The 57,671-nt window shown below is 63.1% G+C and carries 43 protein-coding genes, 1 tRNA gene and 2 pseudogenes (1 of these 46 running past the window's edge); 26 read left to right on the forward strand and 20 right to left on the reverse strand.

What is annotated here, in order from left to right; all coding sequences use genetic code 11:
- Positions 1-289 precede the first annotated feature (289 nt).
- Entirely contained in the window at positions 290-1,237 is a 948-nt protein-coding gene (locus CN933_RS15195) for a LysR family transcriptional regulator (protein WP_018099720.1), read from the reverse strand.
- Positions 1,238-1,488: 251 nt separating this feature from the next.
- Between CN933_RS15195 and CN933_RS15200 the strand changes: the two genes are divergently transcribed.
- The 6 genes from CN933_RS15200 to CN933_RS15225 are packed head-to-tail and all read left to right on the forward strand — an operon-like array spanning position 1,489 to position 7,720.
- Positions 1,489-2,694, forward strand: a complete 1,206-nt coding sequence (locus CN933_RS15200) for a beta-hydroxybutyrate-binding protein (protein ID WP_102761814.1) — start codon at positions 1,489-1,491, stop codon at positions 2,692-2,694.
- Between the two features lie 11 nt (positions 2,695-2,705).
- Positions 2,706-3,494: an ABC transporter ATP-binding protein gene (locus CN933_RS15205; RefSeq protein ID WP_018099719.1), complete on the forward strand. Its 789-nt coding sequence runs from the start codon at positions 2,706-2,708 to the stop codon at positions 3,492-3,494.
- Complete coding sequence (locus tag CN933_RS15210) at positions 3,491-4,192, forward strand: ABC transporter ATP-binding protein (RefSeq protein ID WP_018099718.1); 702 nt, start codon at positions 3,491-3,493, stop codon at positions 4,190-4,192. Before CN933_RS15205 ends, CN933_RS15210 begins: the two co-directional genes overlap by 4 nt.
- A gap of 3 nt (positions 4,193-4,195) precedes the next feature.
- Positions 4,196-5,083 (forward strand): branched-chain amino acid ABC transporter permease, encoded by an 888-nt coding sequence (locus CN933_RS15215; RefSeq protein WP_018099717.1) that lies wholly within the window; start codon positions 4,196-4,198, stop codon positions 5,081-5,083.
- A 1-nt stretch (position 5,084) separates the two neighbouring features.
- Positions 5,085-6,077 carry a branched-chain amino acid ABC transporter permease gene (locus CN933_RS15220; protein ID WP_086017539.1) on the forward strand — a complete coding sequence of 331 codons (993 nt, stop codon included), beginning with the start codon at positions 5,085-5,087 and terminating at the stop codon, positions 6,075-6,077.
- Positions 6,078-6,124: 47 nt separating this feature from the next.
- Positions 6,125-7,720 carry a GMC family oxidoreductase gene (locus CN933_RS15225; protein ID WP_018099715.1) on the forward strand — a complete coding sequence of 532 codons (1,596 nt, stop codon included), beginning with the start codon at positions 6,125-6,127 and terminating at the stop codon, positions 7,718-7,720.
- A gap of 146 nt (positions 7,721-7,866) precedes the next feature.
- Here CN933_RS15225 and metH read toward each other — a convergent pair whose 3' ends face one another.
- From metH to CN933_RS15245, 4 genes are all read right to left on the reverse strand, one after another.
- Complete coding sequence (metH, locus tag CN933_RS15230) at positions 7,867-11,640, reverse strand: methionine synthase (RefSeq protein ID WP_018099714.1); 3,774 nt, start codon at positions 11,638-11,640, stop codon at positions 7,867-7,869.
- Between the two features lie 178 nt (positions 11,641-11,818).
- Positions 11,819-12,982 (reverse strand): mannose-6-phosphate isomerase Pmi, encoded by a 1,164-nt coding sequence (gene pmi / locus CN933_RS15235; protein ID WP_018099713.1) that lies wholly within the window; start codon positions 12,980-12,982, stop codon positions 11,819-11,821.
- 10 nt (positions 12,983-12,992) lie between these two features.
- On the reverse strand, positions 12,993-13,487 hold the full coding sequence (locus CN933_RS15240) for a heme-degrading domain-containing protein (protein ID WP_018099712.1): 495 nt from the start codon (positions 13,485-13,487) through the stop codon (positions 12,993-12,995).
- 74 nt (positions 13,488-13,561) lie between these two features.
- Positions 13,562-14,458, reverse strand: coding sequence for an ROK family protein (locus tag CN933_RS15245; RefSeq protein WP_026169173.1), 897 nt, complete (start codon positions 14,456-14,458; stop codon positions 13,562-13,564).
- A 300-nt stretch (positions 14,459-14,758) separates the two neighbouring features.
- On the opposite strand from CN933_RS15245, the gene CN933_RS15250 reads away from it, so the two are divergent.
- The 5 genes from CN933_RS15250 to CN933_RS15270 all read left to right on the forward strand — a co-directional run bounded on the left by CN933_RS15250 (position 14,759) and on the right by CN933_RS15270 (position 17,659).
- Positions 14,759-14,835 (forward strand) — tRNA-Arg (locus CN933_RS15250).
- Between the two features lie 313 nt (positions 14,836-15,148).
- Positions 15,149-15,394: a BrnT family toxin gene (locus tag CN933_RS15255; RefSeq protein ID WP_018099710.1), complete on the forward strand. Its 246-nt coding sequence runs from the start codon at positions 15,149-15,151 to the stop codon at positions 15,392-15,394.
- The gene (locus CN933_RS15260; RefSeq protein ID WP_018099709.1) at positions 15,391-15,714 is read left to right on the forward strand and encodes a BrnA antitoxin family protein; all 324 of its coding nucleotides are present in this window, start codon (positions 15,391-15,393) and stop codon (positions 15,712-15,714) included. Before CN933_RS15255 ends, CN933_RS15260 begins: the two co-directional genes overlap by 4 nt.
- A gap of 392 nt (positions 15,715-16,106) precedes the next feature.
- The gene (locus tag CN933_RS15265; RefSeq protein ID WP_102761815.1) at positions 16,107-17,297 is read left to right on the forward strand and encodes a calcium-binding protein; all 1,191 of its coding nucleotides are present in this window, start codon (positions 16,107-16,109) and stop codon (positions 17,295-17,297) included.
- 194 nt (positions 17,298-17,491) lie between these two features.
- Entirely contained in the window at positions 17,492-17,659 is a 168-nt protein-coding gene (locus CN933_RS15270; RefSeq protein WP_018097235.1) for a hypothetical protein, read from the forward strand.
- 412 nt (positions 17,660-18,071) lie between these two features.
- Here the strand turns inward: CN933_RS15270 and CN933_RS15280 are convergent, their stop codons facing one another.
- Positions 18,072-18,797 carry an META domain-containing protein gene (locus CN933_RS15280; RefSeq protein ID WP_018097236.1) on the reverse strand — a complete coding sequence of 242 codons (726 nt, stop codon included), beginning with the start codon at positions 18,795-18,797 and terminating at the stop codon, positions 18,072-18,074.
- 158 nt (positions 18,798-18,955) lie between these two features.
- Between CN933_RS15280 and dxr the strand changes: the two genes are divergently transcribed.
- Positions 18,956-20,131, forward strand: coding sequence for a 1-deoxy-D-xylulose-5-phosphate reductoisomerase (gene dxr / locus CN933_RS15285; RefSeq protein WP_018097237.1), 1,176 nt, complete (start codon positions 18,956-18,958; stop codon positions 20,129-20,131).
- 153 nt (positions 20,132-20,284) lie between these two features.
- Here the strand turns inward: dxr and hemA are convergent, their stop codons facing one another.
- The 4 genes from hemA to CN933_RS15305 all read right to left on the reverse strand — a co-directional run bounded on the left by hemA (position 20,285) and on the right by CN933_RS15305 (position 25,599).
- Positions 20,285-21,499: a 5-aminolevulinate synthase gene (gene hemA, locus CN933_RS15290; protein ID WP_026168834.1), complete on the reverse strand. Its 1,215-nt coding sequence runs from the start codon at positions 21,497-21,499 to the stop codon at positions 20,285-20,287.
- A gap of 351 nt (positions 21,500-21,850) precedes the next feature.
- On the reverse strand, positions 21,851-22,648 hold the full coding sequence (locus CN933_RS15295; protein WP_018097239.1) for an FAD binding domain-containing protein: 798 nt from the start codon (positions 22,646-22,648) through the stop codon (positions 21,851-21,853).
- Between the two features lie 15 nt (positions 22,649-22,663).
- Positions 22,664-25,009, reverse strand: a complete 2,346-nt coding sequence (locus CN933_RS15300; protein WP_018097240.1) for a xanthine dehydrogenase family protein molybdopterin-binding subunit — start codon at positions 25,007-25,009, stop codon at positions 22,664-22,666.
- Positions 25,010-25,110: 101 nt separating this feature from the next.
- Complete coding sequence (locus CN933_RS15305) at positions 25,111-25,599, reverse strand: (2Fe-2S)-binding protein (RefSeq protein ID WP_018097241.1); 489 nt, start codon at positions 25,597-25,599, stop codon at positions 25,111-25,113.
- A gap of 421 nt (positions 25,600-26,020) precedes the next feature.
- Between CN933_RS15305 and CN933_RS15310 the strand changes: the two genes are divergently transcribed.
- A complete protein-coding gene (locus CN933_RS15310) occupies positions 26,021-26,272 on the forward strand; it encodes a YMGG-like glycine zipper-containing protein (protein WP_003528572.1) in 252 nt (83 codons plus the stop codon).
- 77 nt (positions 26,273-26,349) lie between these two features.
- Here CN933_RS15310 and CN933_RS15315 read toward each other — a convergent pair whose 3' ends face one another.
- Entirely contained in the window at positions 26,350-28,122 is a 1,773-nt protein-coding gene (locus CN933_RS15315; protein ID WP_018097242.1) for an adenylate/guanylate cyclase domain-containing protein, read from the reverse strand.
- A gap of 207 nt (positions 28,123-28,329) precedes the next feature.
- Between CN933_RS15315 and CN933_RS15320 the strand changes: the two are divergent.
- The 4 genes and pseudogenes from CN933_RS15320 (at position 28,330) to CN933_RS15335 (ending at position 37,647) form a co-directional block, all read left to right on the forward strand.
- Positions 28,330-29,204: pseudogene (locus CN933_RS15320) on the forward strand (alpha/beta fold hydrolase).
- A 262-nt stretch (positions 29,205-29,466) separates the two neighbouring features.
- The gene (locus CN933_RS15325) at positions 29,467-31,380 is read left to right on the forward strand and encodes an autotransporter assembly complex protein TamA (RefSeq protein ID WP_018097243.1); all 1,914 of its coding nucleotides are present in this window, start codon (positions 29,467-29,469) and stop codon (positions 31,378-31,380) included.
- Positions 31,381-31,502: 122 nt separating this feature from the next.
- Positions 31,503-37,112 (forward strand): translocation/assembly module TamB domain-containing protein, encoded by a 5,610-nt coding sequence (locus tag CN933_RS15330; RefSeq protein WP_102761816.1) that lies wholly within the window; start codon positions 31,503-31,505, stop codon positions 37,110-37,112.
- 142 nt (positions 37,113-37,254) lie between these two features.
- Positions 37,255-37,647 carry a hypothetical protein gene (locus CN933_RS15335; protein ID WP_018097245.1) on the forward strand — a complete coding sequence of 131 codons (393 nt, stop codon included), beginning with the start codon at positions 37,255-37,257 and terminating at the stop codon, positions 37,645-37,647.
- A gap of 210 nt (positions 37,648-37,857) precedes the next feature.
- Here the strand turns inward: CN933_RS15335 and CN933_RS15340 are convergent, their stop codons facing one another.
- Entirely contained in the window at positions 37,858-38,337 is a 480-nt protein-coding gene (locus CN933_RS15340) for a VOC family protein (protein WP_018097246.1), read from the reverse strand.
- A 205-nt stretch (positions 38,338-38,542) separates the two neighbouring features.
- Entirely contained in the window at positions 38,543-38,977 is a 435-nt protein-coding gene (locus tag CN933_RS15345) for an Lrp/AsnC family transcriptional regulator (RefSeq protein WP_018097248.1), read from the reverse strand.
- A gap of 154 nt (positions 38,978-39,131) precedes the next feature.
- On the opposite strand from CN933_RS15345, the gene rocF reads away from it, so the two are divergent.
- The 3 genes and pseudogenes from rocF to CN933_RS15360 all read left to right on the forward strand — a co-directional run bounded on the left by rocF (position 39,132) and on the right by CN933_RS15360 (position 42,771).
- The gene (gene rocF / locus CN933_RS15350) at positions 39,132-40,055 is read left to right on the forward strand and encodes an arginase (RefSeq protein ID WP_018097249.1); all 924 of its coding nucleotides are present in this window, start codon (positions 39,132-39,134) and stop codon (positions 40,053-40,055) included.
- 174 nt (positions 40,056-40,229) lie between these two features.
- The gene (locus CN933_RS15355; protein ID WP_003528560.1) at positions 40,230-40,709 is read left to right on the forward strand and encodes a chemotaxis protein CheW; all 480 of its coding nucleotides are present in this window, start codon (positions 40,230-40,232) and stop codon (positions 40,707-40,709) included.
- Positions 40,710-40,988: 279 nt separating this feature from the next.
- Positions 40,989-42,771 (forward strand): annotated as a pseudogene (locus tag CN933_RS15360) (methyl-accepting chemotaxis protein).
- A 298-nt stretch (positions 42,772-43,069) separates the two neighbouring features.
- Here CN933_RS15360 and CN933_RS15370 read toward each other — a convergent pair.
- The 7 genes from CN933_RS15370 to CN933_RS15405 form a co-directional block, all read right to left on the reverse strand.
- Complete coding sequence (locus CN933_RS15370; RefSeq protein ID WP_018097250.1) at positions 43,070-43,303, reverse strand: formate dehydrogenase subunit delta; 234 nt, start codon at positions 43,301-43,303, stop codon at positions 43,070-43,072.
- Between the two features lie 17 nt (positions 43,304-43,320).
- Complete coding sequence (fdhD, locus tag CN933_RS15375; RefSeq protein ID WP_102761819.1) at positions 43,321-44,193, reverse strand: formate dehydrogenase accessory sulfurtransferase FdhD; 873 nt, start codon at positions 44,191-44,193, stop codon at positions 43,321-43,323.
- Between the two features lie 8 nt (positions 44,194-44,201).
- The gene (fdhF, locus tag CN933_RS15380) at positions 44,202-47,081 is read right to left on the reverse strand and encodes a formate dehydrogenase subunit alpha (RefSeq protein WP_018097252.1); all 2,880 of its coding nucleotides are present in this window, start codon (positions 47,079-47,081) and stop codon (positions 44,202-44,204) included.
- A gap of 373 nt (positions 47,082-47,454) precedes the next feature.
- Positions 47,455-49,011: a formate dehydrogenase beta subunit gene (locus CN933_RS15390; RefSeq protein WP_018097254.1), complete on the reverse strand. Its 1,557-nt coding sequence runs from the start codon at positions 49,009-49,011 to the stop codon at positions 47,455-47,457.
- Entirely contained in the window at positions 49,008-49,487 is a 480-nt protein-coding gene (locus tag CN933_RS15395) for a formate dehydrogenase subunit gamma (protein WP_018097255.1), read from the reverse strand. The genes CN933_RS15390 and CN933_RS15395 overlap by 4 nt, the downstream gene beginning before the upstream one ends.
- Positions 49,488-49,661: 174 nt before the next feature.
- Complete coding sequence (locus CN933_RS15400) at positions 49,662-50,558, reverse strand: LysR family transcriptional regulator (RefSeq protein ID WP_010970351.1); 897 nt, start codon at positions 50,556-50,558, stop codon at positions 49,662-49,664.
- A 119-nt stretch (positions 50,559-50,677) separates the two neighbouring features.
- Positions 50,678-51,448: an SDR family NAD(P)-dependent oxidoreductase gene (locus tag CN933_RS15405; RefSeq protein ID WP_018097256.1), complete on the reverse strand. Its 771-nt coding sequence runs from the start codon at positions 51,446-51,448 to the stop codon at positions 50,678-50,680.
- A gap of 165 nt (positions 51,449-51,613) precedes the next feature.
- Here CN933_RS15405 and CN933_RS15410 point away from each other — a divergent pair, with 165 nt between their 5' ends.
- The 6 genes from CN933_RS15410 to CN933_RS15435 form a co-directional block, all read left to right on the forward strand.
- Positions 51,614-52,378: a DeoR/GlpR family DNA-binding transcription regulator gene (locus CN933_RS15410; protein WP_018097257.1), complete on the forward strand. Its 765-nt coding sequence runs from the start codon at positions 51,614-51,616 to the stop codon at positions 52,376-52,378.
- A 128-nt stretch (positions 52,379-52,506) separates the two neighbouring features.
- Positions 52,507-54,018 carry a glycerol-3-phosphate dehydrogenase gene (glpD, locus tag CN933_RS15415; protein WP_018097258.1) on the forward strand — a complete coding sequence of 504 codons (1,512 nt, stop codon included), beginning with the start codon at positions 52,507-52,509 and terminating at the stop codon, positions 54,016-54,018.
- A 38-nt stretch (positions 54,019-54,056) separates the two neighbouring features.
- A complete protein-coding gene (locus CN933_RS15420) occupies positions 54,057-55,127 on the forward strand; it encodes an ABC transporter ATP-binding protein (protein WP_018097259.1) in 1,071 nt (356 codons plus the stop codon).
- Positions 55,128-55,151: 24 nt separating this feature from the next.
- Entirely contained in the window at positions 55,152-56,222 is a 1,071-nt protein-coding gene (locus tag CN933_RS15425; RefSeq protein ID WP_018097260.1) for an ABC transporter ATP-binding protein, read from the forward strand.
- Between the two features lies 1 nt (position 56,223).
- Positions 56,224-57,090: a carbohydrate ABC transporter permease gene (locus tag CN933_RS15430; RefSeq protein ID WP_003530331.1), complete on the forward strand. Its 867-nt coding sequence runs from the start codon at positions 56,224-56,226 to the stop codon at positions 57,088-57,090.
- Between the two features lie 19 nt (positions 57,091-57,109).
- On the forward strand, positions 57,110-57,671 hold the 5' portion of the coding sequence (locus CN933_RS15435; RefSeq protein ID WP_010970356.1) for a carbohydrate ABC transporter permease. 263 nt of this gene lie beyond the right edge of the window; 562 of the gene's 825 nt are visible here — the first part of the coding sequence; the start codon lies at positions 57,110-57,112; its stop codon lies beyond the right edge, outside the window.

Below are 57,671 nucleotides of genomic sequence, written 5' to 3' on the forward strand. Positions count from 1 at the left end.
GGCCCAGTCCCGACAATCAGCATCCGCCAATCTTGGAAACCCTAGAGCGAAGGACATCGTCGCCAGCAGCGCCGCCGCCCTCGTCAGTGATCGGGCTTATAGACCCCCACCCTCCGACACGTCAACAACGATTTTCAAAAAATCAGCAGAAAATCGTAAGTGACTGTTTTTAAAGGGTGTTTATTCCTGCGTCTGCGAACCGGGCCGGAAACCGGCAGGCGGGGCATCCATTTTGGGACCCTCGCGCCCGGAAAGGCCCTGCGTTTGCCTCCTCTATATGGTTAACGAGCTATTGACGTTCAAGAACCCGTCGCGGACCCGTCGATGCGAGCGGCGCCTCACGCAGGAAGCAGCCTCGGTTTTCGGTCGCGGCATCCACCAGGAAATCCCGTACGGCCCTCACCCGGGGTATCGCGATCAGATCGCGGTGGCAAATCAGCCAATAGGTCCGTTTCAGCTCGATTTCATCCGGCAACACAATCTCGAGGTTGGGTTCATCCTGCGCCATGAAGTGCGGGAGCACGCAAAGACCTAGTCCCTGGCGCACCGCCTTCAACTGGGTGAGGATGCTCGAGCTTTGAAAATGGGCGCGCAGCCCCGGCTGTATCTCGCCCAGATAATCGAGTCCCGGCGTGAAGATCATGTCGTCGATATAACCGACGAAGCGGTGGGAGCCGAGATCGCTGCGTGTGCGGATCGGCGGCTGCCCGGCGAGATAGCTGCGTGCCCCATAGACATGCAGCGTATAGGGCGTCAGCACTTCGGCATGGTAAGCTCCGGCTTTCGGTGCGGCAAGCGCCACCGCGATATCCGCCTCCTTGCGCGACAACGACATGATCTGTTGGATCGCCACGAGCTCGAGCGAGATGTTCGGATAGCGCTCGGCGAACTCCCCAAGCCGGTCCGCGAGGAAGAAGTTGCCGAAACCCTCGAGCGTACTCAGCCGTACGACACCGCGTTGCGCCGTCATGCCGTCGCTGATGTCGAGCTGCAGTTGCTCCGTCTCCCGCTCCATGCGCTCGGCCGTTTCGACGAAGCGTTGGCCCATGGTCGTCAGCACGTAGCCCCGGGGGTTGCGCTCGAAGAGCTTGACCTTGAGTGCGAATTCCAGCCGGTCGATGCGGCGCGAGACGGTCGCGTGGCTCGTCCGCAGGCGTCGCGCTGCCGTCGAGAGCTGGCCCGTTCGCGCGACCGCGAGGAAGAACTGCAGATCGTCCCAGGTAAAATTCGGATTCATGTCCCTCCCCTTCTGTTCAAAAATGAACAGATGCTGTTTGCAATTTACGGGTCGACCGACTTGCTTCCAAGCAGAATTTTCTGGATGGTAAACATCGCGGCCGACATTTGAGGAGCATGTCTGGTCAAATTTGAACAGAGCGATGTGGGGAGGCGGCCGAGGTCTCGAAAGGGCACGGCCGAGCCCTATGTGTATCCGCACGGCGGCTTCGCATCGCCCTTTAAAACATAGAACCTTTGGGAGGAGGACAAATGCACAAGAAACTGATCGCCACGCTCGCAATGGTGCTCGCCGGCAGCACCGCCGCCCTTGCCGGCGCATCCGACGGCAAGGTCAAGATCGGCATTCTCAACGATCAATCCGGTGTCTATGCCGATTTCGGCGGCAAATCCTCCTACGAGGCGGCGCTGATGGCCGTCGAAGACTTTGGCGGCAAAGTGCTCGGCGTCCCGGTCGAGGTGGTGACCGCCGACCATCAGAACAAGCCCGACATCGCCTCCAACATTGCGCGGCAATGGTACGACACCGAGCAGGTCGACAGCATCATGGAGCTGACCACCTCCTCCGTTGCGCTTGCCGTGCAGGCGATCTCGAAAGAAAAGAAGAAGATCGACATCGTCACCGGGGCCGCAACGACGGAGCTCACCGGCAAGCAGTGCAGCCCCTACGGCTTCCATTGGGCCTATGACACCCACTCGCTCGCGGTCGGCACCGGCGGCGCGCTGGTCAAGCAGGGCGGCGACAGCTGGTTCTTCCTGACCGCCGATTATGCCTTCGGCTATTCGCTGGAAGAAAACACCGGCAACTATGTCAAGGAGAACGGCGGCACCGTCGTCGGAGCCGTCCGCCATCCGCTTGCAACCACCGATTTTTCCTCCTTCCTGCTGCAGGCCCAGTCCTCGGGAGCCAAGGTGATCGGTCTTGCCAATGCCGGTCTCGACACCTCGAACGCCATCAAGCAGGCGGCCGAGTTCGGCATCGTCCAGGGCGGGCAACGCCTGGCGGCCCTGCTCTTCACGCTGGCCGAGGTCCACGGTCTCGGCCTCGATGCGGCGCAGGGGCTGACGCTCACCGAAGGCTTCTACTGGAACCGCGACGAGGAGAGCGCCAAGTTCGGCAAGCGCTTCATGGAGCGCACCGGCAAAATGCCTAATATGGTTCATGCCGGCACCTACTCGGCCGTACTGCAATATCTGAAAGCGATCGAGAAGGCCGGAACCGACGAGACGGAAGCTGTCGCCAAAGAGCTGCACGCGCTTCCGGTCGACGACGTCTTTGCGAAGAACGGGACGGTCGCGCCGAACGGGCGGATGATCCACGACATGTATCTTCTCGAGGTCAAGAAGCCGGACGAGAGCAAGGAGCCCTGGGACTACTTCAAGGTTCTCGCGACCATTCCCGGGAAGGAAGCCTTCATCGACCCGGCCCAGAGCGGCTGCGAGCTCGTGAAGTCCTGATCGGCAAGACGATGACCGTCGCCATGCCTTTGGAGAATGGAGCGCCGCGGGTGGTACTGTCCGCCCGCGGGCTCCGCCGCGACTTCGGCGGCTTCACCGCCGTCAAGGACGTCGACCTCGATATCCATCATGCCCGCGTGCATGCGCTGATCGGCCCGAACGGGGCCGGCAAGACCACCGTCTTCAATCTCCTGACGAAGTTCCTGCAGCCGACCCATGGCACGATCACCCTGCTCGGCGAGGACATCACCAGGACCGCGCCCGACAAGGTCGCCCGCATGGGTCTGGTACGCTCGTTTCAGATCTCGGCGGTGTTCCCACACCTGACCGTGCTCGACAATGTCCGCGTCGCGCTGCAACGGCCGAATCGCCTTGCGACGCAGTTCTGGAAATCCTTATCGTCGCTCGACACCCTCAACGGCAAGGCCGAGCAGCTGATCCGTTCCGTCGGTCTCGACAGGGAGGCGAACGCCCTCGCCGCGGACCTCTCCTACGGTCGCAAGCGCGTACTCGAAATCGCCACGACGCTGGCGCTCGAGCCGAAGGTGCTGCTCCTCGACGAGCCCATGGCCGGCATGGGGCACGAGGACGTCGGCATGGTCGCCGAGATCATCCGCGCAGTGGCGCGCGAGCGCGCAGTGCTGATGGTCGAGCACAACCTCTCGGTCGTCGCGACGCTCTGCCATCACGTCACCGTCCTGCAGCGCGGCGAGATCCTCGCGGAAGGCGACTATGCGACGGTCTCGGAGGATCCGCGCGTCCGCACAGCCTATATGGGCACGGAGGAGGCCTCCAGATGAAACCGCTTCTCAAGGTGGCCGACCTTAACGCGTGGTACGGCGAAAGCCACGTCCTGCATGGCGTCGACATGACCGTCGGCGAAGGCGAAATGGTCACGCTGCTCGGCCGCAACGGCGTCGGCAAGACGACGACCCTGCGCGCGATCATGGGGATCGTGCGCGAGCGCAGAGGTGAAATCAGCTTCGCCGGCGAGGACCTCATCCACGTGCCCCTCCACCGCGTCGCCCATCGCGGCCTGGGATTCGTCCCCGAGGAGCGCGGCATATTCTCCACGCTTACCGTCTACGAAAATCTCCTGCTGCCGCCGGCGGTCGCGAAGGGCGGCATGACGATCGACGAGATTTTCGAGCTTTTTCCCAATCTGCACGAGCGCCGCAACAGCGCCGGGACCAAGCTTTCCGGCGGCGAGCAGCAGATGCTGGCGATCGCCCGCATCCTGCGGACCGGAGTCCGGATGATGCTGCTCGACGAGCCGACCGAGGGGCTTGCCCCGGTGATCGTGCAGCGCATCGGCGAGGTCCTGAAGAAGCTGAAGGAACGCGGCATCACCGTTCTCCTGGTGGAACAGAACTTCCGTTTCGCGAGCAAGGTCGCGGACCGCTTCTACCTGATGGACCATGGGCGTGTGGCCGGCGAGTTTCCGGTTTCGGAGCTTTCCGCGCGCATGGACATGCTGCATGATGTGCTCGGGGTGTAGACCATGACGATGATTTTCGGAATTCCACTCCAGGCCTTCCTCGGGCAGCTGCTGATCGGGCTCATCAACGGCTCCTTCTATGCGCTCCTGAGCCTCGGCCTCGCCATCATCTTCGGGCTCCTGCGCGTCATCAACTTCGCCCACGGCGCGCAGTATATGCTCGGCGCCTTCATGGCCTGGCTGCTGCTATCCTATTTCGGCATCGGCTATTGGCCGGCGCTCATTCTCGCGCCCCTTCTCGTCGGCCTCATCGGCGCCGTTATCGAGCGCACGATGCTGAGACGGCTCTATACGCTCGATCCGCTCTACGGCCTCCTCTTCACCTTCGGCCTGGCGCTCACCATCGAAGGCACCTTCCGCTATCTCTACGGCGCGTCCGGCCAGCCCTATGCGACGCCGGCGCTGCTGACGGGCGGGGCCAATCTCGGCTTCATGTTCCTGCCTATCTATCGCGGCTGGGTCATCGTCTTTTCGCTGGTGATCTGCCTCGGCACCTGGCTCATGATCGAGAAGACCAAGCTCGGCTCCTATCTGCGCGCCGCTACGGAAAATCCGGTCCTGGTGCAATCCTTCGGCATCAACGTGCCCTTCCTGCTGACGCTGACCTACGGGCTCGGAGCGGCGCTCGCCGCAATTGCCGGAGTTCTCGCGGCGCCGATCTACCAGGTCTCGCCGCTGATGGGATCGAACATCATCATCGTCGTCTTCGCGGTGGTCGTCGTCGGCGGCATGGGCTCGATCATGGGCGCGATCGTCACCGGTTATCTGCTGGGTATCGCCGAAGGATTGACCAAGGTCTTCTATCCGGAGGCCTCCAACATCGTGATCTTCGTGATCATGGCCATCGTTCTCCTGCTGAGGCCCGCGGGTCTCTTCGGCCGGGATGCTTGATATGACGCTGACACTCGAACTCGCGAAGCAGAAGGAACGCTCGCCGGCCATCGTTCAGACGGTGTTTCTCGGCGTCGGCCTTGCCTGCCTGCTGCTTGCGCCCCTGTTCTTCTACCCCGTCTTCCTCATGAAGATTCTGTGCTTCGCGCTCTTTGCCTGCGCCTTCAATCTGCTGCTCGGCTATACCGGGCTGCTCTCCTTCGGCCATGCCGCCTTCTTCGGCGGCGCGGCCTATTTCACCGCGCATGCCGTCAAGGAATGGGGCGTGCCGCCCGAACTCGGCGTCCTCCTCGGCGTCGTCGGCGCTGCACTTCTCGGCGCGGTCGTCGGTTTCTTCGCGATCCGCCGGCAGGGCATCTACTTCGCCATGATCACGCTGGCGCTGGCCCAGATGTTCTACTTCTTCTGCCTCCAGGCCGGGTTCACCCGCGGCGAGGACGGCATCCAGTCGGTGCCCCGCGGCCATCTCCTCGGTTTCATCGATCTCTCGCAGCCGACGAACATGTATTATTTCGTGCTCGCCGTCTTCGTCATCGGCATCGCCATGATCTGGCGGATCATAAATTCGCCCTTCGGCATGATCCTGAAGTCGATCCGCGAGAACGAGACGCGCGCGATCTCGCTCGGCTACTCGGTCAGGAACTACAAACTCGCAGCCTTCGTGATGTCGGCGGCGCTTACCGGGCTTGCCGGCGGTCTGAAGGCACTCGTCTTCCAGTTCGCGACGCTGACCGACGTCAGCTGGCAGATGTCCGGTGAGGTCATCCTGATGACGCTTCTCGGCGGCATCGGAACGCTGATCGGGCCGCTCTTCGGCGCGGGTCTCGTCGTGACGCTGCAGAACTATCTGGCGACGTCGGAATTTCCGGTCACGATCATAACCGGCATCGTCTTCATGGTCTGCGTGCTTCTGTTCCGCCGCGGCATCGTCGGCGAGTTCTACAACTCCCGGCTCGGCCGCAGGCTCGGCTTCGAGCATAGACACAAGCATTGACCATGCATCGGTCCGAACCACGTCGGGCCTCGACATAGAGAAAACCAATGGACACGTTCGACTTCATCATCGTCGGAGCGGGCAGCGCCGGCTGCGTGCTCGCCAACCGCCTGTCGGAAAACCCGGACCACCGCGTGCTGTTGCTCGAGGCCGGCGGCAGCGACAATTATCACTGGATCCACATTCCGGTCGGCTATCTCTATTGCATCAACAATCCGCGCACCGACTGGTGCTTCACCACGGCGGCGGAGGAGGGTCTCAACGGCCGGTCTCTCGGTTACCCGCGCGGCAAGGTGCTCGGCGGCTGCTCCTCGATCAACGGCATGATCTACATGCGCGGGCAGGCGCGAGATTACGACCTCTGGCGCCAGCTCGGCTGCCCCGGCTGGAGTTGGAACGACGTGCTGCCGTTCTTCAGGAAATCCGAGGACCATTACCGCGGCGCCGACGACATGCACGGCGCAAGCGGCGAATGGCGGGTCGAGAAAGCGCGCGTCCGTTGGGCGGTGCTCGACGCCTTCCAGAAGGCTGCGACCGAAGCGGGCATTCCGGAGACCGACGACTTCAACCGCGGCAACAACGAGGGCTCCGGTTATTTCGACGTCAACCAGCGGTCCGGCATCCGCTGGAATACGGCCAAGGCCTTCCTGAAACCTGCCAGGAACCGGCGGAACCTTACGATCCTGACGAAAGCCCATGTCCGCCGGCTCATTCTCGAAGATGGCCGCATCGCCGGCGTCGAGTTCCAGCATGACGGAATCACGAAAGGCGCCCGGGCGCGCCGCGAAACCGTGCTCTCGGCCGGGGCGATCGGCTCGCCGCATATCCTCGAACTCTCCGGAATCGGCCGGCCTGACGTGCTGCGCGAAAACGGCATCGAGGTCCGCCACGAACTGCCCGGTGTCGGCGAAAACCTGCAGGACCATCTGCAATTGCGTCTCGCCTACAAGGTGACCGGCGTCCCGACGCTCAATGAAAAGGCGACTTCACTTTTCGGCAAGGCCGCGATCGGCCTCGAATACCTTGTCCGCCGCTCCGGCCCGATGGCCATGGCGCCGAGCCAGCTCGGTATCTTCACGCGATCGGGCCCGGAGAAGGAAACGCCGGACCTGCAGTATCACGTACAACCGGTGACGCTCGAAAAATTCGGCGAGCCGGTACACCCCTTTCCCGCCATCACCGCGAGCGTCTGCAATCTGCGGCCGGAAAGCCGCGGTTCCGTACATCTGAAAGGCCCGGATTTCGCCGCGGCGCCGGACATCCGCCCGCGCTACCTGACGGCCGAGGCCGACCGGGACGTGGCCGTGAAGTCGATCCGGCTCACCCGCCGCATCGTCGCGCAGCCCGCTTTCGCCCGCTACAATCCCGTCGAGTTCAAGCCCGGGTCGAACTGCGAGACGGACGAGGAGCTGAAACGCGCGGCAGGCGACATCGGCACGACGATCTTCCATCCCGTCGGTACCTGCCGCATGGGTGGCGACCCCGATAGCGTCGTGGATCCCGAGTTGCGGCTGCGCGGCATTGCCGGCCTGCGCATCGCCGATGCCTCGATCATGCCGACGATCACCTCCGGCAACACCAATTCTCCGACGATCATGATCGCCGAGAAGGCGGCTCAGATGATCCTGGCCGGGGGCCGCTAGAGCACTTCCAGGAAAAGTGTGTAACGGTTTTCCGTCCGAAGTGCGTTGGATTAAATGGTTGGGCATTTCAGCGTTTCCATGAAACCTTGAAATGCCCTAGCGGACACCTGAAAACGACGCACGTCCGGACGGATGAATTCCGCGGCCTACTCCGCCGCTTCCGTCTCCGGCATCGGCACGTAATTGAGGATCGGCGACAACCAGCGCTCGACATCGCGGACGCTCATGCGCTTGCGATCGGCATAGTCCTCCACCTGATCGCGCTCGATCTTTGCGACACCGAAGTAATAGGAATCGGGATGGCCGACATAGAGGCCCGATACCGAAGAACCCGGCCACATCGCAAAACTTTCGGTGAGCCTGACGCCGATAGCAGCTTCCGCATCCAGGAGCCGGAAAAGCGTCTCCTTCTCCGTGTGGTCGGGCTGCGCCGGGTAGCCGGGCGCAGGGCGGATGCCCGCATAGGGTTCGGCGATCAGTTCCTGCGGCGTGAAGGCTTCGTCCGGAGCATAGCCCCACAGCTCCTTGCGGACATATTCATGCATGCGCTCGGCAAAGGCCTCTGCGAAGCGGTCCGCAAGCGCCTTCACCATGATCGAGGAATAGTCGTCGTTCGCCCGCTCGAAGCGTTCGGCGATCGCCACCTCCTCGATGCCGGCCGTCACCACGAAACCGCCGACATAGTCCCGCTTGCCGCTCGCCGCCGGTGCGACGAAGTCGGCAAGGGCGACATTCGGCCGGCCGTCACGCTTCACCATTTGCTGACGCAGCGTGAAGAAGGTGGCAAGCTCGGCTTCGCGCACCTCGTCGGTAAAGAGGCGGACGTCGTCGCCCATGCCGGCGGCCGGCCAGAAGCCGATCACGGCCTTCGGGGCGAACCATGCCTCGGCCACGATCTTTTCGACCATCGCCTGCGCATCCTCGAAGAGCTGGCGAGCGGCAGCCCCCTGGCGTTCGTCATCGAGAATCTTCGGGAACACCCCCTTCAACTCCCAGGTCTGGAAGAACGGCGTCCAGTCGATATAGCGGGCCAGTTCGGCGAGGTCCCAGCCCTCGAAAATACGCGTGCCGAGGAAGGACGGCACCTTCGGCTGGTGAGCGTCCCAGTCGATCCGAAGGGCATTCGCCCGCGCTTGCGAAAGCGGCAGACGGCGCTTCTCGGCTTCGTTGCGGGCATGTGCGTCGGCAACCTTGAGATACTCCGCGCGGACCGTCTTCTTGTAGGAGTCGCGGACTTCCGGCGAAAGCAGGCTCGACACGACGCCGACCGCGCGGCTAGCGTCGGTGACATAGACCGTCTGGCCGAGGCTGTAACGCGGATTGATCTTCACCGCCGTGTGCACGCGGCTGGTCGTCGCCCCGCCGATCAGCAGCGGGACATCGAAGCCCTCCCGTTCGAGCTCGGAAGCGACATGTGCCATCTCGTCCAGCGACGGGGTGATGAGGCCGGAAAGGCCGACGATGTCGACCTTCTGCTCGCGCGCCACCTCGAGGATCTTAGCCGAGAGCACCATGACGCCGAGGTCGATAATCTCGTAATTGTTGCAGGCGAGCACGACGCCGACGATGTTCTTGCCAATGTCGTGCACGTCGCCCTTGACGGTCGCCATCAGGATCTTGCCGGCACTCTCGCGCGCTTCGCCGCCGCCATTGGCGCGCTTCTCTTCCTCCATATGGGGGAGCAGCACCGCAACGGCCTGCTTCATCACCCGGGCGGACTTGACCACCTGCGGCAGGAACATCTTGCCGGAGCCGAAGAGATCGCCCACGACGTTCATCCCGGCCATCAGCGGCCCCTCGATGACATGCAGCGGCCGCTCGGCGGCAAGCCTGGCTTCTTCCGTATCGGCTTCGATGAATTCGGTAATTCCGTTGACGAGCGCATGTTCGAGCCGCTTCTCCACCGGCCATTCGCGCCAGGAAAGGTCCTTCTCCCTGCCCTGGTTCCCGCCCTTCCCGCGATAGCGCTCGGCGATCTCCAGGAGGCGCTCGGTCGAATCGGCCCGGCGGTTGAGCACCACGTCCTCGCAGGCTTCGCGCAGCTCCGGGTCGATCGCGTCATAGACGGCAAGCTGTCCGGCATTGACGATGCCCATGTCCATGCCGGCCTGGATCGCGTGATAAAGGAAGATGGCGTGCATCGCCTCGCGCACCGGCTCGTTGCCGCGGAAGGAGAAGGAGAGGTTCGACACGCCGCCGGAGACGTGGACATGCGGCAGTGCCGCGATGATCTCTTGCGTCGCCTCGATGAAGTCGACGCCGTAATTGTTATGCTCCTCGATGCCGGTCGCGACCGCGAAGATATTCGGGTCGAAGATGATGTCCTCCGGGGGGAAGCCAACCTCTTGCGTCAGCAGGCGATAGGCCCGCCGGCAGATTTCCACCTTGCGGGTCTTCGTATCGGCCTGGCCTTTCTCGTCGAACGCCATCACCACCACAGCGGCGCCATAGGCGCGCACGAGGCGCGCATGGTGCAGGAAAGCCTCCTCGCCTTCCTTGAGCGAGATGGAATTCACCAGCGCCTTGCCCTGAACGCATTTGAGCCCGGCTTCGATCACCTCCCATTTGGACGAGTCGATCATTACCGGTACGCGGGCGATATCCGGCTCGGAGGCGACGAGGTTCAGGAACTCGACCATCGCGCGCTTCGAATCGATCAGGCCTTCGTCCATGTTGACGTCGATGATCTGGGCGCCGTTCGCAACCTGATCGCGCGCCACATCGAGTGCGGCGGCGTAGTCCCCGGCCGTGATCAGCTTGCGGAACTTCGCCGAGCCGGTGACGTTGGTGCGTTCTCCGACGTTGACGAAGGGGATCTCGTCGGTAAGCGTGAAGGGTTCGAGGCCGGAAAGCCGCATGCGGCGATCGATCTCGGGCACCCGGCGCGGTGGATATTTGGCGACCGCTTCGGCGATGGCGCGGATATGGGCCGGCGTGGAACCGCAGCAGCCGCCGACGATGTTGACGAGACCATCGCGGGCGAAGCCCTCGACCTGCGACGCCATCTGCTCGGGGCTTTCATCATAGCGGCCGAACTCGTTCGGCAGGCCGGCATTCGGATAGGCGCAGACGAGCGTGTCGGCAACCGCCGAGAGCTCGTCAATATGGGCGCGCATCGCATTGGCGCCGAGCGCGCAATTGAGCCCGATCGTAAACGGCTCCGCATGGCGCACCGAATACCAGAAGGCCGTGGGCGTCTGGCCCGAGAGGGTACGGCCGGAGAGATCGGTGATCGTTCCGGAGATCATCACCGGCAGGCGCCCCCCCTTTTCGGCAAAGACTTCCTGCGTGGCGAAGATCGCCGCCTTGGCATTCAGCGTATCGAAGATCGTCTCGATCAGGATGATGTCGGCACCGCCGTCGATGAGGCCCCGCACCTGCTCGGCATAGGCGAGCCTCAGATCGTCGAAGCTGACGGCCCGATAGCCGGGGTTGTTGACGTCCGGCGAGATAGACGCGGTGCGGTTGGTGGGGCCGAGCGCGCCTGCCACGAAGCGCCGCCGGCCATCCTCCGCCTCGGCCCGCTTCGCCGCCCGCCGCGCCAGCCGCGCGCCGTCGCGATTGAGATCGTAGACCATGTCCTCCATGCCGTAATCGGCCTGGGCGATCCGCGTCGAGGAGAAGGTGTTGGTTTCGAGGATATCGGCGCCGGCGATGGCGTAGTGGTAATGAATGTCCTCGATCGCCTTCGGCTGAGTGAGCGTCAGGAGGTCGTTGTTGCCCTGCTGATGGCAGGCGCACCCACCGAAGCGTTCGCCGCGGAAGTGATCCTCCACGAAACCGAGCTGCTGGATCTCCGTTCCCATGGCGCCATCCATGATGAGGATGCGTTCAGCCGCCGCCCGGGCGAGCTGCCGGAAAATTTCCGAACCATCCGGCTTGGGCGAGACGTTTCCAAAGAGGGCGTCGGCGGCGGACATGGGAGATCTCCCGTTCTGAAAACGACAAAGAATTATCGATTTACTCACATAAAGATATCTTTATGTCAACATACGTGATGGTCACAATTGCAGATGGGTGAATAAAAAGCGGCCCGCCGCGGGTGCGGGGGCCGATAAGAGAGCGGGATGAGGAGAAGTGTGTGCGGTCTTCCGCCGGTCACATCCGCTTGAGGCAATCTTCCACTTCATAGATCGCGCAAAGAATATGATAGAAGGTGCTTGCTGGCGCCGGTTCTTCGACAAAGGTGCCATCCGCCTTCTGCTTATCGCGCCAGAGGCCGCGGACAGGCACGTCCAGAAAGCGCTGCAGCGCCCCCATGGCGCGTCCAGCCGAAGCGAGATAGCGCTCTTTCTCCGCACCTTCGGTCAACGCCGCAAATCGGATCGCCGCCTTCAGCCACTCCGTCTGCGGCCAAAGCCGCGCTGTCGGATCGGCAACGGAGAAATCGTCGAGGAGCGTCATCACGATCACGTCCCGCTCGGGGCATGTTCCATATTTCTCGCCGATATCGAAAAGCCGCCGGGCCTCGACGATCGCCTGCGCATTGCCGCGCCGTTCCGCCCAGCGCAGGAGCAGCCATGCCCATTCGAAATGATGCCCCGGCTCGACGATACGGCCCTTTTCGCCGGGGAACGGCGCCCAGTCGTGGTCGAAGAACTCACGCAGCGCCCCGCTCTCGGCGTCGATGAACCGGTCCATGGCCAGCTGCGCAATCTCGTCGGCGAGATTGGCCCAGGCGACGCGGTCGAATCCCTCCGCCTCCTCGCTTGCGAGGCAGGCTTCGAAGAGATGCATGTGCGGATTGGAGCCGAGCGGCAGGCGCGGCGGTTCGTCCTCCTCGAAGCCGGCGAGCGGATGCTTGCAACGGGCTTCGAGCTGCCGCCTGAGTTTGTCGCTGCGCCCCACCATCTCGGCTCCGCGCTCCGGCAGGACTTCCGCCAGATGGGCGAAGGCAAGCAAGGCAAAAGCCTGGTTGTAGAGGTCGAAGGAAGCGTCGATGAGCTTGCCGTCGGCATTCGCCAGCGCCCCGTAAAAGCCGCCCGGCTGTCCGTAGACGCGGTCGAAATAAAGAAGGCCGCCTTCGGCGGCGGTGCGCCAGTCTCCATTCCAGCCACGCCGGCCGGCCGCGGCGAAGCAGTAGACCTGCCGGGGCTGCACGCGGGAGCGGCGGTCGGCCCGCGTCGGTTCGCCTTTCATGTCGATCGTCTCGACGAAGCCGCCACCCTCCCCCTCGAAGCCTTTCTGCCGCCAGAGCGGCAAGGCAGCATCGTTCAGCCAGCCCGCGAGTTCGCCTGCCTGGAGATGAATATCCATGCCCATCCGCTCTCCGTCAGCTTTCCAGCTTTAGCGCGTCGTGATCCGCGCCGAGAAGTTCTGCCAGCGCCTCGATCACGAGGTTATGGTCCTCCCGCTGCGGCAGGCCGGAAACGGTGACGGCGCCGATGCAGCCCGTTCCCTTGACGACGATCGGGAAGCTGCCGCCATGGGCGGCAAACTCGGCATCCGGCAGGCCGAGCTTCGCCTGCAAATTCGTTTGCTGCTTGAGGAGGCTGAGCCCGGTGGCGTAGCTGCTCTTGAACAGGCGGAACACCGTGTTGCGCTTGCGGCGCACCCAGTTCGGATTGTCCGGCGTCGCCCCGTCGAGGGCCGCATAGAAGACCTGCATGGAAAAGAGCGTGATGTCGATGACGCAGCCGAGCTTGCGTTCCGCGGCCATCCGGCGAAGCGTTGCGCCCAGCTTCCAGGCCGTCTCGAGATCGAAGCGGTCGAACTGCAATTGCTGCTCCTGCAGCGCAATCCGGCGCAGATCATTGTCTATGTTCATAATGCCTCCGCTTGGTCAGTGGTCGAACTGGACGAGTGCGATGCGCGATCCTGCAAAATTCCCCCGCCTGGCGATTAATCCTTCCAAAGCCATGCGGCGCCGCGCACGCCGGAACTGTCGCCGTGCACCGCCTTGCGGATCGGCGTCTCGAAACTGTCGCCGAAGAGATATCTGGTGATCGATGCCGGCAACTCGCCGTAAATCTCGTCGACATTGGACATGCCGCCGCCGAGCACGAAGACGTCGGGATCGACGATGTTGGTCAACAGCGCGAGGCTGCGGGCCAGCCGGTCGACGAAGCGCTCGTAGACACCGATTGCCACCGGATCGCCCGCGCGCTTCGCCTCGATGATGTCCCGCCCGCGCCGGTCCGTCCCGGTCGTCATGCGGTAGTCGAGTTCCAGACCGGTGCCGCAGGCATACATGTCGAGACAACCGAGCTTGCCGCACCAGCACCTGTGCCCCGGATATTCGTCCTTCGTCATCCAGGGCAGCGGATAATGGCCGATCTCGGCCGCGACGCCCTGGTAGCCGGCGTGAACCTTCTTGCCGATCGCCAGACCCCCGCCATGGCCCGTACCCACGATCACGCCGAAGACGACGCCCGCGTCCTTCCCCGCCCCGTCGACGGCTTCGGAGACCGCAAGGCAATTGGCGTCGTTGGCCAGGCGCACCTCACGTCCGAGCGCAGCCGCAAGATCCCGCCCGAGCGGCTTGCCGTTGATGAGCACCGCATTGGAATTGCGCACGATGCCGGTGCGCGGATTGGGACTGCCGGGTATGCCGATGCCGATCGAGCCGCGCTCGCCGGCGGTGCTTTCGGCCGAGGCGACGAGCTCTACGACGGCACGGACGCAATCCTCATAGCCGCTGGTGGGTGTCGGGACACGATGGCGGGCACGCGTCTCGCCGTCGCGATCGAGCGCGATGACCTCCATTTTCGTGCCGCCCCAGTCAATTCCGATAAACATATATCTGGTCTTTGGGATAAGATCGTTGGCGAGAAACGCGGCAGCCTCTCCTCCGGCGCCGCGGGCCTTGCTTAGCATCCACCGTATCGGGGACGCTAGTGGGATGAGGAAAACTGTGTGTGGTTTGCCGCCCGCATGCCGCTCAAACGACTTGAATCGATCGCGTTCATGATTTCGAGTCGGCCCAACCTAAATTCATCGGGATATGCTCCCGATCTTCGGGAGCGCCTGCAAATCGGCTGTGATCGCCGAAAAACACTTGGCGAACGAGCCTCGCTTTTGTATGGGTCTATTCCGAGTGGTCCCGTAGCTCAGCAGGATAGAGCACCAGATTCCTAATCTGGGGGTCGCGCGTTCGAATCGCGCCGGGATCACCATCTTCATATCAATAAATTCAAGAACTTAGCTGATACGGCCGCAGAGAGATCTGCTTATACCCGTGTCGCACGGCCTCGCAACGATCTCCCTTGATTTCCAAGCATTGCCAACCTCTTGCTGGCGACTCCATGCGACATGATAAGCTGGTCATCCCCTCAGTTTTCCATATTGATGTTGACGTTGCGGTCCTTCGGCAGGATGGAGGCCGTTTTTCGGGTCTCGTCGGTCATTCGAAAGCCTCGCTTTTCCGTATCACATTTTCCGTATCACTTTTATTTTTGCATTCGGAATTAAACGTGATACAAAAAATGCATGAAGATCACGTACGACGAAACCAAGCGCCAGACCAACATCGGCAAGCACGCCTATGATTTCGCCGAGCTCGACATGGAGTTCTTCTCTTCGTCCGTAGTGGTCCCGGCCAAGGAAGGCCGCTTCATGGCAATCGGCGTCCTGCGCAATGGCGTGATTGCCGTGGTCTTCGCCCGCCTTGGCTCGGAAGGTATTTCGATTATCTCCATGCGTGACGCCAGCCGGAAGGAGAGGAGCTTACTATGACGAACCCATCCCGCCGCATTCGCCATATCTCCGACAAGGAGGAGGCAGAAATTCAGCGCAAGATAGCCAGCGACCCGGATGCTCCCGAGGCTACCGAAGAGCAGCTTAGGCAAGCCAAGCCCTTCGCCGAGGCTTTTCCCGACCTCGCCGAGAGCATCAAGCGTGCCAGGGGCCGGCCAGCCATCGAGAAGCCCAGGCAGCAGCTATCCATCCGCTTGGATCCGGACATTATCGAGCATTACAAGGCGACCGGCAAAGGCTGGCAGAGCCGAATGAATGACGACCTTAGAAAGGCCGCCGGGCTGAAGAAGGCCGGCTAGCTTACTTCTCCCGCACACTTACCTGACGGTCTGGTCTTACGTCCTGCCGCGGCTGTTGCCTCCTGCCGCCTTTGTCTTGCATGCCCAAGTCCGGTTACGGCGGGACTGGAAAGAGCCTTATGACCGTTACGCTTGCGAAGCATTAATCCGCAATCGGCCAAGCCTTTCGGCACTCGTTAAAGGGACAGGGCTTGCGCTTGCTCCCGAACTTCCCGGTAGCTGAAAGCTCTCCGAGGAGGCGGGAAAAAACGTTATCCACACAACTGCCGCCCTTTTCCTTTCGAGTAAACAACAGCTTGTTCCACGCGCGCAATTCCGGCGTAAGGCGTGTCACCGTTACGCCTCATTCGAACTTCACCACCCCTGCCGTCAGAACAGCAGGGAGTAAACGAATGAACATCAATGGAACCAACGTCGCCAACAAGCTCATGGGTACGAATCTTGCGGACACGATCCGCGGCTATGATGGCAGTGATTCCATTTGGGGTAATGCCGGTGACGACTATCTCGACGGCGGGCTTGGCAACGACTTGCTCTATGGTGGGCTTGGCAACGACTTTTTCAAGGCCGGAGCGGGCGATGACTACGCGGAAGGCGGCGACGGCAATGACAGCTTCGACGGCGGCGCCGGCGCCGACACGCTGATCGGCGGGCTCGGCAACGATATCTTTTCCGGCGAAGACGGCAATGACATCATCAACGGCGGCGATGGCCATGACCATATCCTCGGAGACGCCGGCAACGACCGGATCTATGGGGGCGCCGGCGAGGAATACATCGACGGCGGAGCGGGAGACGACATCATCTATGCCGGCTCTGGAAACGACGGCTTCAACAACCGCATTGATCCCGCGACGGGCAAGCTGACGCAGCAGGCGGTCAGTGGTGGTGCCGGCAACGATACGATCTACGGCGAAGAGGGCAACGACGCCCTGAAGGGCCAATCCGGAAACGATCGGGTCTATGGCGGCATCGGCGACGACATCGTCGATGGCGGCGACGGGAACAACTATCTCGATGGCGGTGATGGGAATGACGTACTCGACTCCGAGGGCGGCATCGACGAAGCCCACGGCGGTAACGGTAACGATCGGATTGCCGCAGGCGCCGGCAACGATCGGGCATTCGGGGATGCCGGAGACGATATCCTGACGGGCGAAGCTGGCGCCGACGTGCTTGCTGGCGGCCTCGGCAACGACCTTGTCATTGCCGGAGACGGAAACGACACGCTTCGCGGCGACGCGGGCAGAGATACCCTGCTTGGCGACGCGGGAAGCGACATCCTGTGGGGTGGCGCCGATGCCGACCGCTTCGTCTTCAAGGGCGCGGGTTCGCTCGTCGGACGGGACTCCGTGATGGACTTTCAGGACGGCACCGATCTGCTTGTCCTGGAGAACCTCGGAATCAAGCAATATTCGAGCTCCGGCACGGCCGGTACGATTTTTGCGTATAATGACGCCAGCGGAGACGTGATGTTGAAAGGCTACGATTCGACAGGCAATGCGCTGTCGATCCATGTCGACGATCCGACGAATACCCTCGCTGCCTCGCACTTCAGCAGCGCCGATTTTCTCTTCGCCTGATCGAAGCGGATGTAAGTTCGAGCACCGCGCGTATCCGACGCGCGGTGCATTCTTTTGAGACTTAAGTCCGATATGAAATGGACAATAGTCTTAGCCCATTTTGGCGTATCCCATTGAGCACGCTCCGTAATCCTTGACTGCAACCTGTGCTGTGAGACCCTTCGATCTCGTGGTTGTACTATGCAGGTGAAGCGATGATCTTCGCGGATGACGTTGAGTTGGCCCTCGCTCTGGCCTGCGAAGAACTCCAGATGACCCGGGACGAAATAATCCGTCTCATCCTTCGCGAGTGGCTGGAGCAATATGGCTTTATCCAATTCCATGAATTGGACGAAGGTAGCGACACAAACAGCAGCGCGTGAGTTCCGCATGATGCCCCGTGCCGAGCGGTTTTCCGCCCCGGCATTGCGGAAGACAAAGGGTTAGAGAGTTTCCGCGATTCGGAGAAAGGCTCTACCCAACCCTCAAGCTTGCTCCTCGAAGCCGAAGGCCGAGGCGGGCGGCAACGCGCCGCGATGCGTGATTTTCTCGATCCGTGCTGTAGAACAGGGTACGAGAGCGCAGTTCAGGCAAGCCCGACCAGCCGGTGGTAGCGGCTGCTCCGAAGCCCTGCCCCCTGAAGGCCGTCGCCGTTGCCGGGGCGATCCCTCCGGATCGTTCTCGCCTTCTATCCGGCCTCCATCTCCCAAGCGAAATAGCGTGCGGTAATCGATGTCGAGCCAATGCAGCATAGTTCGGACGTACAAACCCGTCGGCCTGTGTCGAGCGGCCCCGCTATTCTACTTCCTTGCACGCTATCCCCGGGTCCTCCTCGCCCTTCATCCTATCGAAAAGCGTCGCCTCGCCACCCTTCGTCCACCAGACATACCGGCCGCCGGCATATCTGGCGCCCGATCCGGAAATCACGTTCGATGCCACGATGAACGTGCCCTCGATAGTGAAGGTCGCGAGCGACGCGGACCCGGCGTCGATGTATTCGGCCTCGATCGTCTTGTCGCCGCAGGCATAGCGAACCGTCCGCCGGTCGACTGCGCCGGCGTCGGGAATTTCGATCGTCAGTTCTGCGTGGTTGCCGTTCCGCGACTGCATCGAGGTTAGCTGCAGCACACTCTTCTCGTTTCGCCCGCCGAGAAAGAGCTTGGATCCCTCTATTCGCCAGGCAAGCTCCGTCTTCAGCGCTTCGAAGAACTTCCGCTCCTGGTCCATGACAGCCGGTACGCACATCTTGCGGGTGGCGGCAGCCGGCCCGAAGGTGATCGTCGCGCCGGAGAGGCCGAACGTCCCGGTGAAATGATTGCAGCCGGCCATGCCGCCATAGGTGCCGTCCTCACGAATCTCGAGCGTCGTCTGAAGATCGTCGATCACGCCCCGGCCGCCTATGTCCTCGGCCAGCCACGAGCCGACGAGCGCCTCCGGCACCTTTTCAGCGGCCACCGTCTGCACGGAGGCAAGCTCGATCAGCACGCAGGCGCAAGATGCGGCGGTCAGGGCTTGCAGCATCGAAAACTCCTCAGACAAATCATCGTTCGACGGTGTCATCGATTCTTACCCGAGCACTGCCTCTTGGAGAAGGGCGATGACTTCACCCTTGTTGCCGGCAGTATTCGGCTGTAGAGCCTAGTAAAATCATTAGAACGAGAAGAATACGGGATTTTGGCATGGCATCCGGCGATGATTTCAAGCGCCGTCTGACGATACTGGGTTCCACCGGATCGATCGGGACCAATACGCTCGACGTAGTCGAACGGCTCGGCGGGCGCGATCGATTCGCCGTCGCCGCGCTGACCGGCAACGGCAACATCCCGTTGCTTGCGGAGCAGGCCCGCCGCGTCGGCGCGGAGCTCGCAGTCACCGCCGACGAGCATCGCTACGGCGAACTCAGGGAGGCGTTGAGCGGCAGCGGTATCGACGTTGCCGCCGGGCGCAGCGGCCTGATCGAGGCGGCCGAACGGGACGCCGGCTGGGTTATGGCGGCGATCGTCGGCAATGCCGGTCTTGGTCCGACACTTGCCGCCGCCCGCCGCGGCGCCGACATCGCACTCGCCAACAAGGAATGCCTCGTTTCCGCCGGCAGCCTTTTCATCGAAGCCGTCAGCGCGGGCGGCGGACGGCTGCTGCCGGTCGACAGCGAGCACAATGCGATCTTCCAGGTGCTGGAGAACGACCAGCGCCATGCCGTCGAGCGCATCGTGCTTACCGCCTCCGGCGGTCCGTTCCGCACCAGCACCCTCGACGAAATGCGGCATGTGACGGCGGATACGGCCCGCGCCCATCCGAACTGGTCGATGGGCCTCAAGATCTCGATCGACAGCGCCTCCATGTTCAACAAGGCGCTCGAGATGATCGAGGCGCGCCACCTCTTCCGCCTGAGGCCGGACCAGATCGAGGTGATCGTCCACCCGCAATCCGTGATCCACTCGATGGTCGGCTATACGGACGGGTCCGTCCTCGCCCAGCTCGGCTGCCCCGACATGCGCACGGCCATCGGCTATGCGCTTTCCTACCCCGAGCGCTGCAGTCTGCCGGTCGAGCGCCTGGACTTCGCCAGGCTCGCCCGGCTCGATTTCGAAGCCCCGGACGAAGTCCGCTTCCCGGCGCTGAGGCTCGCGCGCCGCGCCATGGAGGAAGGCGGCGTCCAGGGTGCCGTGCTGAACGGCGCCAAGGAGACTGCACTCGAGGCGTTCATCAAAGGCCACGTCGGCTTCCTGACCATGGCGGAAATCGTCGAGAGAGTGATGGACGCGCTTGCCGGCCTGCCGGCTGCGGCGAACATGGACGACGTCTTTGCCGCGGATGAAAAAGCGCGGCGGGCGGCTGCCGAGATGATCCGGTAGAGAGTTGTTGCGGGTGAATCCGCCCTCATCCAGCCTGCTGGCCCGTAGGCGGGGCGAAGGGGACAAGTGGCAGCGCCTTGCACCACACGAGCGCTGCTACGAAACAGAGGTTCGGGCGAGGAAGTCCCTCTCCCCGCCAGAGCTCGCCGGAGCTTACGCCACGGCCCTCGCCAGCGCACAGCGCGACCAGAGCGAATGCAGCGCGCCGACCAGATGGTCGATATCGGCGTCAGAATGCAGGGGGGTCGGCGTGATGCGCAGGCGCTCGGTCTTCTTCGGCACGGTCGGGTAATTGATCGGCTGGACGTAGATGCCGAAATTGTCGAGCAGCAGGTCGGAGATCCACTTGCACTTGGCGGCGTCGCCGACGATGACCGGCACGATATGGCTCGGATTGACCATATGCGGAATACCGCGCTGGTCGAGCAGCGAACGAAGCCGGCGCACGCGCTCCTGATGCGCGAAGCGTTCGACCTGGCTTTCCTTCAGGTGGCGAATGGAGGCGAGCGCGCCGGCGGCGAGCGCCGGCGGCAGCGCCGTCGTAAAGATGAAACCGGAAGCGAAGGAGCGGATGAAGTCGCAGAGCGCCGCCGATCCGGTGATGTAGCCGCCCATGACGCCGAAGGCCTTGCCGAGCGTGCCTTCGATGACCGTCAACCGGTGCATCAGCCCCTCGCGCTCGGCAATGCCGCCGCCGCGCGGGCCGTACATGCCGACCGCATGAACTTCGTCCAGATAGGTCATCGCGCCGTATTTGTCGGCGAGATCGCAGAACTCCTCGATCGGCGCGATGTCGCCATCCATCGAATAGACGGATTCGAAGGCGATGATTTTAGGCGCGCGCGGGTCGGCGGCTGCAAGCTTGGCCTCGAGGTCCGCTACCGAATTGTGCTTGAAGATGACCCGCTCGCATTTCGAATGGCGGATGCCCTCGATCATCGAAGCGTGGTTGCCGGCATCTGAAAAGACGATAACGCTGGGAATTTTGGAACAGAGCGTCCCGAGCGCGGCCCAGTTCGAAACGTAACCGGAGGTGAACAGAAGAGCCGATTCCTTGCCGTGCAGGTCGGCGAGTTCGCGCTCGAGCAGCACATGGTAATGGTTGGTGCCGGAGATGTTGCGGGTGCCGCCGGCGCCGGCACCGCATTCATCGATCGCGTTCTTCATCGCCTCGGTGACGATGGGACACTGGCCCATGCCGAGATAGTCGTTCGAGCACCATACGGTCACTTCCTGGGCGCCATCGGCCGTGTAGCGCGTCGCCTTGGGGAAGCTGCCGCGATGGCGGGCTAGATCGGCGAAAACCCGGTAACGGCCTTCCTGATGCAGCCCGTCCAGCTCGTTTTTGAAGAAACTCTCGAAATCCATCATCATCTCCAGTGCCCTGTCGCCTTTCTTCCTACAAAGCGATCAGTGGTCAACCCCGGACAGGCTCCGACGCGCGGGCTGCGGCAAAAGGCCTCTCGGCCCCCAGACCCCGGTTATTCTGCGCGGCGCGTGTCGTGCCTGGCAAGCGGGAAAGGCGATGGAAAATGACGACACATTTTCAAACCTTTCCGCGGTAATCAGACCCGACCTCGACACGGAGTCCGAGAGTCCAGTTTTGAACCATTCCAAAATGGCTAGCAAAACTTCATTCTCCCGAACATCGATCGAAGTCAAGCAATTGCGGAAAAAGGACGGCCGCTGCCGCCCTTTTTCGATACCAAAGTTGGTCCGTCAGGCGGCCGCCACGGCGCGTTTCGTCATCACCTTGACGAGATTGGCGCGATAGGCGGCGCTTGCATGAATATCGGAAAGCAGGTTCGAATCGTCCACCTTCACATTGTCGACGGCACCCGGCGACCAGTTGGCGGCAAGCGCCGCCTCGAGGTCCGGATGGCGGAAGACGCCGTCCGACCCGGCTCCGGTCACGCCAACGCGCACTGCGCCATCGTCACGACGGACGACGAAGACGCCGGTCATCGCATAGCGCGATGCCGGATTGGGGAACTTCCGATAGGCCGCCTTCGCCGGCGCTTCGAAGCGGACGGCGGTCACGATCTCACCGTCTTCGAGCGCCGTTTCGAAGAGACCGGTGAAGAAGTCTTCGGCCTTGACCTCGCGCCTGTCGGTGACGATCACCGCATCGAGCGCCAGCATCGCGGCCGGATAGTCCGCCGCCGGATCGTTGTTGGCGATGGAGCCGCCGATCGTACCCATGTGGCGGACATGCGGATCACCTATGTGGCTGGCAAGCCCGCAAATGGCCGGACAGACCGCGGCGAGCGCGGCGGAGGTCGCGACCTCCTCATGCGTCGTCGCCGCGCCGATCCTGACCGACCGGCCGTCGACGGTGATACCCTTCATCTCGGCAATGTGCCTGAGATCGACAAGGTCGCTCGGGGCGGCGAGCCGCTGCTTCATCGTCGGGATGAGCGTCATGCCGCCGGAGAGATATTTTCCCTCCGCGGCGGTCCCCATCAGCTTCGCTGCCTCTTCGACCGAGGAGGCCCGATGATAGTTGGTCTCATACATCTCAAGTCCTCCCGATCAATGCGCGCTATGCACCGCGGCCCAGACCTTTTGCGAGGTCGCCGGCATGGTGAGCTCGTTGGTGCCGATCGCGTCCGTGATGGCGTTGATCAGCGCCGGCGGCGAGCCGATCGCCCCCGCCTCGCCGCAGCCCTTGACGCCGAGCGGGTTGCTCGGGCAGGGCGTGTTCGAGGTCGTCACCGTGAACGAAGGCAGGTCGTCGGCGCGCGGCATGGCGTAGTCCATGTAGCTCGCCGTCAGCAGCTGCCCGCTCTGGTCGTAATGCACCCCTTCGAGCAGCGCCTGGCCTATGCCCTGCGCCAGCCCGCCATGCACCTGGCCCTCGACGATCAGCGGATTGATGATATTTCCGAAATCGTCCGCCGCGACGAACTGCACGATCTTCGTCTGGCCGGTTTCCGGATCCACTTCCACTTCGCAGATATAGCAACCCGCCGGGAAGGTGAAGTTGCTGGGATCGTAGAAGGCACCCTCCTTGAGGCCCGGCTCCATGCCGGGCGGCAGGTTATGCGCGGTATAGGAAGCAAGCGCCACCTGCGACCAGGGGACCGACCTGTCGGTGCCGGCCACCTTGAGCGCGCCGTCCTCGATGACGATGTCGCTCTCGTCCGCCTCCATCAGATGGGCCGCAATCCTTTTTGCCTTGGCCTCGACCTTGTCGAGCGCCTTGAAGACGGCCGACATTCCGACGGCACCGGAGCGGGAACCATAGGTTCCCATGCCCATCTGCACCTTGTCGGTATCGCCATGGACGATATTGACGCTGTCGATCGGTACGCCGAAACGCTCCGCAACCACCTGGGCGAAGGTCGTTTCGTGTCCCTGGCCGTGGCTGTGCGAGCCGGTCATCACCTCGATGGTGCCGACCGCGTTGACCCTGACTTCGGCCGATTCCCACAGGCCGACGCCGGCGCCGAGCGAGCCGACGGCGGCGGAAGGCGCCAGTCCGCAGGCTTCGATATAGCAGCTCATGCCGATGCCGCGCTTCATTCCCCGCCGCTCGGCTTCCGCCTTGCGCGCGGCGAAGCCGTCCCAATCGGCCGCCTCCATCGCCCCCTTGAGCGACGCTTCGTAATCGCCCGCATCGTAGTTCATGATCACCGGCGTCTGATGGGGGAAGGTGCGGATGAAGTTGATGCGCCTGAGTTCCGCAGGGGAAACGCCGAGCTCGCGCGCGGCCGTCTCGATCGTGCGCTCCAGCAGGTATGTGGCCTCCGGCCGCCCGGCGCCGCGATAGGCGTCGACCGGCGCCGTATTGGTATAGACGGTGCGGACATTGGCATGGATCGCCGGGATCGCATACTGCCCGGAGAGGAGCGTCGCATAGAGATAGGTCGGCACGCAGGAGGAGAAGAGAGACATATACGCGCCGAGGTTGGCGATGGTGTCGACCTTCAGCGCGGTGATCCGATTGCTGCTGTCGAATGCCATCTTCACCGTCGACACATGGTCGCGGCCGTGCGCGTCCGTCAGGAAGGCCTCGGTGCGGTCCGCGGTCCATTTCACCGGCACGCCGGTACGCTTCGAGGCCCACAGACAGACGATCTCTTCCGGATAGATGAAAATCTTGGAGCCGAAGCCACCGCCGACGTCCGGAGCGATCACCCGGAGCTTGTTCTCCGGCGCGACATTGTAGAAGGCGCTCATCACCAGCCGGGCAAGATGCGGGTTCTGGCTGGTGGTATAGCAGGTGAAATGGTCGTCGCCGGCATCATAGATACCGAGCGTCGCGCGCGGCTCCATCGCATTCGGCGATAGGCGGTTGTTGATGATCTTCAGTTCCGTGACATGCGCCGCAGCAGCGATCGCCTGGTCGGTCGCGCCCGCGTCGCCAAGCTCCCAATCAAAGATCAGATTGCCCGGCGCTTCCGGATGGATCTGCGGCTCGCCCTCGCCCAGAGCCTGGAGCGTATCGGTGACGACCGGCAGGGTTTCGTAATCCACGACCACCGCTTCCGCCGCGTCGCGGGCTTGCGCAACACTGTCGGCGACGACGATCGCCACCGCGTCGCCGACATAGCGCACGGTCTCGTGGGCAAGCGGCCGCCATGCGCCCATGCGCATCGGTGAGCCGTCCTTCGAGTGGATCATCCAACCGCAGATGAGATTGCCGATCCCATCCGCCAGCAGTTGCTTGCCGTCGAGCACGTCGATAACGCCCGGCATCGCCTTGGCCGCCGTCGCGTCGATGCTCCTGATGGTCGCATGCGCATGCGGGCTGCGCACGAAAACCGCATACTTCATGCCGGGCACGACCATGTCGTCCGTATAACGCCCCTTGCCGGTCAGAAAGCGCTTGTCTTCCTTGCGCGCCACCCGCGCGCCGATGCCTTCAACGCCCATTGCCTATCTCCTCCCGAAGTCCTGCAACGAATTTCCGCTCGAGCGGAATGACGAAAATCACGTGCGATGCTTGCCTGGCATCGCGCTCCCTTTGGGTTTCCTCATTCTGCCGCCTGGCGAACGCCGCCCGCCCCGGCCGCGGCGGCCAGGATCGCCTGGACGATGTTGTGATAGCCGGTGCAGCGACAGATGTTGCCTTCCAGCTCGGCGCGTACCGTCGCCTCGTCAAGATTGCCGCCATGTCGACGGATCATGTCGACGGCGGTCATGACCATTCCCGGCGTGCAGAAGCCGCATTGCAGTCCGTGATACGTCTTGAAAGCCGCCTGAACCGGGTGAAGCTCGCCGTTCGACGCCAGGCCCTCGATCGTCGTGATCGTCGAGCCGGCCGCCTGGGCGGCAAGGATGGAACAGCTTTTCACCGATTGCCCGTCCATGTGAATGACGCAAGCGCCGCACTGCGTCGTGTCGCAGCCGACATGCGTCCCGGTCAGGCCGAGATTTTCGCGGATAAAGTGCACCAGCAGCGTTCGGTCGTCGCAGGTACCACTTACCTGGCGGCCGTTGACCGTCATCGTTATTTTCGCCATTTCGCTCCTCCGGGTCGGTCCAGAGTCGAGCGCGGCTTCAAATCGGGTGAGATGCGTTCACGCGACTCGAAGTACGCGCCGACCGATATCGATTGCCCTTCCGCCAGCGGTCCACTCCTCCCGAGCCCGCGTGGCGACGTTGTAACATTTGTCTTTTTTTCGGGCTGCCGCAACCGTTTCGCGCCACAAGGGGCAAAAAAATGCGAGCGCGCATGTAACCCCGGCAACAGCGCCTTCATGTTCCGTTCAGGAAAGATCGCATTATGTGGCATAAGAACGATCTCGCCGTATCCGTGCATTTTCCTCGGCGGCGGGTTATGTTCCGAATGCAAGTTCAAGTGGAGGGCCGCGGTTCGCACCCTCCCATCACTATAGGACGGACGAGGCGGACGCTGAATCCGTCGAAATCGGAGAGGACATCATGAAGAAAGCCATCGCGCTTGTGTTGGTCGCCCTGTCGGTCGCGAGCTGCACGCAAACCGAAAAGGGTGCCGGTATCGGCGCCGTATCGGGGGCAATCATCGGGGGCGCGGTCACCGGTGACGTCCGCGGCGCGGCTGTCGGCGCGGCGATCGGCGGCGTATCCGGCGCCGTGATCGGCCACGTCACCGACCAGCCGGGCCAGTGCTACTACCGCGACCGCTACGGCCGCCGCTACATCGACCGCTGCTGAGTGCCGCAACGGCCGGATCGACGGCCCCGGAACGATCCGGGGCCCTTCATGTCCGCCGGAATGTTACCGAAGGTGCGCTATTGCGCTGCGATCCCGTTCGCCGCCGCCGATCCGCCCTTCACCCCCGCTTTGACAAGCCCTTCACTGAGGTGTTGCAGGTCCGATTCCTGGACGTAATGCTGCGTGGCGAGAAACGCGTCGAGGTCGAAGTCCGGGGCGAGCGCCCGGACCTTCTCCATATGGGCGTGAGCCGCAATGTCATCCCCGAGCCAGCCGTAGCAGGCCGCGACGAATGCATGCTGGACGTGGTCCATCACCGAAAGGTGCATGAAGGCCTCGACCGCCTCTCCATACTGCCGGGCGGCGAAATGAGCCTTGCCGAGGTGGCTCCAGAAGCGTTCCGGATGATGAGGATTGAGCTGCATGGCCTTGCGGATCCACTCGACGCCCTCTTCCGGTCGCCCCAGCCAGGTCAGCAGTTCGCCCTGCTGAACCACAACCAGGTCGTAATTGGGATTGAGGGAAAGGGCCCGCTCCTGATGGTAGCGCGCCGTCGTCAGCGCATTGTTGTTCACGTTTACAGCCGCGAGGATGCGATGCACGTCGGCGTCGTTGTCGTCGAGCGCCAGCGCCCGGTCCAGCTCCGCAACGATCTCGGCCCAGACCGCATCCTTGTCTTCGCACCAGCCGTGGACCCAGGCTTGCCCGAGGATGCAGGCCCGCCAGGCATGGGCATGCGCATAGTCGGGATCGAGCGCGACAGCCCTGTCGATGAGGGCCCGGGCCTGCTCGTTATCCGCAACCGTGCTCCGGTGATGCAGCACCTTGGCGGCAAGGGCACATTCGTAGGCGGCCATATTGGCCGGCTTCGTGCGGGCGAGCAGGTCCCGCTGCGCGGCCTCGACGCGCCCCGGGAGCGTTGCCGCTATCGCCGCCGTCACCTCGTCCTGGATGGCGAAGATGTCGTCCAGTCTCCGGTCGTATTTGTCGGCCCAGATATGAGCGTCGTTGACCGCGTCGATGAGCTGGACCGTCACGCGCACCCGGTCGCCGATCTTGCGGACGCTGCCCTCCACCAGATATTGCGCTCCGAGCTTCTCGGCCGCCTCGCGCACGTTTACCGGCTGGTTCTTGTAGACGAAGCTGGAGTTGCGCGAGATGACGAACAGCTCGTGCCGGCGGGACAACTCGGTGATGATGTCCTCCGTCAGGCCGTCTGCGAAAAACTCCTGGTCGGGATCGCCGCTCATATTGTCGAACGGCAGCACCACGATCGAAGGTTTGGAAACGGAGCGCGGCGCATCCGTGGCCTCCGGGAAGGATGGCAGGACAGGCCCCTCGATCCCGACTCGGAAGAGATGAATCGGGCGGCTGATGTTCTTAAGCATCTTTTCGCCCAGATCCTCGATGGGGACATCGATCCGGTCGGCGACTTGCGTCGCCACCGCAGCCGTCACGCAGATGCCGCCCACATCGGCCAGCTGCTCGATACGAGCGGCGATGTTCACGCCGTCGCCGAAGATGTCGTCCTCCTCGAAGATGATGTCGCCGAGATTTATGCCGATCCTGAATTCGATTCGCCGATCCTGCGCCACGTCGGCATTGCGCCGCTTCATGCGGCTCTGGATCTCGACGGCGCATTTTACCGCGTCGGTCACGCTCTGGAATTCGACCAGCATGCCGTCGCCCGTGGTCTTGATGAGGTGGCCCTTGTTCTTCGCAATGGCCGGATCGATCAGTTCAATCCGATGTGTCCTGAGGCGGGCGATCGTACCGGCTTCATCGGCCTCCATCAGGCGGCTATAGCCAGCCATATCGGCTGCCAGCACTGCAGCTAGTCTCTGTTCCATCGGTTTGCCAACAAACGTTTGGCGGGAGCACCTTCTTCCGGACTCCCGGGTTCAAGCGGTCCAGGGCGATTCTATAGCACCCTGACGTGATCGCCTATCTAAATTAGCATCCACTTGAAAAGAAGCTGCGGAGCCGCCTGCCGACAGGCATGGAACCATCGCATGCGCTCATTGTTCGGCACTGGTCAGCGCATGCGAGGTGCTCCTATGATCAATTCTCCAGGCTCCGTGAAACACCGCTTCCTCGATCTGGACGGCATCCGGGTCTTCTACCGCGAGGCAGGACCGCCGGACGCGCCGATCGTGCTCCTTCCCCACGGCTACCCGTGCTCATCCTACGAGTTTCGCAATTTCATGCCGCTGCTGGCCGACCGGTGGAGGCTTGTCGCTCCGGATTTCCCCGGATCCGGATACAGCGACACGCCGGACGACTTCGCCTACGGCTTCGACGGCTTCGCAGATTTTCTCGAAGCCTTCATTCGGCGCTGGGCCTCGATCGCTTCGCACTTTATCTACATGACTTCGGCTCTCAGATCGGCCTTCGGCTGGCCATTCGCCGGCCGGAGCGCATTTCCGCACTGATCATTCAAAACGGCGACATCTACGAGGATGAGCTCGGACCTAAATACGCACCGTTGCAGGAGTATTTCCGCAATCCCACGCCGGAGGGCCGGGCCAAACTCGGCGAAGCCGTAAGCGAGGAAGGATACCGCGACGAGTACCTCAACGACGTCCGGCCCGAGCTTGCCGAGCGGATTTCTCCCGACCTGTGGAAGCTCCATTGGTCCATGACAACGGCCAGGCGGCGTGAGATCGCCATAGACGTAATCGCGGCGCTGCGGGAAAATCTCGCCTGGTTCGATCGCTACCAGAGTTACCTGCGCGAACATCGACCGCCGACGCTGATCGTCTGGGGTCCGCAGGACGGCTACATGCCCGAGGCCTCCGCCCGAGCCTATCTCCGCGACCTGCCGGATGCCGAACTGCATCTCATCGACGGCGGCCACTGGTTGCTGGAGACCAACCTGTCCGAGGTCGTCTCCCTCTGCCGAGATTTCCTCTCGCGCGCTTTGGCAAAATGACGCCCTCGCTTCCTACTTAAGCTGAGCGTCGACCGGCCTGCTTCGTGGCAGAAGCCGCTTGCCGCTTAAAAGCATTTCCGTTGTGCCTGAAGCACCACAGACGAGTCCTTTCTGCCAAAAAATCGTCTTCGAATCGCCGCTTCGGGGTGGATGCGGCGAGCGGTCATCGTTAACAGATGGAAAACTATGTCCTGCTAGCTTGGCCGACGCCGCGTATGCAGGCAGTTGGTACAGAGTCGCCTGAAACGGGATGCGGAGAGGAATGTCTCCACCACGATCGAGTATTGCGCACTGGAAGACAGCGACCGCGCTCGCAATCGTGGCATCGGCCGTGCTCGGCCCGGTTTCCGTCGAGCAGGCCCACGCGTTCAAGATCTTCGGCATGCGCTTCTTCGAAAGCGCGGAAGAAGAAGTTCAGGTCATAGACCCGGTTCGCTATACGCTGACTTTCGAGCCGGGAACGGATGACGAGGAGCTCCGGGAGGCGCTGGAAAACGGCTCGCGGCTCGTTCAGGATCAGGAGGAACCGGTCTCGGGCGATCTTGGCCTGGCGATCAAGGCGCGCGACGACCGCGATCGGCTCCTCGCCGTCCTCTACGAAAAGGCGCGTTACGGCGGCACGGTCAGCATTCTGGTCAACGGCCAGGACATCGACAGCCTCCCCCCGGACCCGTCTTTCCCCGACGGCCAGCCCGTACCGGTCGTGGTTCGCGTTGCTCCCGGGCCGGCATTCACGCTGGGCTCGGTCAGGCTCGAGGGAGACGCCGCGCGGCTCGACCCAGCCGCCTACGACCTCAAGCGTGGCGCCCGCGCCGACTCGACCTTGATTATCAAGGCGGGCGAGCAGATCGTGAACGATCTCAAGGAACAGAGCAGGCCGCTGGCAAAGCTCGCCGAGCGCAGCGTCGTTGCCGATCACGCGACTTCCACGGTCGATGTAACGATCCGTGCCGATGGCGGGCCGGTCGCGCCCGTCGGCAACCTGACCGTCAGCGGCGCCAGAACGGTCGATCCGGAATTCGTCAAGGATTATTCCCGCCTGAACCACGGCCGCCCATATTCGCCGGAGAATATTCGCAAGGCCGCCGAGCGGCTGCGGCAGTTGAACGTCTTTTCCAGCGTCACCATCAACGAAGCCGACGGGCTCGCGCCCGACGGCACGATCCCGATGAACATTCAGGTATCCGAAGGCAAGCACCGCTATTTCGGTTTCGGCGGACAGGTCTCGACCACGGACGGCCTTGGCCTTCAGGGCTATTGGGGACACCGCAATCTCTTCGGACGCGCAGAATCGCTTCGAATCGAAGGCTCGGTCGACCGCCTCGGCGAGACCACCGATGTCGCCGGGCTCGATTATTCGGCCGGCATTCTCTTTGCGAAACCCGGCGCCTTCGGACCGGCATCGACCTTTACCGCAAGCGTCAAGGCCGCGATCGTCGATCCGGACGCCTATAGTGCCAAAACGGTTACCGCTGCGGCTGGCGCCGCTTTCGAGCTTTCGCCCGAAGACACGTTCTCCGTCGGCGCGGAAGTGGGCTGGGCGGATGTCGACGACGCTTTCGGTTCTAATTCCTATATCACCGCCGCCCTCCCGTTCGAATATGTCCGCGACGCACGCGACGACAAGCTGAACCCGACGGAGGGCTACCGGGCGCTGATCAATGCCAAACCGAGCTACGAAATCGAAGGAAAGACCTTTTTCAGCTCCTTCGAAGCTTCCGCGTCCGGCTATTACGCGTTTGGAACGGAAAAGCGCTTCGTGCTGGCCGGCAAGCTCGGCGCCGGCGTGCTCGTCGGTGGCGACGAACTCTCCGATATTCCCGCGACCCGGCGGTTTTTCCTCGGCGGTGGCGGCTCGGTGCGCGGCTATTCCTATCAGGAGATCAGCCCCCGCGACGCCGATGACGAACTGACCGGCGGACGCTCCTATGTGAGCGGCTCCCTCGAAGCCCGCATCGCCGTCACCGATACGATCGGCATCGTGCCGTTCATCGACGCCGGCACCGTTTCGGAAAACACGGCGCCCAATTTCTCCGACATCCGGGCCGGCGCGGGCATCGGTCTGCGCTATGCGACGCCCTTCGGCCCGATCCGGCTCGACTTCGCCGTGCCGCTCAACAAATATCCGGGGGGCACCACTTACGGAATCTATGCCGGTATCGGCCAGTCCTTCTAATGCCCGGACTATTTGCTGCATGCGCGCGACACCGTGGTAAGATGAGCGAAGTCCCGCCTGCCGGGCGATGTGCCGGCACTCTACCGATTCCAGAGCGGCGCAACATGGACTATGGATAGGACATGAATCAGGTCACCTTTTTCCTTCGATCTGCGCTGCGGTACTTCTTCGCCGCCCTCGGCACGCTCGTGGTCGTGCTCCTCCTGCTCGTCGGCTTTCTGGGCTTCACGGTGCCCGGCGCCCGCGTCGTCGCCTGGGCGATCGAGAAATATGCGGCAACCCCCGACCAGATCGTACGCATCGCCGACCCGGGCGCGCTTCTGACCGGCGACTTCACGGCCGGCACCATTACGCTCTTCGATGGCGAAGGCATTTATGCGGAGGTCCGCGACCTTTCGGTGGACTGGTCGCCCGCAGAACTATTCTCGCTTCGCTTCGACGCTAGCAGGATTTCGGCCGGCACGGTCCGCGTCGAACGATTGCCTGTCCCCTCGACCGAGACCCAGGAAGTGCGCTCGACATTTGCCCTTCCGGTGGACGTGAAGATCGATGCCTTCGACCTCAAGGAAATCGTGCTCGGCAAACAGATCGCCGGCGAAGATCATTTCCTGACGGCCAAGGGCAAGCTCTACGCGACGAATTCCAGCATCGCTCTCGAGCTCGATGCCGCCGAACGGGACCGCCCTGATGCGCGCGCGACAGCCGATCTCGTCTTCAACCCGGCCGGCAACCAGCTGAAGCTTGAAGCCGAGCTCGCGGAGCCGAAGGGCGGCCTTCTGGCGAGGCTGCTCCGCCTGCCGGGAGAACCTGCCGTCAACATGACCGTGACCGGACAGGGACCGCTTTCCGATTGGGCGGGCTCGGGTATGGTTACGCTCGACGGAAGCGAGATCCTTCGGCTCGACGGGCAGCACGTGCTCGCGGCCGACGGAATGCACATGCTTACCGTATCCGGCGGCGGCGCTTTCGCCACGCTGACGCCACCGGCGTTCAGGCCGCTCTTCGAAGGGGAGAGCAGGATCGACCTGAGGGCCGCCTTCGACGGCACGAGCAAGGTCCGGATCGATGCAGGCAAGATTTCGACCGGCGCCATGACGCTCGATGTCTCCGGCACGGTCGACAGCCGCGGCGAGAACAACCTCCAGGCAAGGCTCGCCGGTACGAGCGGACCTTTCGATTTCCGCTGGCCGCTGAAAGACGGCGAGTTGCAGGCGCTCGTCGACACCGCAAACCTGTCGCTGATCGGCGACGGGCAGTCGGCAATCCTCGACATCGCCGCCAATGTGCCGTCCGTGAACCTGCCGCAGGGACGATTGGGCGGCATCCGGCTGTCGGCACAGAGCGACGCCTTCAATCTGGCGACCCGGTCCGGTCCCCTGAAGACGACCGTAGAAATCGCCGAGAGCCGCTTTGCAAATGCCGATCTCGATCGGGCGGTGCAGGCGCCCCTGAAGCTCGACGGCACCATCGCCGTTACTCCGGAAGACATCCGTTTCGACCCGCTGGAAATCGAAAGCGCGAGCATCGGCGGCACCGTCACCGGCAGCTTCGATCGCGTAGAAACGACGCTCGAGGCGGCATTCAAGGCCTTTGCCGTCAGAGAGGTTCTGCCGCCGGGGCTCGCCGACAAGTTCGACAGGACCATCGCTCTTGCGGGCAATGCGGTCGTGGAACAGGACGGCAGCGTCCGGTTGAGCGAACTCGACATAAAGTCCGGTGCGGTCGACGCCTCCGGCTCCGTTGCGCTTGCCGGAAGCACATTGACTGCGGACATCCAGGGGACGCTGGCCGATCTCGGACGGCTGCTCGCCGATGCGAAGGGCTCGGCCGCCTTCCACGCGGTCGCCTCAGGCCCTCTGAACAAGCTCGGCATCGAAGCAGAGATAACCTCAAGCGGAGCGACGCTCGCTGGCCGCACACTGGACGATCTCGTCGTCAATGCCGACGCTACCGTGACGCCGGGGAGCCCCGAAGCGAAGCTGACGGCAACCGGTACCCTCGACGGCCAGGCGATCGACGTCCGCGCCGACGTCGTCACCCGGGATGGCCGCACCTCGATCCCCGCCCTCGAGGCAAAGATCGGCGAAAACCGGCTGACCGGTGCGATGGAGCTTACAGCCGACTTCAAGCCGAACGGGACGATCGACTTCAACCTGCCCGATCTCGGCCTCCTTGCCGCCATGGCCGGGCAGCAGGCATCGGGCGACCTTGCCGGCTCCGCGACAATCCGGACCGCCGACGGCGTCACGTCGCTCGCGCTGACGGCCCGCGGCGAAAGCATCAGGCGGGACGCATTGACCATTGCCAAGCCCGTGGTCGACGTCAACGTCGCCGATCTTGCCAGCCTGGCGATCAAGGGCGGTGTCAGGGCCGAAAGCGTCGTCCAAGGCGAAAACCGCCTGACGGACATCGATATCGCCTTCGAGCAACAGGCGGAAAGAACCGGCTTCTCGGTCGGTGCCGAATATGAGGGCTCTCCGCTCGCAGCGACCGGCGATCTGGCGAGCCGTGACGGCCGGACAGAGATAAGCCTTGCATCGGCCTCGGCGACAGCCAAGCGCATCCCCTTGCAGCTTGCCCGGCCGACCGTCATCGCCATCGAGAACGGCGGCGTGCATATCGATGGGCTGACGATCCAGGCATCGACGGGTACGGTCGCCGTCACCGGTACGGCAGGCGAGACGCTTGATATTTCGGCGGATATCAGCGAGCTGCCAGCCACCTTGATCCACACCGTCGCGCCGACGCTCGGGGCCGAGGGCACGATTGCGGGCAAGGTGGACATTGCCGGGAATGGCGCGGCACCGGTCGTCCGCTACGATCTCACCTGGAGCGGCGCCTCGATCGCCTCCGTGCGGTCGGCCGGCATAACGGCGGAAGACCTGTCGGCGAAGGGAACCGTGACCGTCGCTGACGACACCATCCGCCTCGACCCCTTGGTCATCGAACGCGCCGGCTTTCGCGGCGATGTGACGGCTAGCCTCGACCGCGCCGGCGACACGGCCGAGGCGAATTTCCAGTTCGTTGCCGAACCCGCCGCGCTGCCGCCCGGCATCGGCGCAAAATTCGATGCGCCGATCACCGTCTCCGGCAAGGTCGAGACAGGGGCCGGCGGCGCCGTCGAACTGAGCGCACTCGAAGTCAAATCCGGGACGGTCAACGCAACCGGTTCGGCCGCCCTTGCCGAGGGCGCGTTGACGGCCAAGATAGAGGGCGCATTACCGGATCTCGGCAAGCTGCTCGCCGAGGCAGAAGGCAAGGCGGCCTTCAGCGCCGACCTGTCCGGGCCGCTCGACGCGCTCGGCGTCAAGGCTGAAGTGACCTCCAGCGGCGCGGTCCTCGCCGGACGCACGCTTTCGGACTTCGTGATCACCGCCGATGCGACGGCGAAACCCGGCAGTCCGCAGGCGAAGCTGACGGCGACGGGAGCTCTGGACGGCCAGGCGATCGACGTGAAGGCCGAGGTGGTCTCGAAGGACGGCCGCACCTCGATCCCGACCCTGGAGGCGAAGGTCGGCGACAACAGATTGACGGGTGCGATCGATCTGACGGCAGACTTCAAGCCCGAGGGCACCATCGACTTCAATCTGCCCGATCTCGGCCTTCTTGCCGCCATGGCCGGCGAGAAGGTCTCGGGAGACCTCTCCGGCTCGGCAGCGATCAAAACGGCGGGCGGTGTGACCTCCCTTTCGCTGAAAGCGAACGGCAGCGGAATCAAGCGCGGCGATCTGACGATCACAAAGCCGGTCGCCGATATCAGCATCGCCGATGTGGCGGCACTCGCGATCCGGGGAAGCGTCAAGGCGGAAAACGTCGCTCAGGGTCAAAACCGTGTCACCGGCTTCAATCTGACCTTCGATCAGCAGGGCGGCAGAACCGGCTTCACCGTCGACGGCAGATATGACGGCGGCCCTCTTTCGGCCAAAGGCGACATGGTCGCAAGCGGCGGGCGCACCGAGGTCCGCCTCGCCTCTTTCGCGGCAACGCCCAAGCGGATACCGCTGAAGCTTGCACGCCCGACCGTCGTCGCGATCGAGAACGGCACGGTGCTCCTCGATGCCCTGACCATCGAGGCTTCGAAGGGAACGATCACCGTCGCCGGCTCTGCCGGACCGACGCTCGATATTTCGGCAAGACTCAACGAGCTGCCTGCCGCACTGATCAACACCTTCGCCCCGACCCTCGGGGCGGAAGGCACGATCGCCGGGACGGTGGACGTGGACGGAACTGCGGCGGCTCCGGTGGTCGTCTACGACCTCAGATGGAGCAACGCCTCGGTCGCAGCGGCGCGCGGCGCCGGCGTATCGTCGCTGGCGATTGCTGCAAAGGGGCGCTTCGCCGACAACAGGGTCACCGTCGATGCCACGGTCTCCGCCCCCGGAGACCTTTCCTTCCGGGGCGGCGGCAATGTCGAGCTTGGCGGCGACATGCCGATCTCGATGAAATTCGCCGGCGACGTACCTTTCGCGCTGCTCGCCAATATCATGGCACAACAGGGCTTCACCCTGACCGGATCGGCCAAGGTCGACCTTTCGCTCTCCGGCCCGGCCAAGGCGCCGCAGATCGCCGGCACGGTCTCGACCGCCGGCGCCCGGCTCGTGGACGTTCGCCGCAATCTCGCCCTCAACGACCTCACCGCCAATGTCGCACTGGACGGCAGGCAGGCGACGATCTCTCGGCTCTCGGCCAATCTGGCAAGCGGCGGATCGATCGAGGCGAGCGGCACCGTGGGCATCGTTCCCGATTCCGGCTTCCCGGCGGATCTCAGAATCCGGCTCAACGATGCGACCTATGTGGACGGCACGCTGTTCACCGCCAACCTTGCGGGCGACCTGACGCTCAACGGGCCGCTCGTCTCGACGCCCGTGCTTGGCGGAAGGCTGACGATCCGCAGGGCCGCGATCACCATACCGGAGAAGCTGCCGGCCTCGCTCTCGCAGATCGACATCAAGCACCGCAACGCCCCGGCACGCGTGCAGCGGATGACGAAAGATCTGCGCCGGGATACGTCCGCCGGCGCCGAGGCAAGCGGCGCGATCGCCTTCGACCTCGCCGTCAGTTCCCCGGGCCAGTTCTTCGTACGCGGTCGCGGCATCGATGCCGAACTCGGCGGCGATCTGACCATCCGCGGCACCGCCGTCCAGCCGATCGTTTCCGGTGGATTCGACATGCGTCGCGGGCGCCTGGAGATCCTCGGCAAGCGCCTGACCTTCACCGACGGTCACATCGGCTTCGGCGGCGACCTCATCCCGACGCTCGATCTCGACGCGACCTCGAGCGCCGGATCGACGACGATCACGGTCAACGTTGCAGGCCCGGCCAACAACCCGACGGTGACCTTCTCCTCGTCGCCGGCCCTGCCGCAGGACGAGATCCTGGCGCAGCTAATCTTCAACCGGTCGCTGAACAATCTCTCCGCCTTCCAGATCGCGCAGCTCGCCTCGGCCGTGGGCCAGCTTGCCGGCGGCGGATCGACGTCGCTGCTCGACGGCCTGCGCAACAAGCTCGGCGTCGACGATCTCGACATCACGACCGACGAGAGCGGCGGCGCCCAGGTCCGCGCCGGCAAATATCTCAACGACCGCACCTATCTCGAATTGCAACAAGGATCGGACTCCGCTTCCAGCAAGGCGGTCATCAACCTCGACATCGGCCGCGGCGTGAAGCTGAAGGGAGAAGCGGCCGGCGACGGCTCGGCCGCCGGAGGCATCTTCTTCGAAAGGGAATATTGAGGCCTGACGATGCCGCCCGCCGGCCGATCCGGCGGACGGGTCCATCGTCTGGGTCGTCCCATTATTTTCGAACCGGAGTCTTGACCTCAAGCACGGTTGAGGTCGCAGAAATCACTCCGTGTAACGGACACGGAGGTACGACATGACTGAGCAGATACTCTTCCGGAACGTGATGAAGATCACGGAAGGCAGTCTGGAACCCTTTCGCGAAACGGTGAAGCAAGCGATCGAGTTCGTCGAGCGAAACGGACCTCAACTCATGGTCCAGACATTCATCGACGAGCAGGAGATGCGTGCGGTCAGCTTTCAGCTCTACCGGAATTGCGAAGACGTTCTGCGCCATTGGGAAATATCGGACCCCCACATCCGAGCGGTATCGAAGCATTGCAGCGTCGAGAAGTTCGAGGTTTACGGCAATCCGAGCGACGAGGTCGCAGCCGGCCTATCCCAATTCTTCGGCGACGGCCGCGGACGCATCATGAAACCACTTGCGGGATTCACCCGCTTCCAGAGCACTTCCAGGAAAAGTGTATAACGGTTTTCCGTCCGGAAGTGCGTTGGGTCAAAGGGTCAGAGCACTTCCAGGAAAAGTGTGTAACGGTTTTCCGTCCGGAAGTGCGTAGTCTCAAGGGCTGGATCATCTCGCTGTTTCAGTGAAATGATCCGATTCGCCCTTTACCGGCTACTGGACGAACTTTTCTGAAGCGAACAGGCGAGCTCGGGTCAGGCGTGAAGGAGCGCCCCTTCACGCCGCATTGCGATCGACCCCGAATTCATCCAGTACTTCGCTCTCGTTCGTTGCCGTGAAGAGCGCCCAGATATGACCGAACGGGTCGATGAGGGCGCCGACCCGGTCGCCGGTCGGCAGCGTTTCGGCGACATTGCGCAGACTGGCGCCGGAGCCCATCGCCCTTTCGAGCACGCGGTCCACGTCGTCGACGTGCAGTTCCAGGATCGCCGCGGTTGTTCCGAGCGCGTGCGGCGATCGCGGCCCGCCGAGCCTCGGTTCGGCGTCCCGGCGTGGATTGGCGCCGGCCACCCGGAAGACCGAGTCGCCGATGCAGAGGTCGGCACTCGTCAGAATGCCGCTCCACTCGTGCCGCTGCAGCAGCTCGGCGCCGAAGACATCGCGGTAGAACGCAATCGCCCGCTCCTCGTCACCATGCCGGACGAAGAGCTTTATGCAGATCTGCCGTACCGACGGGCCGCCGGAATAACTAGCCATGGCAATCTCCCTGGATCGCAATGATGTCGAGCGGGTGGAACCCGCGATCAAATACGCCATCGTTCAAAATGAGACCGAATGCCGCGGAGACCGCGCCCGTGCTCATGCCTCTCTTGTTTGCTGAGAGGAACATCTTATCCGAAGATAAGAACAAATCAAGAACAAAAGCGGCCGTGCGTCGCCAATTCGCGCCGCGGCGATCGCCTCACGAAGACCCGGTCAACTTGCTGGTCTTCAGCAGAATGTTCGTTTCGGTCACGTTGATGCCGTCGATCAAACGAATGCGCCGCAAGGTCTCATCGAAGCTCGCGAGATCCCGGTCCTCGAGTTCGGCAATGAAATCCCACCTTCCGTTGGTGCTGTGCAGCGCCCGCACCTGCGGCAGCCCGCGCAATTGTTCGGCGACGCGGTCCGCCATCTTTCCGTGAACCTCGATCATCACCACGGCCCTGACGCCCGAGGCGGGGATTTCCGCGCCCGTGCGGATGGTGAAAGCGGCGATGGTCCCATTCGCGACGAGCCGGTCGATGCGCGCAGCGACCGTGGCACGCGAGACGCCGGTCATCGCCGAAAGCGCGGAGACGGGCGTACGGGAATTTTGCCGGAGAGCGCCGATGAGCGCCTGATCGAGATCATCCATCTTATCACTTCGTCAAAGGGACTTTACACTTTGCGCATCTTATCTTCCCAATCGACAGTTTTCCATCTTTTTGCCGCCACGCTTTTTGACGATAATCCGCCGAACTTCACGGGAACCGAGCTTCCCGGCAACCGGGCGAAGGGACGAGGCGGACATGAAAACCATCACATTGATCGGCGCACCCATCGAGGAAGGCTCGGGCCGCCGCGGCGCGGCGATGGGGCCGACGGCGCTCAGAATCGCAGGCATAGACACGGTCCTCGCCGAACTCGGCCATACGGTCAATGACGAGGGGGATCTGAGGCCGCTGCCGGCACGCGATCTCGCCAATCATCCCGGCGCCAACAATCTGCAATCCGTCGCAGCTTTCGCGCGCGCGCTCGACGAAGCCGTGCATGAAACCGCGCGCAAGGGACATTTCCCCATCATTCTCGGCGGCGACCACGCGCTCTCGATGGGCAGCGTCTCCGGCATGGCGCGTCATGCCCAGGACGTCGGCCGGCCCCTCTTCGTCCTATGGCTGGACGCGCATGCCGACTTCAACTCGCCGGCGACCTCGCCCTCCGGAAACATGCACGGCATGCCCGTCGCCTTCTTCTGCGGCGAAGCGGAGTTCGCTCCGATCCTCCCGAAGGACCGGCCGCTGGTGGACCCGAAGAAGGTCTATCAGGTCGGAATCCGCTCGGTCGACGCACGTGAGCGCGAGGAAATTGCCGAGCACGGCGTCAATGTCTTCGATATGCGGGCCATCGACGAGATGGGCATGGCCCACATCATCCGCCAGATCGTCGATGAGGTTCGCGCGGCTAACGGTCTGCTGCATGTGAGCCTCGACGTCGATTTCATGGATCCGGAACTTGCCCCCGGCGTAGGGACGACGGTCCCGGGCGGCGCGACCTTCCGCGAGGCTCACCTCATCATGGAAGTGTTGTGCGACAGCGGCCTCGTCTCTTCCCTCGATGTGGTCGAGCTCAACCCGTTCCTCGACGACCGGGGCAAGAGCGCACGCATTCTGGTCGAACTGACGGCAAGCCTCTTCGGACGCCGTATCCTCGACCGGCCGACACGCGCGGCCTGAAGCCATGCTCCGCCCGCTCTCCTGCAAGGGGGGAACGTTCAGCAAAGGCTTAACGAATCCGCGCCTAGTATAGGCATACAGCGCGCAAGGCGGATTTTCCGCGCATGAAGCGGCTTGCGCCTCGCCGGATGTCATCGGCGGACCACCACGACCGGAAAGCTGGAAGGACCTTCGATGACAAGCACGCAGAGAGCAGCCGGATTCGACGGCGAGACGCTCGAAATCATAGCGTTTCGCCTCCACGATCAGGAATTTTGCGTCAAGACGACGACGATCCGCGAGATACGCGGCTGGGCCCCCTCGACGCCCATCCCGCATGCCCCGCCGGAAGTGATCGGCGTGATGAACCTGCGCGGGACGGTGATCCCGATCATCGATCTCGCCCATAAGCTCGGCATGAAATCGACCGTCACCAACGAACGCAGCGCGATCGTCGTCGCCGAGGTCCACAACATGGTCATCGGTCTCGTCGTCGACCGCGTTTCCGACATTCTGACCGTGCAGGGCAGTCAGGTACAGCCTGTGCCTGAAGTCACCGCATCCTTCGACAAGAGCTTTGCGGAAGGCATCATCGCCAATGAATCGGGCATGATCTGCTTCCTCAATCTCGCCCGCATGTTCAAGGAGCGGGAAACCGAAGAACTGGCGGCCTGAGCCTGCGCATCTGCATATCGGGAGCGACTCACTATTTCCTTGAAACAGTTGAGTCGCTCTGTGCGGCAAAGGACCACATCTTATTACGAGTATGAAAGCAAAATTCTATTTTAACGCGATTTTAAGCTTGCTTTACTAATTTATCGCACAGCGGCATGAAGCCCTTCGTGATTTCGAAATCTCCCCAGCAACCGCCAGCAGCCCTTTCCTGAAGGACGGCGAAGCAGATCACAAACGCCCGCTCCGCGGCCGTTTTGCGCGAAAATTTCAGAGGGGATCATGTTTTCATTTACCAGAAGCCGTGACGCACGGCAGATCATCGAAGCCTTGTCCAAATCGCAGGCCATCATTCAATTCGATCTCGCCGGCAACGTCCTCGACGCCAACGAGAACTTCTGCAAGGCGCTCGGCTATAGTCTGCAGGAAATCGTCGGACAGCACCATCGCATCTTCTGCGCGCCGGAATACGTGGCGACTGAGGAGTATCGTGAGTTCTGGGCACGCCTCGGCCGCGGCGAATTCGACAGCAACAGCTACCGGCGCCTCGCCAAGGGCGGACGGGAGATCTGGATCCAGGCGAGTTACAACCCGGTCTCCCGAAACGGCAAGCCCTACAAGGTGGTCAAGTTCGCAACCGACATCACCGCCGTCAAGATGAGGGCCACGGAAGATGCGGGCAAGCTCGACGCCATTTCCCGCTCGCAGGCGATGATCGAGTTCACGCCTGCCGGCGAGGTGCTCACAGCCAACGAGAACTTCTGCAACACGCTCGGCTATCAGCTCTCCGAAATCCAGGGCCGGCACCACAGCATGTTCTGCGAGCCCGGTTATACCGGCACGGCCGAATATGCCGATTTCTGGAAGCGCCTGGCCCAGGGCGAATTCATCTCCAACGAATTCGTGCGCTATGGCAAGGCCGGCAAGGAGGTCTGGATCCAGGCCGCCTACAACCCCATTCGCGATCCGAACGGCCGGGTTTACAAGGTGATCAAATTCGCGACAGACGTGACCGAACGCATGGCCGCGATCAATGCGCTCGGAGCCGGCTTGCGAGCGCTTGCCGACGGCGATCTGGCTCAATCGCTCGACACGCCCTTCGTTCCCAGCATGGAAACGGTGCGCAAGGACTTCAACGAAGCGCTTGTCCGCCTCTGTCGGGCCATGCAGACGGTCGGCGAAAATGCCAGCGCGATCGCCGGCGGCGCACGCGAGATCCGGTCTGCTGCCGACGATCTGTCGAAACGCACAGAACAGCAGGCGGCCTCCGTCGAAGAAACGGCCGCAGCGCTGCACGAGATCACCACGACCGTCGCGGATTCCAGCCGCCGAGCCGAGGAAGCGGGCAATCTGGTCGCAAAGACGAAGGATGGCGCCGAGCGCTCCGGACTTGTCGTCAAAAGCGCGATCGGCGCCATGGGCCAGATCGAGCAATCCTCGCGCGAAATCAGCAACATCATCGGCGTCATCGACGACATCGCCTTCCAGACGAACCTGCTGGCCCTCAATGCCGGTGTCGAGGCGGCGCGTGCCGGAGAAGCCGGCAAGGGCTTCGCCGTCGTGGCCCAGGAGGTCCGCGAACTGGCGCAGCGATCGGCGAGCGCGGCAAAGGACATCAAATCCCTGATCACCGCTTCAGGCGAGCATGTGAGGAACGGCGTCTCGCTGGTCGGCCAGACCGGCACCGCCCTGGAAACCATCCTGGCGCAGGTGCAGGAGATAAATCACAACGTCTCGGCGATCGTGGAAGCCGCCCGCGAACAGTCGACCGGGCTCAAGGAAATCAACCAGGCGGTCAATGCGATGGATCAGACGACGCAGCAGAACGCCGCCATGGTGGAGGAAAGCACGGCGGCGAGCCATCGGATGTCGCAGGAGGCGGACGCGTTGCACGCCCTGCTGCGTCAGTTCCGCATCGGACGGGACGCTTCACCCGCAAGCGACAACAGGATGGAAGCGGCCCCATTCGCCCACGCGGCTGCACGCAACTGCAAAGGCGCTGCGTAGCGGCACGAGGTCCAATCTCGCGCTCGCTCCCGCCTCGGACAACTGGGAGAATTTCTGACCGCACTCCCACCCGCACTCTTCTTCGAACGCAACGGCGCCCCGTAGGAAAGAGCATAAGCTTCTCCCTCCTCTACCTGTCACCGGGATGAGGGCAGCGACGCTGCCTGCGGGGCGGAAAGGGTCTTTTCCAGCCACTTGGGCTGGCTCGATTCCTGTGAAGGCACAGGAACGAGGATCGAAGGACAGACTTCCTGGAAGCGCTCTAAGGGCGTGTTGAGACTCGGGCCACCCGCCGCCGCTTGTTTGATTTCCTCATTCCTGTGCTTGTCACAGGAATCCAGCCAGACCAACAGGCCTTAAACCGCCTCCGGACGGCGGATCTTCTCAGCCGCCTCGAGCACCAGCGGGTTCAACCCTTCACCGCCATGCGCGATATGCTCGAAGAGCTTGCGGCGCATGCGCGGCTCCCAATATTTGTTGATATGCGTGGCCACGCCCTCGGCCGCCCCCTCCGCCGGCTGGGTCAGGAAGAAGGTGGCAATCTGGTTCGCCATATAGACGAGCTTGGCGTTGGGGTGGTTTTCAGACATGGACGATTGCTCCGCATTCAGAATAGCGGCACGCGGGCGGACAAGGACGCAGGCTCCTCGTCATTCCGGATGATGCGCTCCGCATGGGTGAAGATTTCAAACTCGTCGCCGCGGACAAGTGCGATGAGGGTCATGCCCGCCCCTTCCGCCGTGCGGATGGCGAGCGCCGTCGGCGCAGAAATGGCAATGATCACCGGGCTCCCGACGATCGCGGTTTTCTGCACCATCTCGACCGATACCCGGGACGTGACGACAACCGCGCCCTGAGCGCCCCTGAACCCGGCGCGCGCGGCCGCTCCGGTCAGCTTGTCCAGCGCGTTGTGACGCCCGACATCCTCGCGGACCGCGATCAGTCCGCGTCCGGGCACGTAGAAAGCGGCACCGTGCACCGCCCGTGTCTCGAAATGCAGCGGCTGTTGTCCATTGAGAAGCGCAACTGCGTCCACCACGTCCTGATCGGAAAGGCGAAGCAGCGAGGCGGAGACATCGGGCGTCGGGCGAACGGCCTCCTCGATCGACTCTATACCGCAGAGACCGCAACCGACCGGCCCGGCCATGTGGCGACGTCTGAGGCGCAGAATATCGTTCTGTTCGTCCTCGAGCCTGATCTGCAGATCGATGCCCTTGTCCTCGACGACGATGTCTATGTCGTCGATCTGTTCGGGACGGGTGATGATCCCTTCGGTCAGGCTGAAGCCGATGGCGAAATCCTCGAGATCGGCAGGTGTCGCCATCATCACCGCATGCGTCGAACCGCCATAGGTGAAGGCGACCGGCGTTTCCTCGGGCACGACGCGCGACTGCGCGACGAGGATGCCGCCGCGCCGCGCAGCCTCCGGCACCGTCGCCGTCGTTCCGGATGGAGAGGACGAAACTCGCTTGCCCGCCATTCTCGCTCCTATTCCGCCGCCTCCAGCTTGCCGGAAATGCGACGCGACCGGCGAGCCTGCTCGTCATAGTCGCGCTGCCAGTCGGAGGGACCGTTCGACGGCGAGACCTGCACCGCGGTCACCTTGTATTCCGGGCAGTTGGTCGCCCAATCGGTAAAGTCGGTGGTGATGACGTTCGCCTGAGTCGAGGGGTGATGGAAGGTCGTATAGACGACACCCGGCGCGACGCGGTCGGTGATCAACGCGCGGAGCGTCGTATCGCCCGAGCGGCTGGCGAGCCTGACCCAGTCGCCGTCGCGGATGCCGCGCTGCTCGGCGTCGTGCGGGTGGATTTCCAGCCGGTCTTCCGCATGCCAGACGACGTTCTCCGTGCGACGCGTCTGGGCGCCGACATTGTACTGACTGAGAATACGGCCGGTCGTCAGAAGCAGCGGGAAGCGCGGACCGGTCCTTTCGTCGGTCGCCACGTATTCGGTGCGGATGAACTTGCCCTTGCCGCGCACGAAACCGTCGACATGCATGATGGGCGAGCCGAGCGGCGCCTTCTCATTGCACGGCCACTGCACCGAGCCCATCTTGTCCAGATAGTCGTAGGAGACCATGGCAAAGCTCGGCGTCGTCGCCGCGATCTCGTCCATGATCTCGGACGGATGGCGATAGTTCCAGGCAAGCCCCATGGCTTGCGCCATCTTCTGCGTCACCTCCCAATCGGCATAGCCGTTCTTCGGCCGCATGACGCGCCGGACGCGGTTGATGCGGCGCTCGGCATTGGTGAAGGTTCCGTCCTTTTCGAGGAAGGTCGATCCGGGCAGGAAGACATGGGCGTAGTTGGCCGTCTCGTTGAGGAAGAGATCGTGCACCACGACGCATTCCATCGCCGCAAGGCCGGCGGCGACGTGCTTGGTGTCCGGATCCGACTGCAGGATGTCCTCGCCCTGCACGTAGAGGCCCTTGAAGGTGCCCTCGACGGCGGCGTCGAGCATATTGGGGATGCGCAGGCCCGGCTCGTGATTGAGCGTCACGCCCCAGAGCTTCTCGAAGATCTCGCGCGTCGCATCGTCCGAAATATGTCGGTAACCGGGAAGCTCGTGCGGGAAGGATCCCATGTCGCAGGAGCCCTGGACGTTGTTCTGGCCGCGCAGCGGATTGACGCCGACGCCCGGCCGGCCGATGTTGCCGGTGAGCATGGCGAGGTTGGCGATCGCCATCACCGTCGTCGAGCCCTGGCTGTGCTCCGTGACGCCGAGGCCGTAATAGATCGCGCCGTTGCCGCCGGTGGCGTAAAGCCGCGCAGCCCTGCGCACAAGTTCCGGTGAAACGCCGGTATAGGCTTCGGTTGCTTCCGGGCTGTGATGGGGCTCTGCCACGAAGGCCGCCCAATCCTCGAATTCCGACCAGTCGCAGCGCTCGCGAATGAAGGCTTCGTTGGCAAGGCCTTCCGTGACGATGACATGCGCAATCGCCGTCAGGATGGCAACGTTGGTGCCGGGCTTCAGCGGCAGGTGGTACGACGCTTCGACATGGGCGGAGCGGACGAGGTCGATTCGGCGCGGATCGATGACGATCAGCTTGGCGCCCTGGCGCAGCCGCTTCTTCAGCCGCGAGGCGAAGACCGGGTGGCCGTCGGTCGGGTTGGCACCGATGATGACCGCAACATCCGTGTGCTCGACACTGTCGAAATCCTGCGTACCGGCGGAGGTGCCGAAGGTCTGGTTGAGGCCGTAACCGGTCGGCGAATGGCAGACGCGGGCGCAGGTGTCGACATTGTTGTTGCCGAAGCCGGCGCGCACCAGCTTCTGCACCAGAAAAGTTTCCTCATTGGTGCAGCGCGAAGACGTGATGCCGCCGACCGAATCGCGGCCATACTGATACTGGATGCGGCGGAACTCGGAGGCGATATGCGCGAAAGCCTCTTCCCAGGTGACCTCGCGCCAGGGATCGGTGACCTTCTCGCGAACCATCGGATTGAGGATGCGGTCCCTGTGGTTGGAATAACCATAGGCGAAGCGGCCCTTGACGCAGGAATGGCCGCGATTCGCCTGGCCGTCCTTCCAGGGCACCATGCGCACCAGCTCCTCGCCACGCATCTCCGCCTTGAACGAGCAGCCCACGCCGCAATAGGCGCAGGTGGTGACGACCGAGTGCTCCGGCTGGCCGATCTCGATCACCGATTTTTCCGTCAGCGTCGCCGTGGGGCAAGCCTGCACGCAGGCGCCGCAGGAGACGCATTCGGAGGAAACGAAATCCTCGTTCATGCCGGCGGAGACGCGCGAATCGAAGCCGCGGCCGCTGATCGTCAGCGCGAAGGTGCCCTGCACTTCCTCGCAGGCCCGCACGCAGCGCGAACAGACGATGCACTTCGCCGGATCATAGGTGAAATACGGATTCGACTCGTCCTTCGGCGCCCATTTTGCGTTGATCTCGCCATTGTTGCGCGCCGTCACATGGTTCTCGCCGTCATAGCCGTAGCGCACGTCGCGCAGGCCCACGGCACCGGCCATGTCCTGCAGCTCGCAATCGCCATTGGCTGCGCAGGTGAGGCAGTCGAGCGGATGGTCGGAAATATAGAGCTCCATGACGCCGCGGCGGACATCCTTCAGCCGCTGCGTCTGCGTCGAAACGCTGATGCCTGCCGCCACCGGCGTCGTGCAGGAGGCCGGCATGCCGGCGCGTCCCTCGATTTCTACGAGACAGAGCCGGCAGGAGCCGAAGGCATCCATCATGTCGGAAGCGCAAAGCTTCGGCACCTCGATGCCCGCTTCCATTGCCGCACGCATGATCGACGTGCCTTCCGGAACCGTGATCTCGCGCCCGTCTATCGTCAGCGTCACCGTCTTCTCGGACTTGGAGGCAGGGGTGCCGTAGTCGATTTCGTGAATGAGAGACATTAGCGGGCCTCCTGAGAAATTGCGTTCAAGGGGGCGGCTTCACCCCCCTCTGCCCTGCCGGGCATCTCCCCCACAAGCGGGGAGATCGAATCGTGGCCGGCCACTCGCTCCAAAACAAACGCTTCTGCACGTGGGGCGCTCCGGTCAAGACGCCGAGCGCGCCGCATCCATTCTCCCCCCTTGGGGGGGAGATGGCCGGCAGGCCAGAGGGTACGCGCCGCCGCCGATACCGGCTTCCGCCCCTCATCCGGCTGCCGCCACCTTCTCCCCGCTCGCGGGGAGAAGGGATATGCCGTGCCCTTCCGGTCCCCTCTCCCCGCCTGCGGGGAGAGGGTTAGGGTCAGGGGCAAAAATTCAAGTGCCATCGCAGCCATCATTCCGCAGCCTCCACGACCGGCACCGGTGAAAAATCCTCCGGAAAATGCGTCATGGCGCTCATCACCGGATAGGGCGTGAAGCCGCCAAGGGCGCAGAGGGAGCCGAACTTCATCGTGTTGCAGAGATCGGCGAGCAGTTCGCGGTTCTTCTCCGGCTCGATGCCGGCGGCGATCCTGTCGGCTACCTCGACGCCGCGCGTCGAACCGATACGGCATGGGGTGCACTTGCCGCAGCTTTCGACCGCACAGAACTCCATGGCGAAACGCGCCTGTTTCAACATGTCGGCCGTGTCGTCGAAGACGACGATGCCGGCATGACCGATGAGCCCGTCTCTGGCGGCAAATGCCTCGTAGTCGAAAGGCGTATCGAACAGCGCCCGCGGGAAATAGGCGCCGAGCGGGCCGCCAACCTGGACGGCCTTGACCGGCCGGGCGCTCGCCGTGCCGCCGCCGATCCCGTCGACGATCTCGCCGAGCGTCAGGCCGAATGCGGTCTCGAAGAGGCCGCCATGCTTGACGTTGCCGGCGATCTGCAGCGGGATCGTTCCGCGCGACCGGCCCATGCCGAAATCGCGATAGTAACCGGCGCCCCTGTCGAGGATCACCGGCACGGAAGCGAGCGAGATGACGTTGTTGATGACGGTCGGGCGGTCGAAAAGGCCCTTGTGTGCCGGCAGCGGCGGCTTGGCGCGTACGAGCCCGCGCTTGCCTTCGAGGCTGTTCAGGAGCGAGGTCTCCTCGCCGCAGACATAGGCGCCGGCGCCGGTGCGCACTTCCATGTCGAAGGCGTGCGCCGAGCCGAGCACCGAAGCACCGAGCACACCGGCGGCACGGGCTATCTCGGTCGCCGCGCTCATCACCGCGATCGCATGCGGATATTCCGAACGGGTATAGATGTAGCCCTTGGTCGCACCGGTCGCGATACCGGCGATCGCCATACCCTCGATCAGCACGAAGGGATCGCCTTCCATGATCATCCGGTCCGCAAAGGTCCCGCTGTCGCCCTCGTCGGCATTGCAGACGATGTATTTCCGCGGCCCTCGTGCTTCCAGGACGGTCTTCCATTTGATGCCGGTCGGGAAGCCGGCGCCGCCGCGGCCGCGAAGGCCGCTTTCCGTGACCTCGGCAACGATCGCCGCCGGTTGCATTGCGATCGCCCGCTCGAGACCGAGCAAGCCCCGATGGGCGCGATAGTCTTCGAGCGAGAGAGGATCGATGACGCCGCAACGGGCAAAGGTAAGCCGGGTCTGTCGCTTGAGAAACGGAATTTCCTCGGTCTTGCCGAGGCAGAGAGGATGCGCGCCACCCGAAATCAGCCCGGCATCGAGAAGCGAGGCGACATCGCGCGCCTTCACCGGGCCGTAGGCGACGCGCCCTGCGGCCGTTTCGACTTCGACCAGCGGCTCCAGCCAGTGCATGCCGCGCGAGCCGTTGCGAACGATCGTGACGTCGAGCCCGCGTGCGGCGATCTCGCCGGCCATCGCCTCCACCACCTTTTCGGCGCCAAGCGCAATGGCCGCCGCATCCCGGGGAATGTAGATCCTGACGGTCATCGGCGCGCCTCCGCAACCAGCGCCTCGAGCTCTGCTTCGTCGAGGCGCGCATGAACCTCGCCGTCGAGCATCGCCGACGGCGAGCAGGAACAGAGTCCGAGACAGTAGACCGGCTCAAGCGTCACGGCGCCGTCCGGCGTCGTCTTATGGAAATCGATCCCGAGAAGCGCCTTGGCGCGCTCCGCAAGCCGGTCGCCGCCCATCGATTGGCAGGCCTCGGCGCGACAGAGCTTCAGCACATGGCGCCCGGCCGGGTGCTCGCGAAAATCGTGATAGAAGGTAACCACGCCATAGACTTCGGCGCGCGACAGATTGAGTTCCCGCGCGATCACCGGCAGGCTCTCCTCCGGCACATAGCCGAACTCGTCCTGGATTTCGTGCAGGATGGGAAGAAGCGGGCCTTCGAGCCCCTTGAGCTCGCCGACGATCGCCAGCGTCCGTTCGGTCACGTCTGCGCGCGGCAGATGGATATTCACTGAAGGAGCCCTCCCGGCTCGCGGCCGCGCCGCCAGGATCTCCCACCGTCGTCGTGCCGCTGTCTCAACCAGTTGGCAAAGATCGGAGATTTCACGCTCTTTGCCCATGAAACAAGCTTCGCGCTTATGCTTTCATGGGTCAATATGGCTGTTCCGTCGATCGATAGAAAATTTCTATTGAACCTGGTTGCGCTCACCGAGGATACGCGCTTCGTGCAACAGCGCGGAGACGAGCGGCGTGAACGGCTCACGATAGGTGGCGACCAGGCCGACCGTATGGCGGACGTCCGGATCGACGATCGGGATCATCCGTATGTCCTCGTGAAAGCCGAATGATTTCGCGACGTTATAAGGCATGATGCTCGCCCACCGTCCGGTCCGGACGTGGGAAAAGAGCACGATCATCGAATTCGATTCGAGGGTCGGCTTCGGGACCGCGCCCGCCTCGGCAAAGTGCTGATTGATGATGCGACGGTTCTGCATGTCGGCCGTCAATAGACAAAGCCGAATGTCGCTCACTTCCTTCCAGGTCACGCTTTCGCGATCCGAAAGCGCCGTACCGGCGGCCGTAACCAGATGATATTGCTCGATCTGCAGGGGCACGCTCGTCACCCGGCCGAGCGGCTCGTTCTCCAGATAGGTCAGACCGGCATCGATCTCGAGGTTTTCGAGAAGCGCGAGGATCTGCAGCGAGGTGGTCGAAAGCACCGAGAAGGTGACGTCCGGATGCTTCTCCTGGAAGGGCGCGGTGATGAGCGGCACCATGGAGAGCGTCGTCGGCACCGCGGCGAGGCGCATATGCCCCGAAAGACCTTTTCGCGCTGCACGCATCTCCTCGCGCATCGTACGGCTGTCACTGACGATCCGCCGTGCCCATTCCAGCACCCGCTGCCCTTCGGGCGTCAGTCCCTGGAAGCGTGATCCGCGATTGACCAGAATAACGCCGAGCTGTTCTTCGAGCTGCCGGATCGCTGCCGAAAGCGTCGGCTGGGTCACCCCGCACTCCTCCGCCGCCCGGCCGAAATGCCGTTCGCGGGCCAGTGCGAGAAAGAATTCCAGCTTGTCGATCATATCCGGATCACTCAGTGCACACGTTTTTGCGCCTCTCCCTCGAGTTTGACCCGAGGACTGGCCCTCTCCCTGCAGGCGGGGAGAAGGTGCCGGCAAGCGGATGAGGGGCGGACGCGCGCTTAAGCGATGAGCTGCCCGCCATTCACCTCCAGGACCTGGCCGGTGATATAGCCCGAAAGCGCGTGCGCGGCGAGGAAGAGATAGGCCGGCGCGCAATCCTCCGCCGTCCCGAGCCGGCCGAGCGGGATGGTCTTGCGCGTCGCCTCCAGCTTCTCCGGGGTCGAATAGCGCTCGTGGAAATCCGTCGTGATCGTGCCGGGCGAGACGCAGTTGACACGGATGCCGTCCGGCGCAAGTTCACGCGCCAGCGCCTTCGAATAGGTTGAGACGAAAGCTTTGGTGGCAGAGTAGATCGAAGAGCCGGGACTGCCGCCCATGCGCGCCGAGATCGAAACCGTGTTGACGATCGCAGGATGTCTGCCCTTGCGCAGGAGCGGCAGCATCGTCCGGGTCATCTCGACGACCGAGGTCTGGTTGAGCCGCACGACCGTGCGGTATTGCTCATCGGTGAGATCGGACGCCGGAAAGCGGCCAACCATCGTGCCGGCATTGTTGACGAGGACATCGACGCTGTCGAAGCGACTCCTCACCACATCGGCGAGGCTCTCGACGCCTCCGTCGGCAACGAAATCCGCCGCCGCGAGGAACGCCCTGCCCTCGGCCGCTGCAAGGTCGAGAAATTCGGGGCGGTCGGCGGCGATCGTCCGCCCCATATGCACCACCACGCGCGCACCGCAATCGAGGAACTGCCGCACGACCTCGAGGCCGATGCCCCTCCCGCCGCCGGTAACCACCACGTTTATGCCCTGGAACAAGGCCGGATGATACATGCGCTTTCCTCCTCCCGATAACGTCAGACTGGCGTGCTCCCACCGATTACAGCGCAGATCGGGGGCGAGCCGCAACGAAAATCGAACGCGCCGGATATTTCTAATCTGAAATTGCGCCGCTTTCGTTTTTGCATATTATGAAAGAAAACGAAACGCGAGGGGCGGATGTATCTGACCGGACGACAGGCGGAGATTTTGGAACTGGCGAAAACGGAAGGCCGCGTGCTGGTCGAGGATCTCGCCCAGCGCTTTTCCGTTACGCCGCAGACGATCCGCAAGGACCTGAACGATCTCTGCGACGCCAGGGTTTTGAACCGCATTCACGGCGGCGCCATTTTTCCGAGCGGCAAGGAAAACGTCAGATACGAATCCCGCCGCCAGATCGCCGCAGCGGAAAAGCAGGCGATCGGCCGTGCCGCGGCCGCGCTCATCCCCGACAATTCTTCGCTCTTCATCAATATCGGCACCACGACGGAAGCGGTGGGAGAGGCGCTCCTCGACCACCGGGAACTGATGATCATCACCAACAACATCAACGTAGCCAACCGGTTGCGGGTCTTTCCCTCGATCGAGGTGGTGATCGCCGGCGGGGTTGTCCGCGGCTCCGACGGCGGCATCGTCGGAGAGGCCGCCGTCGACTTCATCAAGCAGTTCAAGGTGGATTTCGCGGTAATCGGCGCCTCGGCGATCGACCCCGACGGAGCCCTGCTCGATTTCGATTATCGCGAAGTGAAAGTTGCGCAGGCGATCATCGCCAATGCGCGCCATGTCATCCTCGTTTCGGATTCGACGAAATTCGAACGCACCGCGCCGGTGCGCATCGGCCATATTTCGCAGGTACAGACATTCATCACCGACCGCTGCATCGTTGAAAACGTTCGGAAAATCTGTGCCGACCAGGATGTGAGGCTGGTCGAGACCGAGGTGTGATCCGGTCCCCGATTCCCGAGCGCGAAGCCGGAACATTCGTTTGACATTCGAAATATTTTCGCTTTAACTGCTTTCACTTTCGCGATTGCACAAATTCTGTGTCGCGGAGTGTGGAGGGGAAAACAAGAGTGTCAGAGCAGACGATATTCGACGTCTTCGTCATAGGCGGCGGCATCAACGGATGCGGCATCGCGCGTGATGCGGCTGGCCGTGGATATTCCGTCGCGCTTGCGGAGATGAGCGATTTCGCCTCCGGAACATCCTCCGGCTCGACCAAGCTCATCCATGGCGGCTTGCGCTATCTCGAGCATTATGAATTCCGCCTGGTGCGCGAAGCCCTGATGGAGCGCGAAGTCCTCTGGGCGATGGCGCCGCACGTCATCTGGCCGATGCGCTTCGTGCTGCCCTTCCACAAGGGTGGTCCGCGGCCGGCCTGGCTGATCCGCCTCGGCCTCTTTCTTTACGATCACATAGGCGGCCGCAAGCTTCTGCCGGCGACGAAGACGCTCGACATGACGCGCGATCCCGCAGGCGCACCGCTGAAGCGCCTCTTCACCAAAGCGTTCGAATATTCGGACGGCTGGGTCGACGATGCTCGCCTTGTGGTGCTGAACGCGCGCGACGCCGCCGACCGCGGCGCGAGGATCATGGCGCGCACCCGCGTCGTCTCGGCGCGCCGTGAGGGCGGCCGTTGGGCGATCGAAATCGAGAATGCAGCGACAGGCGCGCGCGAGACGATACGCGCCCGCATGCTCGTCAATGCCGCGGGCCCCTGGGTGGACCGGGTTCTCTCCGAAGCGGTCGGCAACAACGACGTCCGCAATGTCCGCCTGGTCCAGGGCAGTCATATCGTCGTTAAGAAGAAGTTCGACGATCCGCGCGCCTATTTCTTCCAGAACCCGGACGGGCGGATCATGTTCGCCATTCCTTACCAGGACGAGTTCACGCTGATCGGAACCACCGATCGCGATTTCACCGGCAATCCGGCTGACGTGCGCATCAGCGACGCAGAGATCGATTATCTCTGCGAGGCGGCGAGCGAATATTTCAGCGACCCGGTGGGCAGAGAGGATATCGTGTGGACCTATTCCGCCGTGCGCCCCCTTTTCGATGACGGCGCGAGCAAGGCGCAGGAGGCGACCCGCGACTATGTGCTGCGCGTCGAGAACGGCGATGCACCCCTGCTCAACGTCTTCGGCGGCAAGCTCACCACCTACAGGCGGCTTGCGGAATCGGCGCTCGAGAAGATCGGCGAGACCATCGGGGAAAAGGGCAGGAAGTGGACGGCCGGATCGCAGCTTCCGGGGGGCGATTTTCCGGCCGGCGGCTATGACGACGAGGTCGCGAAGCTCAAGACGCGCTATCCTTTTCTGGCCGCCTCCCACGCCCGCCGGCTGGTACGGCTCTACGGCACGCGGGCGGCGCAGCTTCTCGGCAATGCCGCGAGCGAGGCCGAGCTCGGAAAGCACTTCGGGGCGGATCTCTATGCGGCGGAAGTGGATTGGCTGATCGGCCAGGAATGGGCATTGCGCGCGGAGGACGTGCTTTGGCGCCGCACGAAACTGGGACTGAAGTTTTCGCGGGCGCAAACCGCGGAACTGGAGGAATATATGCGGGGCGCGGTCAACGCGGCCGCCTGAGGTACCACGGCTGAACTGCCGTTGGGGTGGAGAATTCAATGCTTGAAATGAAGAAGATATCCAAGGTCGTGGGTGGAGAGACGCACATCCACCCGACCGACCTTGTGCTGGAGAGGGGGTCGCTCAACGTGCTGCTCGGCCCGACGCTCTCCGGCAAGACGTCGCTGATGCGGCTGATGGCCGGTCTCGACAAGCCCGCCTCCGGTTCGATCCATCTCGACGGTGCCGACGTGACCGGCGTTCCCGTGCAGAAACGCTCGGTCGCCATGGTCTATCAGCAATTCATCAACTATCCGGCGATGACGGTCTACGAGAACATCGCCTCGCCGATGCGGATCAAGCGCGCCGACAGCGCCGCCGTCGACCGCGAAGTGCGCAAGGCGGCGGAACTCCTGAAGCTCACGCCCTATCTCGACCGCACGCCTCTCAACCTGTCCGGCGGTCAGCAGCAACGCACCGCGCTCGCCCGCGCCATCGTCAAGAATGCCGATCTGGTGCTGCTCGACGAGCCGCTTGCCAATCTCGACTACAAGCTGCGGGAGGAGTTGCGCGAGGAACTGCCGAAGATCTTCGCCGCATCCGGCGCGATCTTCGTCTACGCCACGACAGAGCCGTCGGAAGCGCTTCTGCTCGGCGGCAACACCGCCACGCTGAGCGAGGGAAGGATCACCCAGTTCGGCCGCACCATCGACGTCTATCGCCGGCCGGTCGACATCGTCACGGCCCGCACATTCGCCGATCCGCCGCTGAACACCATCGGCCTCGTGAAGGCGGGAACGCATTTTGCGCTCGAGGGAAAGCCGGTGCTTCCCGTTCCCGCACATCTTCGTTCCCTCGGGGATGGCCCCTGCACGGTGGCCTTTCAGCCGCACCATCTTTCTTTCGGCCAGCCGAACGGCAGCGACGAACCGCTGACGGTCAAGACGGCGATCTCGGAAATCACCGGGTCCGAAAGCTTCATTCACGTCGCCTTCGCGGGCGCACGCTGGGTCATGCTCGCACCCGGCATTCACGAGATCGAACCGGACGCTACGCTCAATGTCTTCGTCGACACACGCCACCTCATGGCCTTCGGGCCGGACGGCAGGGCGGTCGGCGGGACGGCCTGAGGAAAGGGCGTCGGGGAGGAAACCATGGCACGCATCAATCTCGAACACATCCGCCACGCCTACGGCGCCAGGCCCAAATCGGAAGCGGACTACGCGCTGAAGGAAGTGCATCACGAGTGGAACGACGGTGGCGCCTACGCTCTGCTCGGGCCCTCCGGCTGCGGCAAGACCACGCTGCTCAACATCATTTCGGGGCTGATCAACCCTTCCGAAGGGCGCATTCTCTTCGACGGAACCGACGTCACCCATCTGACGACGCAGCAGCGCAACATCGCCCAGGTGTTCCAGTTCCCGGTCATCTACGACACGATGACCGTCTACGACAATCTCGCCTTTCCGCTGCGCAACCGGCATGTGCCCGAAACCGAGGTCGACCGCCGCGTCAAGGAAATCCTCGAGATGACCGGACTCGGCAGCTGGGCCAGGAAGACTGCGCGCGGGCTGACCGCCGACCAGAAGCAGAAGATCTCGCTCGGCCGCGGCCTCGTGCGCTCGGACGTCAGCGCCATCCTCTTCGACGAGCCGCTGACCGTCATCGATCCGGAAATGAAATGGGTCCTGCGCTCGCAGATCAAGCGGCTGCACAAGCAGTTCGGCTTCACCATGGTCTATGTGACGCACGACCAGACCGAGGCGCTCACCTTCGCCGACAAGGTCGTCGTCATGTATGACGGCCAGATCGTCCAGATCGGCACGCCGGCCGAGCTCTTCGAGCGGCCGCGTCACACCTTTGTCGGCTACTTCATCGGCTCGCCGGGCATGAACGTCCTGCCGGCCGAGATCGCCGGCAACACGGCCGCCGTCGGCGACCAGAGGATCGCGCTCGATTTCCAGCCGCAGATCAAGCCGGGCGCCAGAACCGAACTCGGCATCCGTCCGGAATTCATTTCCCTCGGCCGCGAAGGCATGCCGGTCGCCGTCACGAAGGTCGAGGATATCGGCCGCCACAAGGTCGTACGCGCCCGCTTCGCCGACCGGCCGATCTCGATCATCGTCGACGAGGACGGCGAGATCCCCGCCGAGCCGCGCGTGACCTTCGATCCGAAGGCAATCAACATCTACGCCGATTCCTGGCGCGTCGGCGGGGAGGCCTGACATGGAAAAGACCTGGAACAACAAGGCCTGGTTCATGGTCCTGCCGGTACTGGTGCTCGTCGCCTTCTCGGCGGTGATCCCGCTGATGACCGTCGTCAACTATTCGGTACAGGACACCTTCGGCAATAACGAGTTCTTCTGGGCCGGCACCGACTGGTTCCTGGACGTGCTCGAATCCGACCGTTTCTGGGATGCGCTCACCCGCAATCTGATCTTCTCGGCGATCATTCTCGCGATCGAGATCCCGCTCGGCATCGTCATCGCGCTCAACATGCCGAAGAGAGGCATCGGCGTGCCGATCTGCCTCGTTCTGATGGCGCTGCCGCTGCTCATTCCGTGGAACGTCGTCGGCACCATCTGGCAGGTCTTCGGCCGGGTCGACATCGGCCTGCTCGGGCGCACGCTCGCCTCGCTCGGCATCAACTATAATTACGTGCAGAATCCGCTCGACGCCTGGGTCACGCTGATCGTCATGGATGTCTGGCACTGGACGAGCCTCGTCGTGCTGCTCTGCTATGCCGGCCTTGTCTCGATCCCGGACGCCTACTACCAGGCCGCCAAGATCGACGGCGCCTCGCGCTGGTCGGTCTTCCGCTACATCCAGCTTCCGAAGATGAAGCGCGTGCTCCTGATCGCCTTCCTGCTGCGCTTCATGGACAGCTTCATGATCTATACCGAACCTTTCGTCGTGACCGGCGGCGGCCCGGGCAATTCGACGACCTTTCTGTCGATCGATCTGGTCAAGACGGCAATCGGCCAGTTCGACCTCGGCCCGGCCGCAGCCCTCTCGATCATCTACTTCCTCATCATCCTGCTCCTGTCGTGGATCTTCTACACGGTGATGACCACGAGCGACGCGCAAGGCTGAGAAGGAGGGAGGAGACATCATGATGACCAACAAGCAACCACTTTCGCAGCGCCTCTCCTGGCTGGTGCCGACGATCTACATCGTCTTCCTGCTCCTGCCGATCTACTGGCTCGTCAATATGAGCTTCAAGGAGACGAGCGAGATCCTCAGCACCTTCTCGCTGTGGCCGCAGAATCCGACGCTTCGGAACTATGCGGTGATCTTTACCGATCCCTCCTGGTACAACGGCTACATCAATTCGATCACCTATGTCGTCCTGAACACGCTGATCTCGGTGACGGTGGCGCTGCCGGCAGCCTACGCCTTTTCGCGCTACCGCTTCCTCGGCGACAAGCACCTGTTCTTCTGGCTGCTCACCAACCGGATGGCGCCGCCGGCGGTTTTCGCGCTGCCCTTCTTCCAGCTCTATTCCGCCTTCGGTCTCATCGACACGCACATCGCGGTGGCGATCGCGCATTGCCTGTTCAACGTGCCGCTCGCCGTCTGGATCCTGGAAGGCTTCATGTCCGGCGTGCCGAAGGAGATCGACGAGACCGCCTATATCGACGGCTACTCCTTCCCGCGTTTCTTCGTGAAGATCT

The organism is Sinorhizobium sp. M4_45 (assembly GCF_002885915.1).
Classification (GTDB): domain Bacteria; phylum Pseudomonadota; class Alphaproteobacteria; order Rhizobiales; family Rhizobiaceae; genus Sinorhizobium; species Sinorhizobium meliloti_A.

Coding starts and splice junctions, on each gene's coding strand:
- CN933_RS15195 (WP_018099720.1), bottom strand. CDS start 1,237: ATGAATCCGAATTTTACCTGGGACGATCTGCAGTTCTTCCTCGCGGTC.
- CN933_RS15200 (WP_102761814.1), top strand. CDS start 1,489: ATGCACAAGAAACTGATCGCCACGCTCGCAATGGTGCTCGCCGGCAGC.
- CN933_RS15205 (WP_018099719.1), top strand. CDS start 2,706: ATGACCGTCGCCATGCCTTTGGAGAATGGAGCGCCGCGGGTGGTACTG.
- CN933_RS15210 (WP_018099718.1), top strand. CDS start 3,491: ATGAAACCGCTTCTCAAGGTGGCCGACCTTAACGCGTGGTACGGCGAA.
- CN933_RS15215 (WP_018099717.1), top strand. CDS start 4,196: ATGACGATGATTTTCGGAATTCCACTCCAGGCCTTCCTCGGGCAGCTG.
- CN933_RS15220 (WP_086017539.1), top strand. CDS start 5,085: ATGACGCTGACACTCGAACTCGCGAAGCAGAAGGAACGCTCGCCGGCC.
- CN933_RS15225 (WP_018099715.1), top strand. CDS start 6,125: ATGGACACGTTCGACTTCATCATCGTCGGAGCGGGCAGCGCCGGCTGC.
- metH (WP_018099714.1), bottom strand. CDS start 11,640: ATGTCCGCCGCCGACGCCCTCTTTGGAAACGTCTCGCCCAAGCCGGAT.
- pmi (WP_018099713.1), bottom strand. CDS start 12,982: ATGGGCATGGATATTCATCTCCAGGCAGGCGAACTCGCGGGCTGGCTG.
- CN933_RS15240 (WP_018099712.1), bottom strand. CDS start 13,487: ATGAACATAGACAATGATCTGCGCCGGATTGCGCTGCAGGAGCAGCAA.
- CN933_RS15245 (WP_026169173.1), bottom strand. CDS start 14,458: ATGTTTATCGGAATTGACTGGGGCGGCACGAAAATGGAGGTCATCGCG.
- CN933_RS15255 (WP_018099710.1), top strand. CDS start 15,149: ATGAAGATCACGTACGACGAAACCAAGCGCCAGACCAACATCGGCAAG.
- CN933_RS15260 (WP_018099709.1), top strand. CDS start 15,391: ATGACGAACCCATCCCGCCGCATTCGCCATATCTCCGACAAGGAGGAG.
- CN933_RS15265 (WP_102761815.1), top strand. CDS start 16,107: ATGAACATCAATGGAACCAACGTCGCCAACAAGCTCATGGGTACGAAT.
- CN933_RS15270 (WP_018097235.1), top strand. CDS start 17,492: ATGATCTTCGCGGATGACGTTGAGTTGGCCCTCGCTCTGGCCTGCGAA.
- CN933_RS15280 (WP_018097236.1), bottom strand. CDS start 18,797: ATGCTGCAAGCCCTGACCGCCGCATCTTGCGCCTGCGTGCTGATCGAG.
- dxr (WP_018097237.1), top strand. CDS start 18,956: ATGGCATCCGGCGATGATTTCAAGCGCCGTCTGACGATACTGGGTTCC.
- hemA (WP_026168834.1), bottom strand. CDS start 21,499: ATGGATTTCGAGAGTTTCTTCAAAAACGAGCTGGACGGGCTGCATCAG.
- CN933_RS15295 (WP_018097239.1), bottom strand. CDS start 22,648: ATGTATGAGACCAACTATCATCGGGCCTCCTCGGTCGAAGAGGCAGCG.
- CN933_RS15300 (WP_018097240.1), bottom strand. CDS start 25,009: ATGGGCGTTGAAGGCATCGGCGCGCGGGTGGCGCGCAAGGAAGACAAG.
- CN933_RS15305 (WP_018097241.1), bottom strand. CDS start 25,599: ATGGCGAAAATAACGATGACGGTCAACGGCCGCCAGGTAAGTGGTACC.
- CN933_RS15310 (WP_003528572.1), top strand. CDS start 26,021: ATGAAGAAAGCCATCGCGCTTGTGTTGGTCGCCCTGTCGGTCGCGAGC.
- CN933_RS15315 (WP_018097242.1), bottom strand. CDS start 28,122: ATGGAACAGAGACTAGCTGCAGTGCTGGCAGCCGATATGGCTGGCTAT.
- CN933_RS15325 (WP_018097243.1), top strand. CDS start 29,467: ATGTCTCCACCACGATCGAGTATTGCGCACTGGAAGACAGCGACCGCG.
- CN933_RS15330 (WP_102761816.1), top strand. CDS start 31,503: ATGAATCAGGTCACCTTTTTCCTTCGATCTGCGCTGCGGTACTTCTTC.
- CN933_RS15335 (WP_018097245.1), top strand. CDS start 37,255: ATGACTGAGCAGATACTCTTCCGGAACGTGATGAAGATCACGGAAGGC.
- CN933_RS15340 (WP_018097246.1), bottom strand. CDS start 38,337: ATGGCTAGTTATTCCGGCGGCCCGTCGGTACGGCAGATCTGCATAAAG.
- CN933_RS15345 (WP_018097248.1), bottom strand. CDS start 38,977: ATGGATGATCTCGATCAGGCGCTCATCGGCGCTCTCCGGCAAAATTCC.
- rocF (WP_018097249.1), top strand. CDS start 39,132: ATGAAAACCATCACATTGATCGGCGCACCCATCGAGGAAGGCTCGGGC.
- CN933_RS15355 (WP_003528560.1), top strand. CDS start 40,230: ATGACAAGCACGCAGAGAGCAGCCGGATTCGACGGCGAGACGCTCGAA.
- CN933_RS15370 (WP_018097250.1), bottom strand. CDS start 43,303: ATGTCTGAAAACCACCCCAACGCCAAGCTCGTCTATATGGCGAACCAG.
- fdhD (WP_102761819.1), bottom strand. CDS start 44,193: ATGGCGGGCAAGCGAGTTTCGTCCTCTCCATCCGGAACGACGGCGACG.
- fdhF (WP_018097252.1), bottom strand. CDS start 47,081: ATGTCTCTCATTCACGAAATCGACTACGGCACCCCTGCCTCCAAGTCC.
- CN933_RS15390 (WP_018097254.1), bottom strand. CDS start 49,011: ATGACCGTCAGGATCTACATTCCCCGGGATGCGGCGGCCATTGCGCTT.
- CN933_RS15400 (WP_010970351.1), bottom strand. CDS start 50,558: ATGATCGACAAGCTGGAATTCTTTCTCGCACTGGCCCGCGAACGGCAT.
- CN933_RS15405 (WP_018097256.1), bottom strand. CDS start 51,448: ATGTATCATCCGGCCTTGTTCCAGGGCATAAACGTGGTGGTTACCGGC.
- CN933_RS15410 (WP_018097257.1), top strand. CDS start 51,614: ATGTATCTGACCGGACGACAGGCGGAGATTTTGGAACTGGCGAAAACG.
- CN933_RS15420 (WP_018097259.1), top strand. CDS start 54,057: ATGCTTGAAATGAAGAAGATATCCAAGGTCGTGGGTGGAGAGACGCAC.
- CN933_RS15425 (WP_018097260.1), top strand. CDS start 55,152: ATGGCACGCATCAATCTCGAACACATCCGCCACGCCTACGGCGCCAGG.
- CN933_RS15430 (WP_003530331.1), top strand. CDS start 56,224: ATGGAAAAGACCTGGAACAACAAGGCCTGGTTCATGGTCCTGCCGGTA.